Source organism: Pseudomonas sp. BIOMIG1BAC, from assembly GCF_001705995.2.
GTDB lineage: Bacteria > Pseudomonadota > Gammaproteobacteria > Pseudomonadales > Pseudomonadaceae > Aquipseudomonas > Aquipseudomonas sessilinigenes.
On record NZ_CP049045.1, the window covers coordinates 6,692,501 to 6,750,171 of the forward strand.

General features: G+C 59.8%; 50 protein-coding genes and 4 tRNA genes (2 of these 54 running past the window's edge). 28 read left to right on the top strand and 26 right to left on the bottom strand.

The annotated features are described in order from the left end of the window. The 9 genes from msrQ to mrcB all read right to left on the bottom strand — a co-directional run. Positions 1-67 carry the start of a protein-methionine-sulfoxide reductase heme-binding subunit MsrQ gene (gene msrQ / locus ATY02_RS31105; RefSeq protein ID WP_068575494.1) on the bottom strand. It extends 554 nt beyond the left edge of the window, so 67 of the gene's 621 nt are visible here — the first part of the coding sequence; the start codon lies at positions 65-67; its stop codon lies beyond the left edge, outside the window. Beyond that, complete coding sequence (gene msrP / locus ATY02_RS31110) at positions 67-1,080, bottom strand: protein-methionine-sulfoxide reductase catalytic subunit MsrP (protein WP_068575495.1); 1,014 nt, start codon at positions 1,078-1,080, stop codon at positions 67-69. The genes msrQ and msrP overlap by 1 nt, the downstream gene beginning before the upstream one ends. 63 nt (positions 1,081-1,143) lie before the next feature. Next, the gene (pssA, locus tag ATY02_RS31115) at positions 1,144-2,001 is read right to left on the bottom strand and encodes a CDP-diacylglycerol--serine O-phosphatidyltransferase (protein ID WP_068575496.1); all 858 of its coding nucleotides are present in this window, start codon (positions 1,999-2,001) and stop codon (positions 1,144-1,146) included. 146 nt (positions 2,002-2,147) lie between these two features. Then, positions 2,148-3,164 (bottom strand): ketol-acid reductoisomerase, encoded by a 1,017-nt coding sequence (gene ilvC / locus ATY02_RS31120; protein WP_068575497.1) that lies wholly within the window; start codon positions 3,162-3,164, stop codon positions 2,148-2,150. Between the two features lie 45 nt (positions 3,165-3,209). After that, positions 3,210-3,701 (bottom strand): acetolactate synthase small subunit, encoded by a 492-nt coding sequence (ilvN, locus tag ATY02_RS31125; protein ID WP_011063488.1) that lies wholly within the window; start codon positions 3,699-3,701, stop codon positions 3,210-3,212. Between the two features lies 1 nt (position 3,702). Further along, positions 3,703-5,427 (bottom strand): acetolactate synthase 3 large subunit, encoded by a 1,725-nt coding sequence (locus ATY02_RS31130; RefSeq protein WP_068575538.1) that lies wholly within the window; start codon positions 5,425-5,427, stop codon positions 3,703-3,705. 575 nt (positions 5,428-6,002) lie between these two features. Continuing rightward, entirely contained in the window at positions 6,003-6,338 is a 336-nt protein-coding gene (locus ATY02_RS31135; RefSeq protein ID WP_068575498.1) for a YqcC family protein, read from the bottom strand. Then, the gene (locus ATY02_RS31140; RefSeq protein ID WP_068575499.1) at positions 6,338-7,084 is read right to left on the bottom strand and encodes a tetratricopeptide repeat protein; all 747 of its coding nucleotides are present in this window, start codon (positions 7,082-7,084) and stop codon (positions 6,338-6,340) included. Before ATY02_RS31140 ends, ATY02_RS31135 begins: the two co-directional genes overlap by 1 nt. A gap of 16 nt (positions 7,085-7,100) precedes the next feature. Then, on the bottom strand, positions 7,101-9,425 hold the full coding sequence (gene mrcB, locus ATY02_RS31145; RefSeq protein WP_068575500.1) for a penicillin-binding protein 1B: 2,325 nt from the start codon (positions 9,423-9,425) through the stop codon (positions 7,101-7,103). 117 nt (positions 9,426-9,542) lie between these two features. On the opposite strand from mrcB, the gene ATY02_RS31150 reads away from it, so the two are divergent. From ATY02_RS31150 to ATY02_RS31165, 4 genes are all read left to right on the top strand, one after another. Continuing rightward, complete coding sequence (locus ATY02_RS31150) at positions 9,543-11,099, top strand: AAA family ATPase (RefSeq protein WP_068575501.1); 1,557 nt, start codon at positions 9,543-9,545, stop codon at positions 11,097-11,099. 93 nt (positions 11,100-11,192) lie between these two features. Further along, on the top strand, positions 11,193-11,537 hold the full coding sequence (locus ATY02_RS31155) for a pentapeptide repeat-containing protein (protein WP_068575502.1): 345 nt from the start codon (positions 11,193-11,195) through the stop codon (positions 11,535-11,537). Between the two features lie 220 nt (positions 11,538-11,757). Beyond that, positions 11,758-12,030 carry a TfoX/Sxy family protein gene (locus ATY02_RS31160; protein ID WP_068575503.1) on the top strand — a complete coding sequence of 91 codons (273 nt, stop codon included), beginning with the start codon at positions 11,758-11,760 and terminating at the stop codon, positions 12,028-12,030. A 13-nt stretch (positions 12,031-12,043) separates the two neighbouring features. After that, a complete protein-coding gene (locus ATY02_RS31165) occupies positions 12,044-12,844 on the top strand; it encodes a Crp/Fnr family transcriptional regulator (protein ID WP_068575504.1) in 801 nt (266 codons plus the stop codon). A 230-nt stretch (positions 12,845-13,074) separates the two neighbouring features. Here ATY02_RS31165 and ATY02_RS31170 read toward each other — a convergent pair whose 3' ends face one another. The 4 genes from ATY02_RS31170 to ATY02_RS31185 are packed head-to-tail and all read right to left on the bottom strand — an operon-like array spanning position 13,075 to position 16,632. Beyond that, positions 13,075-13,935: a ChaN family lipoprotein gene (locus tag ATY02_RS31170; protein WP_068575505.1), complete on the bottom strand. Its 861-nt coding sequence runs from the start codon at positions 13,933-13,935 to the stop codon at positions 13,075-13,077. Positions 13,936-13,955: 20 nt separating this feature from the next. Then, a complete protein-coding gene (locus ATY02_RS31175) occupies positions 13,956-14,723 on the bottom strand; it encodes a heme ABC transporter ATP-binding protein (protein ID WP_068575506.1) in 768 nt (255 codons plus the stop codon). Next, on the bottom strand, positions 14,723-15,760 hold the full coding sequence (locus ATY02_RS31180) for a FecCD family ABC transporter permease (RefSeq protein ID WP_068575507.1): 1,038 nt from the start codon (positions 15,758-15,760) through the stop codon (positions 14,723-14,725). Before ATY02_RS31180 ends, ATY02_RS31175 begins: the two co-directional genes overlap by 1 nt. After that, complete coding sequence (locus tag ATY02_RS31185) at positions 15,757-16,632, bottom strand: heme/hemin ABC transporter substrate-binding protein (protein ID WP_068575508.1); 876 nt, start codon at positions 16,630-16,632, stop codon at positions 15,757-15,759. The genes ATY02_RS31180 and ATY02_RS31185 overlap by 4 nt, the downstream gene beginning before the upstream one ends. Positions 16,633-16,849: 217 nt before the next feature. Here ATY02_RS31185 and ATY02_RS31190 point away from each other — a divergent pair, with 217 nt between their 5' ends. Next, the gene (locus ATY02_RS31190) at positions 16,850-17,167 is read left to right on the top strand and encodes a Rieske (2Fe-2S) protein (RefSeq protein ID WP_068575509.1); all 318 of its coding nucleotides are present in this window, start codon (positions 16,850-16,852) and stop codon (positions 17,165-17,167) included. Here the strand turns inward: ATY02_RS31190 and sfsA are convergent. Both sfsA and ATY02_RS31200 read right to left on the bottom strand, forming a co-directional pair. After that, on the bottom strand, positions 17,164-17,871 hold the full coding sequence (gene sfsA, locus ATY02_RS31195; protein WP_068575510.1) for a DNA/RNA nuclease SfsA: 708 nt from the start codon (positions 17,869-17,871) through the stop codon (positions 17,164-17,166). The two genes, ATY02_RS31190 and sfsA, sit on opposite strands and share 4 nt — an antisense overlap. Further along, complete coding sequence (locus ATY02_RS31200) at positions 17,871-19,043, bottom strand: pyridoxal phosphate-dependent aminotransferase (RefSeq protein ID WP_068575511.1); 1,173 nt, start codon at positions 19,041-19,043, stop codon at positions 17,871-17,873. Before ATY02_RS31200 ends, sfsA begins: the two co-directional genes overlap by 1 nt. Positions 19,044-19,380: 337 nt before the next feature. Between ATY02_RS31200 and dksA the strand changes: the two genes are divergently transcribed. The 14 genes from dksA to ATY02_RS31270 all read left to right on the top strand — a co-directional run bounded on the left by dksA (position 19,381) and on the right by ATY02_RS31270 (position 39,552). Further along, positions 19,381-19,821 (top strand): RNA polymerase-binding protein DksA, encoded by a 441-nt coding sequence (gene dksA / locus ATY02_RS31205; protein ID WP_011063504.1) that lies wholly within the window; start codon positions 19,381-19,383, stop codon positions 19,819-19,821. Between the two features lie 155 nt (positions 19,822-19,976). After that, entirely contained in the window at positions 19,977-20,864 is an 888-nt protein-coding gene (gene gluQRS, locus ATY02_RS31210) for a tRNA glutamyl-Q(34) synthetase GluQRS (protein WP_164487311.1), read from the top strand. A 77-nt stretch (positions 20,865-20,941) separates the two neighbouring features. Beyond that, a complete protein-coding gene (locus ATY02_RS31215; RefSeq protein WP_003176118.1) occupies positions 20,942-21,118 on the top strand; it encodes a hypothetical protein in 177 nt (58 codons plus the stop codon). Next, the gene (locus ATY02_RS31220) at positions 21,102-24,056 is read left to right on the top strand and encodes a sensor histidine kinase (protein ID WP_164823729.1); all 2,955 of its coding nucleotides are present in this window, start codon (positions 21,102-21,104) and stop codon (positions 24,054-24,056) included. The genes ATY02_RS31215 and ATY02_RS31220 overlap by 17 nt, the downstream gene beginning before the upstream one ends. Positions 24,057-24,078: 22 nt before the next feature. After that, positions 24,079-25,500, top strand: a complete 1,422-nt coding sequence (locus tag ATY02_RS31225; protein ID WP_068575514.1) for a sigma-54-dependent transcriptional regulator — start codon at positions 24,079-24,081, stop codon at positions 25,498-25,500. Between the two features lie 724 nt (positions 25,501-26,224). Further along, positions 26,225-27,613 carry a polynucleotide adenylyltransferase PcnB gene (locus ATY02_RS31230; RefSeq protein WP_068575515.1) on the top strand — a complete coding sequence of 463 codons (1,389 nt, stop codon included), beginning with the start codon at positions 26,225-26,227 and terminating at the stop codon, positions 27,611-27,613. A 2-nt stretch (positions 27,614-27,615) separates the two neighbouring features. Then, complete coding sequence (gene folK / locus ATY02_RS31235) at positions 27,616-28,095, top strand: 2-amino-4-hydroxy-6-hydroxymethyldihydropteridine diphosphokinase (RefSeq protein ID WP_068575516.1); 480 nt, start codon at positions 27,616-27,618, stop codon at positions 28,093-28,095. 392 nt (positions 28,096-28,487) lie between these two features. Next, entirely contained in the window at positions 28,488-29,288 is an 801-nt protein-coding gene (gene panB, locus ATY02_RS31240; protein ID WP_068575517.1) for a 3-methyl-2-oxobutanoate hydroxymethyltransferase, read from the top strand. Continuing rightward, positions 29,285-30,145 (top strand): pantoate--beta-alanine ligase, encoded by an 861-nt coding sequence (panC, locus tag ATY02_RS31245; protein ID WP_068575518.1) that lies wholly within the window; start codon positions 29,285-29,287, stop codon positions 30,143-30,145. Before panB ends, panC begins: the two co-directional genes overlap by 4 nt. Before the next feature lie 389 nt (positions 30,146-30,534). Further along, positions 30,535-32,199 carry a glucose-6-phosphate isomerase gene (pgi, locus tag ATY02_RS31250; protein ID WP_068575519.1) on the top strand — a complete coding sequence of 555 codons (1,665 nt, stop codon included), beginning with the start codon at positions 30,535-30,537 and terminating at the stop codon, positions 32,197-32,199. A gap of 117 nt (positions 32,200-32,316) precedes the next feature. Further along, complete coding sequence (acs, locus tag ATY02_RS31255; protein WP_068575520.1) at positions 32,317-34,254, top strand: acetate--CoA ligase; 1,938 nt, start codon at positions 32,317-32,319, stop codon at positions 34,252-34,254. A 53-nt stretch (positions 34,255-34,307) separates the two neighbouring features. Continuing rightward, positions 34,308-35,174 carry an oxygenase MpaB family protein gene (locus tag ATY02_RS31260; protein ID WP_068575521.1) on the top strand — a complete coding sequence of 289 codons (867 nt, stop codon included), beginning with the start codon at positions 34,308-34,310 and terminating at the stop codon, positions 35,172-35,174. 338 nt (positions 35,175-35,512) lie between these two features. After that, entirely contained in the window at positions 35,513-36,529 is a 1,017-nt protein-coding gene (locus ATY02_RS31265; RefSeq protein ID WP_068575522.1) for a class I SAM-dependent rRNA methyltransferase, read from the top strand. A gap of 104 nt (positions 36,530-36,633) precedes the next feature. Further along, the gene (locus ATY02_RS31270) at positions 36,634-39,552 is read left to right on the top strand and encodes a DUF748 domain-containing protein (RefSeq protein WP_068575523.1); all 2,919 of its coding nucleotides are present in this window, start codon (positions 36,634-36,636) and stop codon (positions 39,550-39,552) included. Between the two features lie 200 nt (positions 39,553-39,752). On the opposite strand, the gene ATY02_RS31275 is transcribed toward ATY02_RS31270, so the two are convergent. Together ATY02_RS31275 and ATY02_RS31280 are read right to left on the bottom strand one after the other, a co-directional pair. Next, the gene (locus ATY02_RS31275) at positions 39,753-40,109 is read right to left on the bottom strand and encodes a BON domain-containing protein (protein ID WP_068575524.1); all 357 of its coding nucleotides are present in this window, start codon (positions 40,107-40,109) and stop codon (positions 39,753-39,755) included. A 216-nt stretch (positions 40,110-40,325) separates the two neighbouring features. Next, the gene (locus tag ATY02_RS31280) at positions 40,326-40,742 is read right to left on the bottom strand and encodes a pilin (protein WP_068575525.1); all 417 of its coding nucleotides are present in this window, start codon (positions 40,740-40,742) and stop codon (positions 40,326-40,328) included. Positions 40,743-41,016: 274 nt separating this feature from the next. On the opposite strand from ATY02_RS31280, the gene ATY02_RS31285 reads away from it, so the two are divergent. The 4 genes from ATY02_RS31285 to yacG are packed head-to-tail and all read left to right on the top strand — an operon-like array spanning position 41,017 to position 43,929. After that, positions 41,017-42,234 carry a type II secretion system F family protein gene (locus ATY02_RS31285; protein WP_068575526.1) on the top strand — a complete coding sequence of 406 codons (1,218 nt, stop codon included), beginning with the start codon at positions 41,017-41,019 and terminating at the stop codon, positions 42,232-42,234. 2 nt (positions 42,235-42,236) lie between these two features. Next, positions 42,237-43,109, top strand: coding sequence for a prepilin peptidase (locus tag ATY02_RS31290; RefSeq protein ID WP_068575527.1), 873 nt, complete (start codon positions 42,237-42,239; stop codon positions 43,107-43,109). Further along, positions 43,106-43,729, top strand: a complete 624-nt coding sequence (gene coaE, locus ATY02_RS31295; protein ID WP_068575528.1) for a dephospho-CoA kinase — start codon at positions 43,106-43,108, stop codon at positions 43,727-43,729. The genes ATY02_RS31290 and coaE overlap by 4 nt, the downstream gene beginning before the upstream one ends. Beyond that, the gene (gene yacG / locus ATY02_RS31300; protein WP_068575529.1) at positions 43,726-43,929 is read left to right on the top strand and encodes a DNA gyrase inhibitor YacG; all 204 of its coding nucleotides are present in this window, start codon (positions 43,726-43,728) and stop codon (positions 43,927-43,929) included. Before coaE ends, yacG begins: the two co-directional genes overlap by 4 nt. Before the next feature lie 17 nt (positions 43,930-43,946). Here the strand turns inward: yacG and ATY02_RS31305 are convergent, their stop codons facing one another. The 3 genes from ATY02_RS31305 to ATY02_RS31315 form a co-directional block, all read right to left on the bottom strand. After that, positions 43,947-44,162 carry a hypothetical protein gene (locus ATY02_RS31305; RefSeq protein ID WP_022641062.1) on the bottom strand — a complete coding sequence of 72 codons (216 nt, stop codon included), beginning with the start codon at positions 44,160-44,162 and terminating at the stop codon, positions 43,947-43,949. A gap of 63 nt (positions 44,163-44,225) precedes the next feature. Beyond that, on the bottom strand, positions 44,226-44,915 hold the full coding sequence (locus ATY02_RS31310) for an energy-coupling factor ABC transporter permease (RefSeq protein ID WP_068575530.1): 690 nt from the start codon (positions 44,913-44,915) through the stop codon (positions 44,226-44,228). Then, complete coding sequence (locus ATY02_RS31315) at positions 44,912-45,379, bottom strand: hypothetical protein (RefSeq protein ID WP_068575531.1); 468 nt, start codon at positions 45,377-45,379, stop codon at positions 44,912-44,914. Before ATY02_RS31315 ends, ATY02_RS31310 begins: the two co-directional genes overlap by 4 nt. A 152-nt stretch (positions 45,380-45,531) precedes the next feature. On the opposite strand from ATY02_RS31315, the gene ATY02_RS31320 reads away from it, so the two are divergent. The 3 genes from ATY02_RS31320 (at position 45,532) to ATY02_RS31330 (ending at position 47,881) form a co-directional block, all read left to right on the top strand. Next, positions 45,532-46,161 (top strand): DUF1780 domain-containing protein, encoded by a 630-nt coding sequence (locus tag ATY02_RS31320; RefSeq protein ID WP_068575532.1) that lies wholly within the window; start codon positions 45,532-45,534, stop codon positions 46,159-46,161. Positions 46,162-46,348: 187 nt separating this feature from the next. Continuing rightward, positions 46,349-46,522, top strand: a complete 174-nt coding sequence (locus ATY02_RS31325; protein WP_068575533.1) for a DUF3094 family protein — start codon at positions 46,349-46,351, stop codon at positions 46,520-46,522. 60 nt (positions 46,523-46,582) lie between these two features. Further along, complete coding sequence (locus tag ATY02_RS31330) at positions 46,583-47,881, top strand: NAD(P)/FAD-dependent oxidoreductase (protein WP_068575534.1); 1,299 nt, start codon at positions 46,583-46,585, stop codon at positions 47,879-47,881. A 505-nt stretch (positions 47,882-48,386) separates the two neighbouring features. On the opposite strand, the gene ATY02_RS31335 is transcribed toward ATY02_RS31330, so the two are convergent. Next, positions 48,387-49,016 (bottom strand): response regulator transcription factor, encoded by a 630-nt coding sequence (locus ATY02_RS31335; RefSeq protein WP_068575535.1) that lies wholly within the window; start codon positions 49,014-49,016, stop codon positions 48,387-48,389. A gap of 378 nt (positions 49,017-49,394) precedes the next feature. Here ATY02_RS31335 and ATY02_RS31340 point away from each other — a divergent pair, with 378 nt between their 5' ends. Together ATY02_RS31340 and ATY02_RS31345 are read left to right on the top strand one after the other, a co-directional pair. Next, positions 49,395-50,570 (top strand): EAL domain-containing protein, encoded by a 1,176-nt coding sequence (locus tag ATY02_RS31340; RefSeq protein ID WP_068575536.1) that lies wholly within the window; start codon positions 49,395-49,397, stop codon positions 50,568-50,570. Positions 50,571-50,750: 180 nt separating this feature from the next. Then, positions 50,751-54,323 (top strand): transporter substrate-binding domain-containing protein, encoded by a 3,573-nt coding sequence (locus tag ATY02_RS31345; protein ID WP_228022239.1) that lies wholly within the window; start codon positions 50,751-50,753, stop codon positions 54,321-54,323. A gap of 133 nt (positions 54,324-54,456) precedes the next feature. Here ATY02_RS31345 and ATY02_RS31350 read toward each other — a convergent pair. The 5 genes from ATY02_RS31350 to clpB all read right to left on the bottom strand — a co-directional run. After that, positions 54,457-54,533 (bottom strand) — tRNA-Pro (locus tag ATY02_RS31350). 93 nt (positions 54,534-54,626) lie between these two features. Continuing rightward, positions 54,627-54,702, bottom strand: a tRNA-Lys gene (locus ATY02_RS31355). Positions 54,703-54,707: 5 nt separating this feature from the next. Continuing rightward, a tRNA-Pro gene (locus ATY02_RS31360) sits at positions 54,708-54,784 on the bottom strand. A gap of 9 nt (positions 54,785-54,793) precedes the next feature. Further along, positions 54,794-54,869: transfer RNA gene (locus ATY02_RS31365), tRNA-Asn, on the bottom strand. A 294-nt stretch (positions 54,870-55,163) separates the two neighbouring features. Next, positions 55,164-57,671, bottom strand: partial view of an ATP-dependent chaperone ClpB gene (gene clpB, locus ATY02_RS31370; protein ID WP_068580965.1) — the 3' portion only. It continues 57 nt past the right edge of the window; the window shows 2,508 of its 2,565 coding nt (coding positions 58-2,565); its start codon lies off the right edge, out of view — the gene reads right to left on this strand; the stop codon is at positions 55,164-55,166.

Sequence of the window (57,671 nt, forward strand, 5' to 3'; positions counted from 1 at the left end):
ACAACCAATACAAGGGCCATATCGCGCCAGCAATGAAGACACCGACGCGCCAGAACGAATAACGCATCAGTAGTCCTTCCTCAGATCCATCCCTCTATATAAAGAGGCGACCTCTTCCCCATAGCCATTGAACATCTGGGTCTCCCGGACATTCGGGCTGAACAACCCACTGGGAAGGCGCCGCTCCCGTGCCTGGGTCCAACGGGGATGATCGACCGTAGGATTCACATTTGCATAAAAGCCGTATTCATTGGCAGCGATACTCTGCCAAGTCGTCTTGGGCTGCTCACTGACCAAACTGATGCGCACAATGGACTTCACGCTCTTGAAACCATACTTCCAGGGCACCACCAACCGTAGCGGCGCTCCGTTTTGGTTCGGCAACTCCCGTCCATACATGCCCACTGCCAGGATCGCCAGCGGGTTCATCGCCTCATCGAGTCGCAATCCTTCGACATAAGGCCAATCGATCAAGGCGAACCCGGAGCGCTGCCCCGGCATGTGCTCGGGGTCGCGCAAGGTTTCAAAGCGAATGAACTTGGCCTTGCTGGTGGGTTCGACCTGCTTGAGCAGCGCTGAAATGGGAAAGCCGATCCAGGGGATCACCATCGACCAAGCTTCGACGCAACGTAGTCGATAGATACGCTCCTCCAACTGATAAGGCTTGATGAAATCCTCGAGCGCATAACGGCCCGGCTTGGCCACCTCACCATCCACTACAACGCTCCACGGCTCGGTCTTCAGCCCTCCCGCGTTGGCGGCCGGGTCACCTTTATCAGTGCCGAACTCGTAGAAATTGTTGTAGTGGGTCGCGTCCTTGAAGGGGGTGATGGCCTCCCCGTTGGCAACTACCGCCTGCCAACGAGTATCTGGCAGCTTCTGCGTAAACCACGCCGGTGCCCGCCCAGGATCGACGTCGGCATAACGCCCCGCGTCCTCCGCCCTCCCCCAGCGGGGTAACGCGGCCGCAGCAATACCCGCAACAGCACCACCGAGTAATGCGCGTCGAGAAAGATAAAAGGACTCAGGGGTGATATCCGCTGCTTTGCAGTCAGAGGACTTGGGGAACTTGAGCAGCATGGCAACTCCGCAGTATTGGATGACAGATACACCAATAGACTGCGGAGTATGGGGGAAATTACATCACTCGACGTGATTGCGACGACGAAGGTGCAACAGGTACTGGATGGGGCCCGATGCGGCATAGGCCAGGAACACCAGCAGCAGGATACGTGGCGGATCACTGAATACCACGGCAAATACCAGCACCACGGCAAGGATCGCAACGAATGGCACGCGCCCCTTCAGATCCAGGTCCTTGAAGCTGTTGTACTTGATATTGCTGACCATCAGCATACCGGCGGCGGCCACCAGCAAAGCCACCAGGAACGACATCTTCGAACCCTGGATGCCGTAATCACTGAAGGCCCAGACGATACCCGCCACCACACCCGCCGCTGCCGGGCTGGCCAGGCCAATGAAGTAACGCTTGTCGGCCGTTCCCACTTGGGTATTGAAACGTGCCAGGCGTAACGCGGCACCGGCTACATAGATGAAGGCGACCATCCAGCCGACCTTGCCCATGTCGCCCAAGGCCCAGCCAAAGGCCAGCAATGCCGGCGCAACGCCAAACGCCACCATGTCCGACAAGGAGTCGTACTCAGCGCCGAACGCACTCTGGGTGTTGGTCATGCGGGCCACACGACCGTCCAGGCCGTCGAGCACCATGGCAACAAAAATTGCGATAGCCGCAAAGGCGAAATACTTGCTTGCGCCCGCAGCATCACCGGCACTCAAGGCACTCTGGGCACTCATGGAGCTGATGATGGAATAGAACCCCGCGAACAGGTTCGCAGTGGTGAACAGATTAGGCAGAAGATAGATACCACGATGCCGGACTTTACGGCCTTCAGCGTCATGCCCTTCTTCGACATGCTCATCGATCGGTAGCAGGCTTTCGGCGTCAGAGGCCTGGTTTGGCTCTTCGGGACGTTCGCTCATGGACATTACCTTGCAACGGTGTGAAAAGTTTCGACAGATACCCTGGGCCTGGGTTCGGCCGCAAAGGAGCCTGCTTTATACCAGAACCTATCCCCGCAAACGAAAAAACGCGGCCTAGGCCGCGTTTTCCCTGACAAGACTCGAACTTAGTTCTTGGTTTTGTCGACGATCTTGTTCGCAGAGATCCACGGCATCATCGAACGCAGTTGCTCGCCGATGATCTCGATACCGTGAGCGGCGTTGTTACGACGCTTGGCAGTCATCGATGGGTAGCCGGTGGCGCCCTCGCTGATGAACATCTTCGCGTACTCGCCGTCCTGGATGCGCTTCAGGGCATTGCGCATGGCCTGGCGGGATTCGGCGTTGATAACCTCTGGACCCGTCACGTATTCGCCATACTCGGCGTTGTTGGAGATCGAGTAGTTCATGTTGGCGATACCGCCTTCGTACATGAGGTCAACGATCAACTTCAGCTCGTGCAGGCATTCGAAGTAGGCCATCTCCGGCGCGTAGCCAGCTTCGACCAGGGTTTCGAAACCGGCCTTGACCAGCTCGACGGTACCACCGCACAGAACAGCCTGCTCACCGAACAGGTCGGTTTCAGTCTCGTCCTTGAAGGTGGTTTCGATGATGCCGGTACGACCGCCACCCACGCCTGCCGCGTAGGACAAGGCAACGTTCTTGGCATTGCCGGAAGCGTCCTGGTAGATCGCGATCAGGTCAGGAATACCACCACCCTTGACGAATTCGGAACGCACGGTGTGGCCTGGGGCCTTCGGCGCGATCATGATCACGTCGAGGTCAGCACGCGGTACTACCTGGTTGTAGTGGATCGAAAAACCGTGGGAGAAGGCCAGGGTGGCGCCTTTCTTGATGTTCGGTTCGATTTCGTTTTTGTACAGGGCGCCCTGGAACTCATCGGGAGTCAGGATCATGACCAGGTCGGCAGCGGCAACAGCGCTAGCCACATCAGCCACTTTCAAGCCATGGGCTTCAGCCTTGGCAACAGTGGCCGAGCCTTTGCGCAGGCCAACAGTCACATCGACACCGGAGTCTTTCAGGTTGCAGGCTTGAGCGTGACCCTGGGAACCGTAGCCGATGATGGCAACTTTCTTGCCCTGGATGATCGACAGGTCACAGTCTTTATCGTAGAAAACTTTCATGAACTTCCCCTATGTCAGGCCGTTCCGGCCATTCGCTAATTTGAATTAGATGCTCAGTACTTTGTCGCCACGGGCAATCCCGGTGACGCCACTGCGTACGGTTTCCAGAATCGATGCGGTGCCGATCGATTGAATGAAGCTGTCGAGCTTGTCGCTGGTACCGGTCAATTGAACGGTATACACGCTAGCGCTGACATCAACGATCTGCCCACGATAAATATCGGTAGTACGCTTGACCTCGGCGCGCTGGGCGCCAGTTGCCTTGATCTTGACCAGCATCAGCTCGCGCTCGATATGCGCGCTCTCCGACAGATCCACCAGCTTGACCACCTCGACCAGCTTGTTCAGGTTCTTGGTGATCTGCTCGATGATCTCGTCATGGCCGACAGTGGTGAGGGTCAGACGCGACAGGGTCGGGTCTTCAGTCGGTGCCACGGTCAGGCTTTCGATGTTGTAGTTGCGCTGCGAGAACAGGCCAACAACGCGAGACAAGGCGCCCGGTTCGTTTTCCAGAAGCAAGGAGATGATGTGCCGCATATTAAGTACGCTCCGTCTTGCTCAGCCACATATCGCGCATGGAGCCGTCTTTGATCTGCATCGGATAGACGTGCTCGCTGGTGTCGACCTGGATATCGAGGAACACCAGGCGATCCTTCATGGCAAACGCCTCTTCCATCTTCGGCTTCAGGTCCTTCAGGTCGGTGATGCGAATGCCCACATGACCATAGGCCTCCACCAACCGGACGAAATCAGGCAGCGATTCCATGTAGGAATGCGAATGACGGCTGCCATAGCTCATGTCCTGCCATTGGCGAACCATACCCAGCACGCCGTTGTTCAGGTTGATGATCTTGACTGGCAGGTCGTACTGCAGGCAGGTGGACAGCTCCTGGATGTTCATCTGGATACTGCCTTCACCCGTGACGCAGGCGACATCATTATCAGGGAAGTTCAACTTGACCCCCATGGCCGCCGGGAAACCGAAGCCCATGGTGCCCAGGCCACCGGAGTTGATCCAGCGATTGGGTTTGTTGAACTTGTAGTACTGCGCCGCAAACATCTGGTGCTGCCCTACATCGGAAGTCACGAAGGCATCACCCTTGGTCACTTCGCACAGGGTCTCGATCACAGTTTGTGGCTTGATGATGCTGCCGTCGCCCTTGTCATAAGGGAACAGGCCGCGATCACCGCGCCACTCGTCGATCTGCTTCCACCAACTGGCGACCGTATCCTTGTTCGGGGTCTCGCCGATCTCCTTGAGAGCCGCGACCATTTCGGTCAGGACGCTCTCCACCGGACCCACGATCGGCACATCGGCCTTGATGGTCTTGGAGATGGACGCCGGGTCGATATCCACATGAATGATCTTGGCGTTCGGGCAGAACTTCGGCGCACCATTGATGACACGGTCGTCGAAGCGTGCGCCAACAGCCAGGATCACATCGGCATGGTGCATGGTCAGGTTTGCGGTATAGCTACCGTGCATGCCGAGCATACCGACGAACTGCCGATCGGTTCCCGGATAGGCACCCAGGCCCATCAAGGTATTGGTCACAGGCAGGTTGAGCATCTTGGCCAACTCGGTCAGCGCCGCAGAGCCGCCACCGAGGATCACACCGCCGCCGGAATACAGCACCGGACGCTTGGCCGACAGCAGCATCTCCGCCGCCTTGCGGATTTGTCCGGAGTGACCGCGGACAGCCGGGCTATAGGAGCGCAGCTTGGCTTTCTTGGGAAAAACGTATTCGAACTTTTCAGCCGGGTTGGTCATGTCCTTGGGGATATCGACCACTACCGGGCCAGGACGACCCGATTGCGCCAGGTAGAACGCCTTCTTCATGACCTCCGGGATTTCCGAAGCGTGCTTGATCATGAAGCTGTGCTTCACGATCGGCCGGGAAATACCGATCATGTCGGTTTCCTGGAACGCATCGGTACCGACCATGGTGCTAGGCACCTGGCCAGAAATGATCACCATCGGGATCGAGTCCATATAGGCAGTAGCAATGCCGGTGATGGCATTGGTCGCGCCCGGGCCGGAAGTCACCAGCACCACGCCGGCCTTGCCGGTGGCACGGGCATAACCGTCAGCCATATGGGTAGCCGCTTGCTCATGACGAACCAGGATGTGGGTCACTTCCGGTTCTTTGAACAGGGCATCGTAAACATGAAGGAGAGCACCGCCCGGGTACCCGTAGATATATTTGACGCCTTCGTCACGCAAGAAGCGGACGAGCATCTCACCGCCAGATAAAAGCTCCACGTTGTTCACCTCTAAAACGCCAGAATACCGCCCTCAAAAGGGAGCGGGTCTTAATAGGTTTACTTCTCAGCAGAGCATGAGCGACGGTGGTCGCCGACTACGTCAGCACTGACTGAGCAAGCATTGGGAACGCCCCAAAGTGTTGCGGGGTTTTCCCACCCAGCGCGAGGTAACGCGTTGCGGGTGTAGCACTTCGGTGCGGATGTGCACCTCATGATCTGCTGAGTGGGTCTGCTTCTGGCAGTCCCTCTACAGCGGACTTTGGATTCTTCTGTTTCGTCCTCACCAAGTCAAGCTGTCTATATGACTAATTCGAACTAATCGCATGAGAACGCAAGAAAAACCTCAAAAACAAACTAAATTTGCGTTTAGATTGCTCAATTCATCACAACCAAATCATAAACACGAACCTTGACTTTGGCCAAAAACCTACGAACGAGCCTCGCCCCCACAAAAGCTCTGCGGCATCAGAAGATAAAACAGGCACGCAGGAGCGATGCAGGCTGCAAACCCACAGAAGAGCATGACAAAGGAGAGGCAAAGAAACACTGCCAGGCAAGCCTGGCAGTGCCGATTCAACGGGTAGCGATGATGAGTTGGTCGAACTCTTTGAGCAGTACTTGCAACTGCCGATCCCGCCCCTGCATGGCACGGTTAGCGAATACCATCTCGGCCATTTCCTGGATGCCGGAGGCATTGGGCAAGGGCAGATCCTGCTCCAGGATCTGCTTCATGCGCGGGAGGAAGATCCACTGCAACCATTGCTCGAATTCCAGCGTATCCACGGCAAAGGGCTGGGTGCTGGCCAGAGCCTCGCTACTGGGAACCGTATCGTCCCACAGCCCCTGGAGCCGCAACTCGCGCTCGATCAGCAACAACTGCTCGGCAATTCTCGGGAAGCGCGAATCCATCACAGCGAGACCCGGGCTTTCTGCCGCGCCTGGGCGGCGCCTGCGGCATCCCCCTGCTTCTCCCGCGCCTGGGCGATCAGCTCCCAGAGACTGGCCTGCAAGTCGGGCCGGCCGTTGGCAAAACTCAGGCCGCGGCGGGCAAACTGTTCTGCCTGCGGAGCATCGCCCTGGGCCATGCGCACCTGGGCCAGGCGATACAACACCTGAGGCTCCCGCGGTGCCACACGCTGGGCGCGCTCCAGGCTGGAAGACGCTCCATTCAGGTCACCACTGGACTGCTGCTGCTGAGCGGTGGTCAAGAGGGCCAGTACCGGACCGTCCAGTTGCTCGTCTGCCGACAAGCCACCAGCACGTGCCGAAGGGATGCTGCCTGATGCCGGCGGCATGGTGTAGGTCCCCGAAGTGCTCGGAACCGGCTGATAACCCGAACCCTCTACCGGGCCGGGAGTAATGGGACCGGAGCTCGACGGCCCGGGAACGATCGGCGAACTGCTGATCGGCGCCGAAGTGGCCGCACCGCCACCTGGCACCATGACCACCACGCCCGAATCCTCGGGAATGGCTCGTGCCTGGGCTTGCGCCGGACGCTTGATGGTCGTCTGGCGGAAACCTCCGGTAGCGGAAATCCGCTCGTTGTTCGACACCGTAGTACCGGAGTCCACGACGGGAATGGAGCCACGTTGCACGCTGGCGCAACCGTTGAGCAACGCCAGAGCTGTAATAGCTGGAACCCACCACTTGTTCACGTCAAATCCTCATCGCTTAGTTCATCCAGCCCTTGACCCAATCCATCACCGACTCGCCGCCTGCCGGGTTTTCACCACCGCAAGAGGCGCCGGGAGGCGGTTCGCTGCCGCGAATATACGGCATCTGCACGGCGCCCGGACAGTTGGCATCGGAGCCTTGCCCGGTACGCGAATCCACCCACGCCTGAACCACGTTATCCGGCTGCGGCATGTCCAACGGCATCGGATCGGCCTTGCGCATGAAACTGGTCCAAACCTGCAAGGCACCGGTAGCCCCGGTGAACGGCGTCTTGCCGTTGTCGTCGCGCCCCAGCCAGACCACTGCCAGCAAGTCCTGGCTGAAACCTGCGAACCAGCTATCCCTGGAATCGTTACTGGTGCCCGTCTTGCCAGCGAGTGTCAGGCTACCGGGCAGCACGTTATACACCGAGCGCCCCGTACCTTCGCGCATCACTCGCTGCATAGCGCTCTGGATCAGGTAGATCGAACCAGCATCGAAACGCTGCTGTATCTGGAACGGATAGCGCTTGAGTGGCTCGCCCTCAGCGGTCAGCACGCTACGGATGCCACGCATGGGCGTATTGAAGCCACCGTTGGCCAGGGTCTGGTACATGGTGGCCACTTCAATGGGGCTCATTCCCCCGGCACCCAGCAACATGGAAGGAAACGCCGGGAACTCGCGGGTGACGCCCAGGCGCCCAAGGGTCTTCAAGACATTGGGCACGCCCACTTCCAGGCCAAGCCTGGCCGTGGAAAGGTTGTAGGAGTGGGCCAACCCCTGGTACAGGAACACTGTCCCGTGGGAGCGCCGGTCATAGTTCTGCGGCTTCCATACCTGGCCATCGGCCCCCTTGACCGAGAAGGCCTCGTCCGAGAGCCAACTGGTCAGCGTGTACTGGCTGGGCTTTTCCAGGGCAGTCAGGTAGACCGCCGGCTTGATCAGCGAGCCGATCGGACGCACGGCATCCAGGGCGCGGTTGAACCCGGCAAAGCTGGCTTGGCGGCTACCGATCATCGCCTGCACTTCGCCGGTTTCGGGGTTGGTCACCACCATTGCGGCCTCGACATCCTCGGCCCCTTTGCGTCCTGCCAGGCGCTTGAAGGTATCGTTGACCGACGCCTCGGCCTTCATCTGCAGGATCGGGTCGAAGCTGGTGAAAATCCGCAGCCCTTCCTCGGTCAAATCTTCGTCACGATAATCCTCGCGCAGTTGGCGCTTCACCAGGTCGAGGAAGCCAGGGAACGAGCTATCCGCCAGGCTGCCGCGCTTGGTCACGCCCAGCGGCATCTTCTTCGCGGCTTCGACTTGCTCGGGGGTGGCAACGCCCTGCTGCGCCAGCAGATCGAGCACCAGGTTGCGACGTTCCAGTGCACGCTCCGGATACCGTCGTGGGTTGTAGTAGGACGGCCCCTTGACCATGCCCACCAACAACGCCACCTGATGCAGCTTGAGTTCCGACAATGGCTGGCTGAAGAAGAACTGGCTGGCCAGGCCAAAACCGTGCACCGCACGCTGACCGTCCTGGCCGATGAACACTTCGTTGAGATACGCCTCGAGGATCTCGCGCTTGTCGTAGTGCAACTCCAGCAACAGGGCCATCATCGCTTCGGTGAGCTTGCGCGACAGGCTGCGTTCGTTGGTCAGGAAGAAGTTCTTCACCAACTGCTGGGTCAGGGTACTGCCGCCCTGGCGCATCTGGCCCGAGGATGTATTGACCCAAACGGCCCGGGCGATCGACTTCGGCGAAACCCCGAAGTGCGAATAGAAATCCCGGTCTTCCACCGCCACCAGGGTTTCCAACAGGTACGGCGGGACCTGGTCGATCTTGATCAGGATCCGGTCTTCGAGGTTCTTGAGATACAGGCCGCCAATCAACAGGGGCTCCAGGCGCACCACCGCCAGTTTCGCGCCCTTGCTGCCGGAAAGCTCGGCAACAAAGTCGCCGGAGAAGCGCACCCGCACTGGTTGCGCCTGCTCCAGGCCTTCGTAGAACTGGAATCCACGCGTGTTCAACTCAACGGTATTGCCGTTGACCGACGCCGCGCCAGGGCCATTGGCGATGCTTTCGCGGCGATAGCCCAGGGCATCGAGTTCCGTCAGGAAGTCATCCTTGCTGAGCTTTTGTCCGACGAACAGCTCCAGCGGACGCGCATAAACCTTGGCCGGAATGGTCCAGCGCTTGCCAGAGAACTTCTCCTGGACCACGGCATCGAGATAAACCGCAAAGCCGGCGAGTACTACCAAACCGACCAGGCCAAGCTTGAGCGCCCAGCCCAGCCAGGGGCGCAGGCCGCCGGATGGAGTTTTTTTTGCAGAACGAGGGGATCGGGTACGAGTCATGGCGGCGGATTATACGCACTTTGATTCATCACCAACATGCACCACCCGAGGTTTGCCTTAGTGCCTCCAGCAGCCATAATAACGCCCTCGTTTTTTACCGACTCTGAAGGACCGCCTGTGAGCCAGTCACTGATTGCCGCCCTGCAAAACCCAGCGCTGTACCCACATCCCGTAGATGGGTTCCAGGTCATAGAAACCCACATTTCCTGGGTGATCCTCACCGGTCCCTTTGCCTATAAAGTGAAGAAACCCGTCAATTTCGGTTTCCTGGACTTCACCAGCCTGGAGGCGCGCGAGCACTTCTGTGGTGAAGAACTACGCCTGAACCAGCGCCTGACCCAAGACCTGTACCTGGAAGTCCTGCCCATTACCGGCAGCGCCGAGACCCCGGAACTGGCCGGTAGCGGCCCAGTGGTCGACTATGTGCTGAAAATGCGCCAGTTCCCGCAAAGCCAGTTGCTCAGTACCTTGCAGGCCAACAGCGAGCTGACCGCCGCGCACATCGACGAGATGGCCAAGCAGATCGCCCAGTTCCACCTCAGTGCCCCTCAAGTCCCTGCCAGCCACGAGGCCGGAACGCCACAAAGCGTGATGGCGCCGGTACGCCAGAACTTCGAGCAGATTCGTCCGTTCCTCAGCGACAAGGCCGACCTGCAACAACTCGAGGCCCTGGAGGCCTGGGCCGAAGCCAGCTTCGAACGCCTCAAGCCATTGCTGGGCCAGCGCAAGAACGACGGTTTCATCCGCGAGTGCCATGGCGACATCCACCTGGGCAATGCCACCCTCATCGAGGGCAAGGTGGTGATCTTCGACTGCATCGAGTTCAACGAACCCTTCCGCTTCACCGACGTGTATGCCGATATCGGCTTCCTGGCCATGGACCTGGAAGACCGTGGCCTGAAGAGCCTGGCACGCCGCTTCATCAGCCAGTACCTGGAGCTGACCGGCGACTACCAAGGGTTGGAGCTGCTCAACTTCTACAAAGCCTACCGCGCCCTGGTACGCGCCAAAGTCAGCCTGTTCAGCATGCCGGCCGACGCCACCCCGGTACAACGCGCAACCACCCTGCGCCAGTACCGCAACTATGCCAACCTGGCCGAGAGCTACAGCACCATTCCTTCACGCTTCCTGGCCATCACCTCCGGTATCTCCGCCGTCGGCAAGAGCCATGTAGCGATGCGCCTGGTAGAAGCCCTGGGCGCCATCCGCTTGCGCTCCGACGTCGAACGCAAGCGCCTGTTCGGCGAGCAGCAGGGATCCAACGATCTCAACGCCGGCATCTATAGCAGCGAAGCCAGCGACACGACCTATGCACGACTGCATGAAATCGCAGAGATCATCCTGCGCGCCGGCTTCCCGGCGGTCATCGATGCCACGTATCTCAAGCGAGCCCAGCGCGATGCCGCCGCGAAGGTGGCCGAAGCGACCGGCACTCCCTGCCTGATCATCGACTGCAACGCGCCTGAGGCCGTTGTTGCCAGTTGGCTGGCCCAGCGCCAGGCCGATCAGGAAGACCCGTCCGACGCCACCCTCGAGGTGATCGCCATCCAACGAGCCACTCGCGAAGCCCTGACTGAAGAAGAACTGCTGCGCAGCAAGCGGGTGGAAACCAACGAAAGTGGCAGCCTGGATACCCTGGTGGCCAACATTCGCCAACGCCTGCCGGGCCTCTAAGCGAGTATTTCAGCCGTGAAGCAGCAAAGACTTCACGGCTGAAAAATAGTGGCACTATACTGGCGTCATAAATCCAGCACTGGTGATGTCGCCATGAGCCACCCCAAACTACTCGATACCCCGCTCTACGCACTACTGCACAAGGACGACATCACGGGATTCAACCGTGAGCGCCCGAAAGATCAGCCCATCGATATGCGCGGCGGAGACTTTCGAGGCCTGGACCTGCGAGAACTGAACGCGGAAGGTATCGACTTCACCGACGCTTATTTCCGCTCCGCCGACCTGCGTGGACTCGATCTCAGGAATGCCAGCATGGAGGGCGCTAGCCTTGCCCATGCCCAGATATCCGGCGCTTATTTCCCGGTAGAACTCACTGCCGACGAGATTCTCATGTCAGTCAACTTCGGTACTCGCCTGCGCTACCGTACCCGCTGACTCTCCCTGCACTCAGTCCGGCGCCAGTCCTTGCGCCGGACTGCGCTTGCCCAGCGCCTCGCCCCCAAGAGGCCATTTGCACATCTATCCCTCCTGGCTGTGAATCCCCTGCCTTAGAAGCATTTGCGCCAAACCCGACCAAAGAACAGCGCGATTTCTACTGAGCGCTACACTCTTTTGGAGCTGCCCACTCACCATTCGGCCATCGCCAGGAGGCTTGATGAATGATGAATTGCAACACCTGAAGAACCTTGGCAAGACATCCGCACAATGGCTGCATGCAGTGGGCATCCATAGCGCTTCGGACCTGCGCCGCCTGGGAGCGGTGGACGCATACCGGGCCGTGCGTACCCGTGGTTTTCGCGCCTCCAAGGTCCTGCTCTATGCCATTGAGGGTGCGTTGATGGACATGCACTGGAACGACCTCCCCGCCGAACGCAAAGAAGCCTTGAACAAACAGCTGGACGCCATTTCCGCTCGCCACAAAAATTGACTGGCAGGTCCTTATGTATCTCCTGGGAGAGCAACCGGCCTACGCCGACGCCCTGATCAATCGCCTGCAGGGCATTCCACCGCAGCTGCTGGATGGTTTACCCCCCGATGGCCCGGCATTAGAGCTGCCCGCTACGACAGACCTGGCCAATGTACTGCCCGGCCAGCAACTGTTCTTGCTGGAAAGTGGCGTGATCCAGGCCAGCGTGGAGGAGCGGCCGCTGTTCTACCTGCATGAGGGAGACCTGGTCGGGTTACGTCGCGGTATCGAACACCCCCAATGGCACTTGAGTTGCGACGCGCCGTTGACCCTGATCCCCTACCAGAGGGCCGAGGTGTTCCGGCACATCTACGCCGATGAACAACGATCTGAGTTACTGGTGCAGTACCTGATCGGCCAGACCGCCCTGCTCTCGGATGCCGTCGCCCGCCTCAAGCCTCCGGAGCTGCGAAGCAGCAATGGCTTCAAGCGAGTACAAGCCGGTGAAGTGCTGATTGCCCAGGGGGATGAGGCCGATCATGTCTTCGTGATCGTCGAAGGTCATGCCGAAGCCTTTGTCGACGCTCACAAGGTTGGCGATGTGCCCAAGGACGAGATCTTCGGTGCCATGTCGGTATTCACCGGAGAAAAACGCAGCGCCAGTGTCATCGCCAGCGAGCCGAGCACCATCATGCTGATTCCCAAGGAACAATTTCTCAGCCTGACCCAGAGCAATCCCCGCGTGGCCCATAGCCTGATCGAAAGCATGGCGCGGCGCATCAACCAACTGAACAGGGAAGTCATCCGGCTCAGGACCCAAGGCGGCAAGGAATAAAACCAGTGGCCGGTAACGATTCAAACAAGCGTTTAGCGAAATATGCAAAAACCTGGAATCACTTCGTTGACATCTAAATGAGAATCGTTATGATTATCACAACTGGTCGCGAGATCAGCCGATAACCTGGAAGACCAGTGGTTCGGACTCTCAGATTATCTCCTCATCAGGCTAATCACGGTTATTTGACCCGGCTCTTGCCGGGTCTTTTTTTGCCTGCAAAAACATGATCACTGTTTCAGCCGGGCGCAATAGTCCTGCTCAGGTTGCGCTGGCGTATACCAGACAAAATCGGCGCTCGATGCTCCTACCTGGCTTCCCTGTTCGGCTAGCAATAACACCACGGCCTCGCGCCCGGGGGCCAAGTCAGCCATATGCAATGGCACGCCAAGATCCTTGCGAGCATGAAAGGCACCAGCAAGAAGAACCGCTGGAGCCGGAGCCGCCAACAACCGCTCGGCCATGCGCCGATCCCGTTGCTGCTGTACCGCCAGCATGGCTGGCACCTGACTATCAGGCAGCAGGCCACAATGAGACTCGCGGATCTGCCGGGACAAGGCATCAACCACCGCTCGGGCATTGGCACTCACTCCCGGCACGGAAGGGACCTTGGCATAGATTCCACGCACCTCCTGGCGGTCCAGGTTGGCTGCCAGCAGCGGATAGGGTTGTTTGAGCGCATAACCGACCAAAGGCCCATAGAGGCTCCAATCCCATCCCGATTGCCAAGCCAACAATCCTGGCAAGTCATCAGGCAGGCGTCCCGTACCAGCCGAACGCTTGACGCCATCGACCCTGGCCTGCTGATCCGGATTGAGCATCTCCAACAACAGGCTGCCTTGAGAACGCTTGGCAGCCATCGAACGCAAGAGCCATAGCTGCAAGGCATGGTGGTCAGGATTGTCATGGCGCTCACCAACGATCACTCGTGGTGCTGGCACCAAATGCGCCACCAGCTCATCAGGACTGAGTACCTGGCCACTATGCAAGTCGACAATATCCCCCGGCCGTACCACCACCGGCGGCAAGATCGAAGGTGCGCTCTGGCACCCCGCCAGCAATACCACCAGCACACACCACAAGGAACGCATCACGCCCTCCAACTTTCGAGTCAACGAGCAATGATCAGCGGATGCCCGCGCTCAGGATGCTCCTGCACCAACACCTCAAGGCCGAACACTGCCTTCAAGGGTTCGGCCCGCAGCACGCACGCCGGTGTCCCCAGAGAATGAGCGCGGCCCCCCTCAAGCAGTAGCACCCGATCACAGTAGCGCGCCGCCAGGTTAAGGTCATGGAGGATCACCAACACCGCCACGCCCTGCTCGGCAAAAGCCCGGATGGCTTGCAAAGTGACATGCTGGTGCAACGGGTCGAGGGCCGAAGTGGGCTCGTCGAGCAACAGGCTCTGCCCCTCTTGCCCCGGCCATAGTTGAGCCAGGACCCTGGCCAGGTGCACCCGCTGGCGCTCGCCTCCCGACAGGGCCAGATAGCTGCGATCCCGAAGGTGCCCGACATCGGCCGCCGCAAGGGCGGCACTGACTATCTGCGCGTCACGGCTACGACCGGTCTGGTGGGGTAAGCGCCCCAGCCCCACCACTTCCTCGACCCGAAAGGCAAAATCCAGGCTCGACGCCTGGGGCAGCACGGCCAGGCGCTGGGCCCGTTGCATCCCTTCCCACTGCGCCAGCTCCCGCTGATCCAGCAGCACCCGCCCCTGATGTGCGGACAATTCGCCGCTCAAGGCTCCCAGCAGGCTGCTCTTACCCGCGCCATTGGGGCCCAGTACCCCCAGCACTTCACCGGGCTTGAGTTGCAGGTCGATCCCTGCCAGCACCTGCTTTGCCCCACGTCGGATGTGCAGGTCCTCTGCTTGCAACATCAGGCACGCCCTCGCAATAGCAGGTACAAAAAGAAAGGAGCCCCGAGAAAGGCCGTGACGATGCCGATGGGCAATTCGGCCGGCGCCAGCGCCAGACGCGCCACCAGGTCGGCCAACAGCAGCAGGCTGGCCCCGGCCAGGATCGATGCTGGCAGCATAGTGCGATGATCAGGCCCAGCCAAAAGGCGGACCAGATGAGGCACCACCAGACCGACGAAACCGATCATCCCAGCGGCGGCGACCGCCGCCCCGACGCCAAGGGCAGTGCAGAACACCAGTTCGCGCTTGAGCCTCTCGACATCGACGCCCAAATGCTTGGCCTCCGACTCGCCCAATAACAACGCATTCAGGGCCTTGGCCCGACGTGGCAGCCACAGCGCCACCGCGAGCGTCACCAGCAGCAGAGGCCACAGGCGCTGATAGCTGGCACCGTTCAGGCTCCCCAGATTCCAGAAGGTCAGGGTACGCAAGGTGGCATCGTCGGCCAGGTAGGTGAACAGGCCCACGGCAGAACCGGCCAGTGCCGTCAGGGCAATACCCGCCAACAGCATTGTTGCCACATGGGTCTGGCCATTGCGTCGTCCCAGTCGATAGACCAGCGCCGTCACACCCAGCCCGCCCAGAAATGCGCAAAGCGAAAGCAGATAAGGACCGATGGCTTCCGGCAAGCCACCGAACATCGCCCCCCCTACGATGGCGATCGCCGCTCCCAGCGCAGCACCACTGGATACCCCCACCAAACCGGGGTCGGCGAGCGGGTTGCGAAAGAGCCCCTGCATGGCCACTCCAGACAGGGCCAACACACCACCCACGGCCAGGCCGAGCAGGGTTCGGGGCAGGCGAATCTGACCGAGGATCAATTCGGCCTGCTCCAACCCTTGTCCATCAATCGGCATGCCCAGCATCCGCAAGGCGGCGCGCAAGGTATCCAGCAATGGCAAGCTGACCGGCCCCAGAGCCAGGGACAGCCAGGTCGCCAAGAGACATAAGGCTCCGAGCCCCAGAAACAGCGTACGGGGTTTGACCAGACGACTCATTGGCCTGGCTTGGCCTGTGGATAAAAGACCGTCGACAGTTGTTTCAGGCTTTCAGGCAGGCGCGGCCCTAGGCCCCCGACCAACAAGGTCGGATCCAGCTCGACCACCCGCCCGTTCTTGACCGCCCGGGTCGCCGCCAATGCCGGATTTTCCTTGAACAAGGCGGCGCGGGCCGCATCCCCAGTCAAGCTGCGGTCGGAGAACACCAGGACATCAGGACTAAGACCTGCCAAAGACTCCACCGAGAACGGCTTGTACCCGGTATGAGTCGCCAGGTTACGCCCACCGGCCCGTTGCAGTAGCCAGTCAGCGGCGGTGTCCTTGCCGGCGATCAGTGGCTTGCCCCCGGCATGCCCCAGGACCAGTAGCACTCCCGGCGCCGACTGATGTTCTTGTGCCTTGGCGATCCAGGCTTGTTGCTGCTCCAGTTGCTGCCGATAGCCTTGGAACAGCTGCCCGGCCTGCTCCTCGCGTCCCAGGAGTTGCCCCAGATGCTGCAAGGTTTGCTGCAAAGTGGCCAGGTCAGCCTCGGCAGAAAACAATTCGACCTTCACCCCGGCACTGCGAATCTGCGAGATCACCGGCGGCGGCCCCATCTCCTCGGTTCCAATCAACAATTGTGGACGCAGGCTCAGTACACCTTCAGATGACAACTGGCGCTGATAGCCAATGCTGGGCAACGCCTTGAGCGACGCCGGGTGTTGACTGGTGGTGTCGACCCCCACCAGATTCGACTCCGCCCCCAGGGCACTCACCCACTCGGACAAGGCTCCGCCGGCACTGACCCAACGCTGTGGCAACTCCTCGGCAGTGGCCCAGTGGCTCACCAGCAATCCGGCACAGAACGCAAACGCGCTGGCGGTCAGGCGCATATGAACATTTCCTTTATAGAAGTGAGGCCCTCGAAGCTGCTGTCCATGTGACATGCCAGGCTGGCCAGGCATCGAAATGATCGAGCGCTCCTCAACGAGCGAAGCGGCCATTTGATAATTGTTTGCATTTGACCGTCAAGCATCGACATGTTTCACCCTGCGGCCAGGAGAAATCCGTGGCAGGCTCAACCAAGGCTTACGGACCAAAAGGATAGTCATGAAATTTCTTTGCGCTGGCAGCGACCTGCCCGAAGCCGGCAGCCGGGGTTTTCTGCTCGATGGCGTAAAGCTCTTCGCCGTGCGCCGTGAGCAGCGGGCTTATGTCTACAGCAACCGTTGCCCGCACCGGGGCGTCGCGCTGGAGTGGCAACCCGATCAGTTCCTCGACCCCAGTGCCAGCCTGATCCAGTGCGCCACCCATGGCGCACTGTTCCTGATCGAAAGCGGCGAATGCGTGGCCGGCCCTTGCGCCGGCCAGTCACTGCAAAGCATCGACTGCCACGAGGACAGCCAGGGGATCTGGGTCGAGCTCTAGAGCCGTACCTCAAGACGTCGGTCGATACATACCTCTTGGGCCGTCAGGCGCACGCCATAGGCCAGTACCTCGACGCCAGCCGCCACCGCCTCGCGCAGCGCCGCAGTGTAACCCGGGTCGATTTCCTCCGCCGGGCGTACCGCATCGATGCCCGATAGATTGACGCAATACAGCTGCACTGCCCTGATCCCCTCGCGGGCCAGGCTCGCCAACTCGCGCATGTGCTTGGCCCCACGCTGGGTCACCGCATCGGGAAATGCAGCGACCGTCGAACCATCGAAGCCCAGGGTGACACTCTTGACCTCAACGAATGCCGGACCCTCTGGAAAGTCGAGACGAAAATCCACACGGCTGTTTTCCTGCCCATACGCCACCTCGCGCTTGAGCTCGGTAAAACCACGCAATTCGCTGATCACCCCGGCATGCAATGCTTCTTCCACCAAGCGGTTGGCCCGCCCGGTATTCACGCAAGCCAGCCGGCCCTGCGGGGTTTCGCTGATTTCCCAGGTCCCTGGCAACTTGCGCTTGGGATCGTTCGAGCGACTGAACCACACCTGCCCCCCCTCCACCATGCAGTTGAACATGGAGCCGGTATTGGGGCAGTGGATGGTCAGTTGCTCACCATGGAGGGTTTCGATATCGGCCAGAAAACGCTTGTAGCGACGTAACAGGCGCCCCTCTTCCAGGGGAGGATCGAAACGCATCAGCCTTGCCAGCTCTGCAGGCCGCGGGCAACTCGCTCCACCGCTTCCTGCAAGCGCTCCAGGCTCTGGGTATAAGCGAACCGCACATGGTGTCCCGCCTGGTGGCGACCGAAATCCAGACCTGGCGTGAAAGCCAGGTGCTCGGTTTCCAGGAAATGCCGGCAGAAGGCAAAGGCATCGCCACCAAAGGCGCTGATATCGGCATACAGGTAGAAGGCCCCTTCAGGCTCCACGGCGATACCGAAGCCCAACTCGCGCAGGGCCGGCAGCAGGAAGTCACGACGGCGTCCGAACTCGGCGCGCCGTTCTTCCAGGATGTCGATGGTCGCGGGTTCGAAACAGGCCAGGGCGGCATGCTGGGCTATGCTCGGGGCGCTGATGTAGAGGTTTTGCGCGAGCTTCTCCAGTTCGCCGATCGCGGCTTCGGGCGCCACCAGCCAACCCAGGCGCCAGCCGGTCATGCCGAAATACTTGGAAAAACTATTCAGGACGAAGGCACTGTCATCCACTTCCAGGACGCTGGCCGCATCGGTGCCGTAGGTCAGGCCATGGTAGATCTCGTCCACCACCAGGTGGCCGTTGTGCGCCTTGACCGCCGAAGACAAGCCAGCCAGTTCGTCACGACTGAGGAGCGTGCCGGTGGGGTTTGCCGGAGAGGCCACCAGGGCACCGACGCTGTCCTGGTCCCAGTAGCGCTCTACCAGGTCCGGGGTCAGTTGGTAGCGCACATCCGGACCGACCGGAACCAGTTGCGCCGCCCCTTCCACCAAGCGCAGGAAATGCCGGTTGCAAGGATAGCCCGGGTCGGCCAGCAACCAGTGCTTGCCGGGGTCCACCAGCAAGCTGCTGGCCAGCAACAGGGCACCGGAACCGCCAGGGGTGATCATGATCCGCTCGGGATCGATATCCAGGCCGTAGCGCTGCTGGTAGAAGCCAGAGATCGCCTTGCGCAGCTCGGGGATGCCACGGGCCGCTGTATAGCGAGTCTTGCCGGCGCTCAACGCGGCCTGGCCAGCCTTGATGATGGGTTCGGCGGTGGTGAAGTCCGGTTCGCCGATCTCCAGGTGAATCACATCATGCCCAGCGGCCTGCAGCTCGTTGGCCCGGGCCAGCAAAGCCATGACATGGAAAGGTTCGATAGCGCGACTGCGCGCACTGTAGGGCAGAGCCATTAGCCTTCCTTCATCCAAGGGGAGCAAAAATTCGATTCTACCCATGCTCGCAGGATTAGGGAGAACCCGGGAGTACTCCGGTGCTCTTTGGCCCAGGTCCAATCGAATTAAACGGAACCCGCAGCGTTGGCTAAAATCAATGATTGAATGAAGCGGTCATAAAGCCATGTCAGACTTTTCTCCGCCCATAGGCCAGGCAGGACAAAGGCTCGACAACCGGGAGTAGCGCGCTCAGGTTTGATCTGGTAAGTTCGCCCGCTTGCAGTCGCAGGGCCGGCAACTGTCGGAGATGGAGCAATCCTGCGCAATGGATTACAAGAGTAGAGGCGGTCCATTCATGCCCACCCAAGCAAAGCAACAGATTCAATCGATCAGCGGTTTTGAACCTTATGTTGAGACTGCGGGCGAAGAGTACATGGGCAAGCCCATGCGCGAGCACTTCACCAAGATCCTGAACAAGTGGAAGCAGGACTTGATGCAGGAAGTCGACCGCACTGTTGATCACATGAAGGACGAGGCTGCCAACTTCCCCGATCCGGCCGACCGTGCCAGCCAGGAAGAAGAATTCAGCCTCGAACTGCGCGCCCGTGACCGTGAGCGCAAGCTGATCAAGAAAATCGACAAGACCCTGCAACTGATCGAAGACGAAGAGTACGGCTGGTGCGAGTCCTGCGGTGTCGAGATCGGTATCCGGCGCCTCGAAGCCCGCCCTACCGCCGACATGTGCGTAGACTGCAAGACCTTGGCAGAAATCAAGGAAAAACAGGTCGGCAAGTAAGCGCCGGCCTGGACCAGAAACGGAGCGTAAAAACGCTCCGTTTTTGTTTCTGCCTCCTCCTTTTCGCCTCCCCCGCATGAACGATCCTGCTCGCCAATGGCAGTAGCTACCAACGCCATCGCCACCAGGGGACCAGAGCAAGTAACATCCGCGCCATGACTGCCTCTTCCTATATCGGGCGCTTCGCCCCCACTCCCAGTGGCTACCTGCACTTCGGCTCATTGGTCGCCGCCCTGGCCTCCTACCTGGATGCCCGCGCCGTCGGTGGCCGCTGGCTGCTGCGCATGGAAGACCTGGACCCACCCCGCGAAGAACCCGGGGCCCAGTCGGCGATCCTCAAGGCCCTGGAAAGCTATGGCTTCGAATGGGATGGCGAAATGATCCGCCAGAGCGAACGCCACGATGCCTATGCCCAGGTCCTGGATCGCCTGTTCAACCAGGGGCTGGCCTACGCTTGCACCTGTTCGCGCAAGCAACTGGAGCCCTACCAGGGCATCTACCCAGGGCTGTGCCGCAACCTCGGACATGCCCAGGATGACGCGGCAATACGCTTGCGGGTACCTGAGCTCGAGTATCACTTCATCGACCGGGTCCAGGGCCAGTTCCGCCAGCACCTGGGGCGGGAGGTGGGAGACTTCGTGATTCGCCGTCGCGACGGGCTCTATGCCTACCAACTGGCCGTGGTGCTCGACGATGCCTGGCAGGGGATCACCGATATCGTGCGCGGCGCCGACCTGCTGGACTCCACCCCGCGCCAGCTCTATCTGCAGGAACTGCTGGGCCTGCCCCAGCCACGCTACCTGCATGTGCCGCTGATCACCCAGCCGGATGGCCACAAGCTCGGCAAATCCTATCGTTCGCCGCCACTGACGGAAGACCAGGCCCCGCCGCTGTTACTGCGCGCCCTAAGGGCCCTGGGCCAGAAACCACCAGCCGACCTGGCCGATGCCAGCGTGGCGGAAATCATGAGGTGGGGAATCCATCACTGGGACGCGTCGCTGATTCCGCGCACACTGAACGTACCGGAAGCGCAATTGAACTGACGCCACTTGCAGGTTGGCGCCCATCCGTTACCATCGCCGCACGTTTTCGGGCACGCACACAATAAAGAGAGGCCGAGATGTACATCTATCGCTTGGTCCTGCTCCTGGTAGTGGGGATCTATCTGTTCTCCCCCGCCATCATGGATTGGTGGATCGATGCTACTGGCGCCTGGTATCGCCCGTATCTGCTCTGGCTGATTCTGATCGTCGTGACCTTCATCCTGCAGAGTCAAAAAGATGCCGATGAGCTTTAGCCTGACCCAGATGATCCTGGCCAGCGCCGCCTATCTACTGGTGCTGTTCGGGGTGGCCTGGATCAGCGAGCGCGGCATGATCCCGCGCTCGATCATTCGCCACCCGCTGACCTACACCCTGTCGCTGGGAGTCTATGCCAGCGCCTGGGCCTTCTACGGCACCGTGGGCCTGGCCTACCAGTACGGCTACGGCTTCCTTTCCAGCTACCTGGGAGTATCGGGGGCCTTCCTGCTGGCGCCCGTACTGTTGTATCCGATCCTCAAGATCACCCGCACCTACCAACTGTCATCCCTGGCCGACCTGTTCGCCTTCCGTTTCCGCAGCACCTGGGCCGGCGCACTGACCACTATCTTCATGCTGGTGGGGGTATTGCCGCTACTGGCCCTGCAGATCCAGGCGGTGGCCGACTCCATCGGCATCCTGACCCATGAGCCGGTGCAACATCGGGTGGCCCTGAGCTTCTGCGCACTCATCACACTGTTCACTATCTTCTTCGGCTCACGGCACATCGCCACCCGGGAAAAACACGAAGGCCTGGTGTTCGCCATCGCCTTCGAGTCGGTGATCAAGCTGATCGCCATCGGCAGTGTCGGCCTGTACGCGTTGTACGGGGTGTTCGACGGGCCGCAACAGCTGGAGCTATGGCTGCTGCAAAACCAGACCGCCCTCGCGGCGTTGCATACCCCCCTGCAAGAAGGCCCATGGCGCACACTGCTGCTGGTGTTCTTCGCCTCGGCGATCGTCATGCCGCACATGTACCACATGACCTTCACCGAAAACCTCAACCCCCGCGCCCTGGTCAGCGCCAGTTGGGGCCTGCCGCTGTTCCTGTTGCTGATGAGCCTGGCAGTACCGCTGATCCTCTGGGCCGGACTCAAGCTTGGCGCCACCACCAACCCGGAATACTTCACCCTGGGTATCGGCATTGCCGCCAATAGCCCGGCCCTGGCACTGATGGCCTATATCGGTGGGCTCTCGGCGGCCAGTGGCCTGATCATCGTCACCACGCTGGCCCTCTCGGGGATGGCCCTGAACCACCTGGTACTGCCGCTTTACCAACCACCAGCGGAAGGCAATATCTACCGCTGGCTGAAGTGGACCCGCCGGGCCCTGATCGTCGCCATCATCATGGCCGGCTATGCCTTCTACCTGCTGCTGGGGGCCGAGCAGGACCTGGCCAACCTGGGGATCGTGGCGTTCGTCGCGACCCTGCAATTCCTGCCTGGAGTGCTCTCGGTCCTGTACTGGCCGACCGCCAATCGCCGGGGCTTCATCGCCGGTTTGCTGGCCGGGATCCTGGTGTGGATGGTGACCATGCTGCTGCCGCTGATCGGCAACCTGCAAGGGTTCTACATCCCGCTGCTGAACATGATCTACGTCCTCGACGACACCAGTTGGCACATGGCAGCCATTGCCTCGTTGGCAGCCAACGTCCTGATGTTCACCCTGGTCTCGTTGTTCACCAATGCCAGTTCCGAGGAGGCCAGCGCCGCGGAAGCCTGCGCAGTGGATAACGTACGCCGCCCTCAGCGTCGGGAACTGCACGCGGCATCGCCCCAGGAGTTCGCCACCCAGCTGGCCAAGCCCCTGGGTGCCAAGGCTGCACAGAAGGAAGTGGAACAAGCCTTGCGCGATCTCTACCTGCCTTTCGATGAGCGCCGACCCTATGCCCTGCGGCGCCTGCGCGACCGGATCGAAGCCAACCTCTCAGGCCTGATGGGCCCCAGCGTTGCACAGGACATGGTGGAAACTTTCCTGCCCTACAAGGCTGGCGGCGAGAATTACGTGACCGAGGACATTCACTTCATTGAAAGCCGGCTCGAGGACTACCACTCGCGCCTGACCGGTCTGGCTGCCGAGCTCGACGCCCTGCGGCGCTATCACCGGCAAACCTTGCAAGAACTGCCGATGGGTGTTTGCTCCCTGGCCAAGGACCAGGAAATCCTGATGTGGAACAAGGCCATGGAGGAACTCACCGGGATCCCTGCCCAGCACGTGGTGGGATCGCGCCTGGGCACCATCGCCAACCCCTGGAAAGACCTGTTGCAAGGCTTCATCGACCTGCCGGACGAGCACTTGCACAAGCAGCACCTGGCCCTGGACGGCCAGACGCGTTGGTTGAACCTGCACAAGGCCGCGATCGACGAGCCCTTGGCTCCAGGCAATAGTGGGCTGGTGCTGCTGGTGGAAGACCTGACCGAGACCCAGACCCTGGAAGACAAGCTGGTGCATTCAGAACGACTGGCCAGCATCGGGCGCCTGGCCGCCGGGGTGGCCCATGAGATCGGCAACCCGGTCACCGGCATCGCCTGCCTGGCGCAGAACCTGCGTGAAGAGCGTGAAGAAGACGGCGAGCTGACGGAAATCAGTGGGCAGATCCTCGAACAGACCAAGCGCATCTCGCGCATCGTCCAATCCTTGATGAGCTTTGCCCACGCCGGTAGCCACCAGCACAACGACGAAGCGGTGTGCCTGGCGGAAGTGGCCCAGGACGCCATTGGCCTGCTGGCATTGAACCGACGCAATTTCGAGGTGCAGTTCTTCAATTTATGCGATCCCGACCACTGGGTCGATGGCGACCCCCAGCGCCTGGCCCAGGTCCTGATCAACCTGCTGTCGAACGCCCGTGACGCCTCTCCTCCCGGTAGCGCCGTACGCGTCAAGAGCGAGGCTTTCGAGCACACGGTAGACCTGATCGTGGAGGACGAAGGCAGTGGCATTCCGAAGAACATCATGGACCGATTGTTCGAACCGTTTTTCACCACCAAGGACCCAGGGGAAGGCACCGGACTGGGCCTTGCACTGGTCTATTCCATCGTTGAAGAGCATTATGGACAAATCACCATCGACAGCCCGGCCGATCCACAGAGCCAGCGCGGCACCCGTATCCGAGTGACCTTACCGCGCCATGTCGAAGCGACGTCCGCTGTGAACTGAGACCGTCGAGAGAATTGAATCAATGCCGCATATTCTGATCGTCGAAGACGAAACCATCATCCGCTCCGCCCTGCGACGCCTGTTGGAACGCAACCAGTATCAGGTCAGCGAAGCCGGCTCAGTGCAGGAAGCACAGGAACGCTTCAGTATCCCCACGTTCGATCTGATCGTCAGTGACCTGCGCTTGCCTGGTGCCCCGGGTACCGAGCTGATCAAGCTCGGCCAGGGCAAACCAGTACTGATCATGACCAGCTACGCCAGCCTGCGCTCGGCCGTGGACTCGATGAAAATGGGCGCGGTGGACTATATCGCCAAGCCTTTCGACCACGATGAAATGCTCCAGGCCGTGGCGCGGATCCTGCGGGATCGGCAAAACGTCGAGCAGATGACGGCCGAACGCCCGGCAGGCAAGACCGGCACTGGGACCGAAAAGGCCGGGAACGCGAACGGCGAGATCGGCATCATCGGCTCCTGCGCACCGATGCAGGATCTGTACGGCAAGATCCGCAAGGTCGCGCCCACCGACTCCAACGTCTTGATCCAGGGCGAGTCCGGGACCGGCAAGGAGCTGGTAGCGCGGGCACTGCACAACCTGTCCAAGCGGGCCAAGGCCCCCATGATCTCGGTGAACTGTGCCGCCATTCCGGAGACCCTGATCGAATCCGAGCTGTTCGGCCACGAGAAAGGCGCATTCACCGGCGCCAGCGCTGGTCGGGCCGGCCTGGTGGAAGCAGCCGATGGCGGCACCTTGTTCCTCGACGAAATTGGCGAACTGCCTCTAGAAGCCCAGGCGCGCCTGCTGCGCGTACTGCAGGAAGGTGAAATTCGCCGCGTCGGCTCGGTACAGTCGCAGAAAGTCGACGTACGCCTCATCGCCGCGACCCACAGGGATCTGAAGAGCCTGTCGAAGATCGGCCAGTTCCGCGAGGACTTGTACTATCGCCTGCACGTAATTGCCTTGAAGTTACCGGCCTTGCGCGAGCGCGGCGCGGATGTGAATGAAATCGCCAACGCTTTCCTGGCCCGCCAGAGCGCACGTATCGGCCGCACGGACCTGAAATTCTCCGCCGATGCCGAACAGGCGATTCGACATTACTCATGGCCGGGTAACGTGCGTGAACTGGAAAACGCGGTGGAGCGCGCAGTGATCCTGTGCGAAAGCCCAGAGATTTCCGCGGACCTACTGGGTATCGATATCGAATTGAGTGATCTGGAGGACGACGACTTCGTCAGCCTGGCACCCCAGCCAGGGGCTACCAGCCACGAGCCGACCGAAGATCTGTCACTGGAAGATTACTTCCAGCATTTTGTCCTGGAACACCAGGACCACATGACCGAGACCGAATTGGCCCGCAAGCTGGGCGTCAGCCGCAAATGCCTGTGGGAGCGACGTCAGCGCCTGGGCATTCCACGTCGCAAGAGTGGCGCGACCAGCGAAAGCTGATACCTGCACAACCTGGATGAGGTAACGCCGGGTTTGTGAAAAAAACTGTTACCCCTGTAAGGGGACGTAACAAAAGCCGGGGCTAAAGGTAACGAAGCCCCGGTTTTTTTTGTCTTGAAAAAACCTGCCCGACCCGTTTAACCCCTTGTTTTATTGGGGTTTGCAAAAGTTGGCACGGCACCTGCTATATGTTTGGTACAAGAACAATAACAAGCACTGCACAAGACAATAAAAATAAGACGAATCGACTCACGCATAACAAAAACAACACGGCGGAGGCGCAGCTAACTGATTCTTTTGAAGAGGCGTTGTATTTGGGGCGTGCCCCACAACCAGGCTGAGAACAACAAAAACTGCCCTAAAGCAGAGCCTGAACTGGTTGGATCGAAAGATCATTGCAACTCAGCGATCAAAGCAATCCGTTTGCTCTTGGCTCCCGATTGGGAGGGTCACTCTGGACAAACCAGGTGACGAGGGCGTTAAACAAAAACAAGAAGCCCGAAATCGAATAATAAAAACAGAGCACGCAACTATTCTGGGGGAGCTTCGGCTCCCCTTGTGGTTTCTGGAATTTGCTCTGGCTCTCCTGGCGGCACAAACCAATAGTCTTGTGCACAAGTCGCGGCAGCTTCCTACACCATCCTTCGACTAAATGCTAGAATCACCGCCCATCATGCGGTCATTCTTCGTTTTTGGCCGAACATTCCTTCAAACAGTGCATCCCATGCTGAAGAAGCTGTTCCAGTCATTCCGTTCTCCCGTACGTCGTACGCAACACAAACGCAGCACCCCTGAAGTGCTCAATAGCAGCCAGCACTCGCTACAACGTGCTCAATTCAGCCGGTATGCGGTGAGTATCGTCGAGCGCCTGCAGAACGCCGGTTACCAGGCCTACCTGGTAGGTGGCTGCGTGCGCGACATGCTGCTCAATATCACTCCCAAGGACTTCGACGTCGCCACCAGTGCCACACCGGAGCAGGTCAGGGCCGAGTTTCGCAATGCGCGGATCATCGGTCGTCGCTTCAAGCTGGTGCATATCCACTTCGGACGCGAGATCATCGAGGTCGCGACCTTTCGCGCAAACCATCCGCAAAACGAAGACGAAGAGGACAACAACCAGTCCTCGCGTAACGAAAGCGGGCGGATCCTGCGGGACAATGTCTATGGCACCCTGGAAGAAGACGCGCAACGCCGCGACTTCACCATCAATGCCCTGTACTACGATCCGGTCAGCGAGCGGATCCTCGATTACGCCAATGGCGTCCATGACATCCGCAACAACCTCGTGCGCCTGATCGGCGACCCACGCAAGCGCTACCAGGAAGACCCGGTACGCATGTTGCGTGCCGTGCGCTTCGCGGCAAAGCTGAACTTCGGCATCGAGAAACACACTGCCGCGCCGATCCGCGAACTGGCCCCCATGCTGCGGGAAATTCCTTCGGCACGCCTGTTCGAAGAAGTGCTCAAGCTGTTCCTTTCCGGCCACGCTGCCGACACCTTCGAAATGCTGGTGGACCTGCAGCTGTTCGATCCTTTGTTCCCGGCTAGCGCCGAGGCCCTGGAATACAACCCGACCTATACCCATACGCTGATCAGCGAAGCCCTGATCAACACCGACCTGCGGATCAAGCAGAACAAGCCGGTGACCCCTGCCTTCCTGTTCGCCGCCTTGCTCTGGCCCGCCCTGCCCGCTCGAGTGCTGCACCTGCAAGAGCGCGGCATGCCGCCAATCCCGGCCATGCAGGAAGCCGCCCACGAACTGATCGCCGAACAGTGCCAGCGCATAGCCATTCCCAAGCGCTTCACCATGCCGATCCGCGAAATCTGGGACATGCAGGAACGCCTGCCACGGCGCAGCGGCAAGCGGGCCGACCAGTTACTGGATAACCCACGCTTTCGCGCCGGCTACGACTTCCTGCTGCTGCGAGAAAGCGCAGGCGAACAGACAGAAGGCCTGGGCGAATGGTGGACCGACTACCAGGACGCCAACGACTCCGAACGCCGTGACATGATCCGCGACTTGAGCGGCAAGGACGATACAGCCGGCGCCCCACGCAAGCGTCGGCGCAGTGGCGGCGCCAAGCGCAAGCGCACTGGTTCTTCGGACGCCTAGTGATGGAGCGGATCTACATCGGCATGGGCAGCAATCTGGCTGCCCCTGAAGAACAACTGCGCAGCGCCGTCGAAGCGCTGGCGCAGTTACCGCAAAGCCGGCTATACGGTGTATCGGCGTTCTACCAGAGCGACTCCCTGTTGCCTGGGCAACCTCGCTACACCAATGCCGTGGCAGCGCTGGACAGCACTCTGCCCCCTCTGGCCCTGCTCGATGCCTTGCAAGCCATCGAAAACCAGCAAGGTCGCGAGCGCAATGAGCGCTGGGGCCCCCGGACCCTGGACCTGGACATCCTGCTGTTCGGTGATCGACTGATCGATGAGCCGCGCCTGAAAGTCCCCCACTACCATATGCAGGCACGCCCCTTTGTCCTTTATCCCTTGGCCGAGTTGGCTCCTGCCGACCTGCAATTGGCCGATGGCCGAACCTTGCAGGAACTGCTCGCGGCCTGCCCATTTGTCGGCCTGGAGCGCCTGGCCTGATCGCTGAAACGCATCAGTAACGCGGGTAACACCAGCGGCGTAACAATGCGGTAACACATCTAATTGACTTCCAGGGTTCTCCTCACGACTATAGGCGTCCCGTTGCCGCCATCAAGGCGCTAAAGGGCGCAATTCAAGTGAGGCTTGTTCGCGGCACCCTCAGGAAACGCCAGGCAGAGGCAGTTATGCAACGGCGGATCAACCGCTGCCAGCCGCCCTCTTCCACGCACAGCATGCTGTGCTCATGCTCCACAGGTGAATCCCGGGACCGCTTTCACATCGCTTGGAACCAGGCTGTATAAGCACGACAAAAGACCGTGCGCCTGAACAACGAAGAATCACGCGCGTTACTCGCAGTAGTTTCCAAAGCGCCTGAATGAGGACCCCTTTTCATGCCAGATATCACGTTGACCACCCTGCAAAGCCTCAAGCAGAAAGGTGAAAAGATCACCATGTTGACCTGCTACGACGCGACCTTCGCCCATACCTGCTGCGAAGCCGGCGTCGAAGTCCTGCTGGTCGGCGACTCCCTGGGTATGGTCCTGCAGGGGCACGACAGCACGCTACCGGTCACCAATGCCGACATGGCCTATCACGTCGCAGCGGTGAAGCGCGGCAACAGCGGGGCACTGATCCTCGCCGACCTGCCTTTCATGTCCTACGCCACCACCGAGCAGGCACTGCACAGCTCGGCCCAGCTGATGCAGGCCGGTGCGCACATGGTCAAGATCGAAGGTGCAGCCTGGCTGGCCGACTCGGTCCGCCTGCTGAACGAACGCGGTGTTCCGGTTTGCGTTCACATGGGGTTGACCCCACAAACAGTGAACGTACTAGGTGGTTACAAAGTCCAGGGACGCAACGAGAACCAGGCCCGACAAATGCGCGCCGATGCCATCGCCCTGGAACAAGCCGGCGCGGCGATGCTGCTGCTGGAGTGCGTACCCAGCGAGCTGGCAGCGGAAATCACCCAGGCCGTGAAGATCCCGGTCATCGGTATCGGTGCCGGTAGCGCCACCGACGGCCAGGTGCTGGTACTCCACGATATGCTGGGCCTGTCCCTCACCGGCCGCTCGCCCAAATTCGTCAAGAACTTCATGGCAGGCAAGGACAGTATCCAGGCTGCGCTGAGCACCTATGTGCAAGAAGTCAAAGCCGTCACCTTCCCTGGCGCCGAACACGGATTCTCCGCATGAACACTGTCAAGACAGTCCGTGAACTACGCGCAGCCGTCGCGCGCGCGCGTAGCGAAGGCAAGCGCATCGGCTTCGTGCCGACCATGGGCAACCTGCATAGCGGCCATGCCGCCCTGGTGGCCAAGGCGGCCCAGCGTGTCGATTTCGTGGTCGCCAGTATCTTCGTCAACCCGTTGCAGTTCGGCGCCGGCGAAGACCTGGACAAGTACCCGCGCACCCTGGCTGCCGACCAGGAGAAACTGCTCCAGGCCGGCTGCCACCTGCTGTTCGCCCCAAGCGTCGAGGAAATGTACCCCGACGGCATGGCCGGGCAGACCCGGGTCAGCGTTCCCCAGCTCTCGGACGGCCTGTGCGGTGCCAGTCGCCCAGGACATTTCGAAGGCGTGGCCACAGTGGTCAGCAAGCTGTTCAACATGGTGCAGCCCGACCTTGCCGTGTTCGGCCAGAAGGACTACCAGCAACTGGCGGTCATTCGCGCCCTGGTGCATGACCTGAACATGCCGATCCAGATCATCGGTGAGCCGACGGTACGTGCCGCCGACGGCCTGGCACTGTCCTCGCGCAACGGCTACCTGAGCGAAGAACATCGGGCTATCGCTCCGGTGCTGTATCGCAGCCTGAGCCAGATTGCCCAGGCGATCAGGGAGGGTGAGCGCGACTACCCCAAGCTGCTGGCCGAACAGCAACGCCAACTGGAGGCGGCAGGACTGCGCCAGGACTACCTGGAGATCCGCCAGGCCCAGAACCTGCGCCCCGCCACATTCGAAGACCGTGACCTGGTGATCCTGGTCGCGGCCTACCTGGGCTCGACCCGACTGATCGACAACCTGCACCTGAACCTCGACGCGCCAGCCTGAGCGGCCGATTGCCCGAACCCCAAGCTTCGGGCAAACTGCCGCCGGCCGGGGCCTGTAGACAATTCTACAGGCCCCGATCGAGAATCTGGCCCAGCCAGTATCCAGGTCATGCCAACCGTATAGCCCAGATCCAGATCGACCAGCCCCAATCCCGTTTCTTAACACTCAAAGCCTGCATGCTGCCTGCTCGACCCGGCCTGTACGAAAATTGTGCCGACCGCAAGTCGGACAAAACCAAGACAGAACAGCACGCCGGAGTTACTGTTGCCCTCCCGGATGATTAATCGAATCAGCACCGGACGGAGCAAATGAAAGTCCTTGGGCCATATCGGACTTCTGGGGCTTTTCAGTGTCCAAAAGGCAGTTCAAGCAAAAGGAAAACCGCAGCGATGGCGTACTACCGCACTCCTCACGACGTTACCGCTCTGCCCGCCTGGCAGGCGTTGAAAGACCACCGCCAAGCCATGCAGGACTTCAGCATGCGCGAGGCGTTCAATGCCGACCCGCCGCGCTTCAGCCAATTCACTCTGAGCAGCTGCGGCCTGTTTCTCGACTACTCCAAGAACCTGATCAACAGCCAGACCCGCGACCTGCTGGTTAGCCTGGCGCAAGAAGTCGGCCTGGCCGATGCGATCAAGTCCATGATGACTGGCGAGCTGGTCAATGCTTCCGAAGCTCGCCCGGCACTGCATACAGCCCTGCGCCGCCCAGTTGGCGACAAGCTGTCGGTGAACGGCGTCAACGTGATGCCGGAAGTACACAAGGTGCTGAACCAGATCACCGAACTGGTGGGCCGTATCCACGACGGCCTGTGGCGCGGCTATACCGAGAAGCCCATCACCGATGTGGTGAACATCGGCATCGGCGGCTCCTTCCTCGGCCCGGAACTGGTCTCCGAAGCCCTGCTGTCGTATACCCACAAGGGCGTGCGCTGCCACTACCTGGCCAATATCGATGGCAGTGAGTTCCACGAGCTTTCAGCGAAGATTCGTGCTGAAACCACGCTGTTCATCGTTTCCTCCAAATCGTTCAACACCCTCGAAACCCTGAAGAACGCCCAGGCTGCACGGGCCTGGTACCTGGCCCAGGGGGGCTCCGAGGCGGAGTTGCACCGCCACTTCATCGCAGTGTCGAGCAACAATGCGGCCGCGGTAGCCTTCGGTATCCGTGAAGAGAACATCTTCCCGATGTGGGACTGGGTTGGTGGGCGCTATTCGCTGTGGTCGGCCATCGGCCTGCCGATCGCCCTGGCCATCGGCATGTCCAACTTCAAGGAACTGCTGTCCGGTGCCTACACCATGGACCAGCACTTCCAGAACGCCCCGTTCGAACAGAACATGCCGGTGCTGCTGGCCCTGCTGGGTGTGTGGTACGGCAACTTCTGGGGCGCGCAAAGCCACGCGATCCTGCCGTACGACCACTACCTGCGCAACATCACCAAGCACCTTCAACAACTGGACATGGAGTCCAACGGCAAGAGCGTGCGCCAGGACGGAAGCCCGGTGAATACCGATACCGGCCCGGTAATCTGGGGTGGCGTCGGCTGCAACGGGCAACATGCCTACCACCAGCTGCTGCACCAGGGTACCCAGTTGATCCCTGCCGACTTCATCGTGCCGATCGTCAGCTTCAACCCGGTGGCCGACCATCATCAATGGCTGTACGCCAACTGCCTGTCCCAGAGCCAGGCCCTGATGCTGGGCAAGACCCGCGCCGAAGCCGAGAGCGAGCTGCGGGACAAAGGCCTGAGCGAGGCCGAAGTGCAACGGCTGGCACCGCACAAAGTGATCCCAGGCAATCGCCCGAGCAACACCCTGGTAGTGGAGCGCATCAGCCCACGGCGCCTTGGCGCACTGGTAGCGTTGTACGAACACAAGGTATTCGTGCAGAGCGTGATCTGGGGCATCAACGCCTTCGACCAATGGGGCGTGGAGCTGGGCAAGGAACTGGGCAAGGGCGTCTACAGCCGCCTGGTGGGCAGCGACGAAACCCTGGCCGAGGATGCCTCGACCCAAGGCCTGATCAACTACTTCCGTGGTCGCCACCGCGGCTGATCGTCTGCATCCATGGGGGCCGGCTTGCCGGCTCCCATTCGGGCCCTGGCCCTTGAACCTTGCCCCCACATGCGCGCACCCTTGGACCTTGTCGCCAAACAAGCACAAGGAGCCGTCATGTTCGATATCAGCATTTTTCCGAAAGCCGATGCCGTCCGCCAGGCAGCCCAACTGAGCCAGGACGACTACCTCCACCTCTATCGCCAGTCCATCGAGCAGCCAGAACTGTTCTGGGCCGGGCAAGCCAAACGTTTCCTGCACTGGAGCCAGCCCTGGGCCGAGGTGCATCGCTATGACAGCCACACTGGCCAGGCCAGCTGGTTCCGCGGCGGCCAGCTCAATGTCAGCTACAACTGCATCGATCGCCACCTGGAGACACGCGGCGACCAGGCCGCGATCATCTGGGAAGGCGACGACCCTGCCGAATCCCTGCGCATCACCTACCGCACCTTGCACCAACAGGTCTGCCGCCTGGCCAACCTGCTCAAGAGCCGCGGCGTGAAGAAAGGCGACCGGGTGTGCATCTACATGCCGATGATCCCCGAGGCCGCCTACGCCATGCTCGCCTGCACCCGCATCGGTGCCGTGCATTCGGTGGTGTTCGGCGGTTTCTCCCCGGAAGCCCTGCGCGACCGGATCCTCAACGCCGATTGTCACACCCTGATCACCGCTGACGAAGGCCTGCGCGGCGGCAAGCTGGTGCCGCTTAAAAGCAATGTCGACAAAGCCCTGCTCAACTGCCCGGACGTCAGCAGCGTGATCATGGTGCAGCGCACCGGCGCTGCAGTGAGTTGGGTCGACGGCCGTGACATCCATTATGAGCAGGCCATGGCCGCCAGCAGCGACCAGTGCGCGCCCGAGCCGATGGACGCCGAGGACCCGCTGTTCATCCTCTACACCTCCGGCAGCACCGGCAAACCCAAGGGGGTGCTGCACACCACCGGCGGCTACCTGCTGCAGGTGGCCATGACCTTCAAGTACGTCATGGACTACCGCGACGGCGAGGTCTTCTGGTGCACCGCCGATGTCGGCTGGGTCACCGGCCACAGCTACATTCTCTACGGCCCATTGGCCAACGGCGCCACCACGCTGATTTTCGAAGGGGTACCCAACCACCCCAGCACTTCGCGCTTCTGGGAGGTGGTGGACAAGCATCGGGTGAACATCTTCTACACCGCGCCCACCGCCTTGCGCGCGTTGATGCGTGAAGGCAGCGGCCCGCTGCGCAACAGCTCGCGCGCCAGCCTGCGCCTGCTCGGCAGTGTCGGTGAACCGATCAATCCTGAAGCCTGGGAATGGTATTTCAACGCTGTGGGCGAACAACGCTGCCCGATCGTCGATACCTGGTGGCAGACCGAGACCGGCGGCATCATGCTCAGCCCGCTGGCCAGCACCCGGCTGATAAAGCCTGGCTGTGCCATGGCACCGATGTTCGGCGTGCAGCCGGTGTTACTGGACGACCAAGGCCAGGAGATCCAGGGCGCCGGCAGCGGCATTATGGTGCTCAAGGGCAGTTGGCCGGGGCAGATCCGTACCGTCTATGGCGACCCGCAACGCATGATCGAGACTTACTTCGCGCCCTATCCGGGCTACTACTTCACCGGCGATGGCGCCCGTCGCGACGAAGACGGCAGCTACTGGATCACCGGGCGCATCGATGACGTAATCAACGTCTCCGGACACCGTATCGGTACCGCGGAAGTGGAAAGCGCCCTGGTACTCCACGACGACATTGCCGAAGCCGCGGTGGTAGGTTACCCCCACGACCTCAAGGGCCAGGGGATCTATGCCTTTGTCACCCCGATGCAAGGCGTCGAGCCTGGCGAGCAGTTGAAGCAGGAATTGCTCGCCCTGGTCAGTCGAGAAATCGGCAGTTTTGCCAAGCCCGATCTGATCCAGTGGGCACCGGCATTGCCCAAGACCCGCTCAGGCAAGATCATGCGACGTATCTTGCGCAAGATCGCCTGCAACGAACTGGACAGCCTGGGCGATACCTCAACCCTGGCAGACCCTGGCGTGGTGAATGGGCTGATCGACAAACGCCTGAACAGCTGAAACCGGAGCGGCCCCGGCCGCGCCGCCTTTTTCATTATCCGCAGCGAGTCGCCATGGAATTCATTCGCAGCCGTATCGAAAGCCAGGTCATGAGCCTCTCCGGCCTGTCCCTGGGCCAGCTCGACCTGGAAAACCCCAAGGGCGACCCTGGCCTGTTCGGCCCGGGCGCGGTCTGCTGGCAAGTACACGCCGACTTCAGCAGCATGCTGATTGGCGGTATCAGCGCCTTGCTGATGCAGGCGTTGCATCCCCTGGCCCTGGCCGGGGTCTGGGACCATTCGAACTTCCGCCAGGACCTGATCGGTCGCCTGCGGCGCACCGGGCAGTTCATTTCCGGAACCACCTTCGGCTCACGCCAGGACGCCGAATGGTTGATCGATAAAGTCCGCGGTATCCACTTGCATATCACCGGCACTGCACCCGATGGGCGAGCTTATGCCGCCAGCGATCCTGACCTGCTGACCTGGGTGCACGTTGCCGAAGTCAGCAGCTTTCTCGCCGCCCACCTGCGCTATCTCAACCCGCATCTGTCAGGAACGGACCAGGATCGCTACTACGATGAAGTCGCCCTGATTGCCGAGCGCCTTGGCGCCCGGAATGTGCCTCGCTCGCGCAGGGCCGTGGCCGACTACCTGCAAGCCATGCGTGCGCAACTATTGTGCGACGAGCGCAGCCGCGAAGTATTGCGCTTGCTGCTGGCCGCTCCAGCCCCCAGCCGGCTGGCCAAGCCCTTTGGCTCATTGATGATGCAGGCCGGAATCGACCTGTTGCCCGACTGGGCCAGTGCCCTGCTCGGCGTCAACCAGCTCCCCCTGCAGCGCCAGCTGATCCGCGCCAGTATCAAACGCAGCGCACCGATGCTGCGCTGGGCAGTACGCGACAGCTCCGCGCACCGGGCTAGACGGCGCATGGGCCTGTAGAAACCGACCGGCCAAGGTCAATGACGGCGCCATCGCCCACCCGATCGGCGCCTCGGGCTGCCGATATTGGTGACCCCGCTGCATGAAATGCTCTAGCGCGATGCCAGGAAAGGCCTGGCCATCGAGCGCTAACCCCGTACATCCGTAGGAGCGAGGCTTGCCCGCGAGACAAACGTCATGACACCGCCGTGCATCAGGCACAGCGCGTGTTCGTTGAAGATTTATCGTGGGCAAGCCTCGCTCCTACAGACAACAGAAGCCCACCACCGCGCGCACCGCCTACAAGCACTAAACGAAGCTGGTAAACTGCCCCGCCCAATCATTCGCAAGGCGCCCGCATGTCTTCCTTGAACCAGGCGCTGCGCGCCGCCCTCGATCATCGCCAAGACCTGCTCGCCGAGCTGCACCAGCAAGGCACCGATTGCTATCGCCTGTTCCATGGCAGCCAGGAAGGCGCCGGCGGCCTGACCATCGACCGATATGGCCCGCAACTGCTGGTCCAGAGCTTTCACCAGCCACTGGAACGCGATGCCCTGCTGCAACTGCATGAGATCGTCGACCAGCGCCTGGAACTGTCTAGCCTGCTGGTCTACAACGACCGCTCCCGGAGCAATTCGCGTATCGCCCGTGAAGACTCGGTGTACCGCGCCGAAGACGCCGCGCTGGAAGATCTCGTCGGCCATGAGTGGGGCCTGAACTATCGGGTTCGCGGGCGTCATACCGGACAGGACCCCTTGCTGTTCCTCGACCTGCGCAATGCCCGGGGCTGGGTCAAGCGCCACAGTGCCGGCAAGAGCGTGCTCAACCTCTTTGCCTATACCTGTGGTGTCGGGCTCTGCGCTGCCGCAGGTGGCGCTCGCGAGGTCTGCAACCTGGACTTCGCCGAAGGCAATCTGGCGGTCGGTCGGGAGAACGCCCAGCTCAATCCACAGTTGCCATCGATGGAGTTCGTGCAGTCAGATTATTTTCCGGCGATCCGCCAGTTGGCAGGCCTGCCCATCAGCCAGCGACGTGGGCAGAAACTGCCCAGCTACCCACGCCTGGAACAACGCCAGTACGACCTGGTGCTGCTGGACCCCCCAGCCTGGGCCAAGAGCGCCTTTGGCACCGTCGACCTGCTGCGCGATTACCAAAGCCTGCTCAAACCCGCGCTATTGGCCACCGCCGAGGATGGCGTACTGATCTGCTGTAACAACCTGGCCAAGGTCTCGATGCAGGACTGGCGCGAACAAGTTCTGCGCTGCGCCGAGAAAGCCGGGCGCCCGGTGCGGGATTGCCAGGTCCTGCCACCCGCCTCGGACTTCCCCTCCCTGGATGGCCATCCACCGTTGAAAACCCTGGTCCTGCAACTCTGAAGCGATGTCATAAATCTGAACAATCCTGAAAAATGGACTGGTTTCGGAACCGTAAACGCGTGCCATACTCCAAGGCACATTTGATTCAAAAGATGAAGCCTCGCATGACCAAAGGATTGATTCGCGCTACCTGCGCCTTGTTGACCGCTCTCGCCCTTTACAGTCTGCTGGGCTTTTTCATTTTGCCGGGTATCGCCCTGCGCGTGGCCAACCAACAATTGGCCAACTACGCCACGACCCCTGCGCATATCCAACGCATCGAACTCAACCCTTTCAGCCTTGAACTGACGGTCTGGGGCCTGGGCATTGGCGAGCCGGGCAAAGAGCAAGTGGCCTTCGAGCGCCTCTATGCCAACCTGCAACTGGACAGCCTGTGGACTCGCGCCCTGCACCTGGCGGATGTGGAGCTGGACCAGCCCAAGACCGAGATCCTTTTCGACAAGGAGGGCAAGCTCAACCTCCTGGGCCTGTTCAAGCTCCCGGCCAGCGAACCCACGCCCAGCGATCCTGAGGCCAAGCCCTTCCCCGTCCGTATCGAGCGCATCAAGCTGGCCGGTGGCTACGTGCATTTTCAGGATTTGCGCCCCAGCGAGCCCATCGAGTTCCTCTACAACAAGCTCGACTTCGAGCTGAAGAACCTCAGCACCCTGCCTGACGACAGCGCCGACATGACCCTGGTGGCGACCGGTCCTGATGGCGGGCAGATCGACTGGAGCGGTAACTTCAGCGTGACCCCATTGGCGTCCGAAGGCACCTTGAAAGTCACCGACGGCAAGATGAAAGCCTGGTGGCCTTACGTTCGCGATGCCGTGCCGCTGGTGCTGGAAGAAGGCCAGGTGAGCCTCGACACCCATTACAAATTCAGCCTGGACAAAGGCACCGAGCTGTTGCTGGACAAGGCATCGATCAGCATCGCGCCCTTTGCCATCAAGGCGCCGGATGGCCGTCCCCTGGCGCGACTGGAGCGCCTGGACGTCAGCGAGACCACGGTGGACCTGGCCAAGCAGCAAGTCGTCGTCGGCAAGATCAGCAGCCAGAAACTTGAAACCTGGGCCGCCCGCGAAGCCGACGGCCAACTGGATTGGCAAAAGCTGTTCGCCAGCCAGCCCGCCAAACCGGCCCCCAAGCATGAGCCCGCCACCGCCGAAGCGCCCAAGGAGCCAACGGCGCCGAGCAAGCCCTGGCAGGTCCTGCTCAAGGACGTGCAATTGCGCAACTACCAGGTGCACCTGGCCGACCGCCAGGTCAAGCCGGCGGTCGCCCTGGAAGTGGGACCGCTGAACCTGGACCTGAAGAACTTCGACAGCCTCAACCAGTCGCCCTTCACCCTCAAGCTCGATACCGGCCTGGGCAAACAGGGTCGGATCGATGCCAGCGGCGAGGTCAACCTCAACCCCATCAGCGCCAAACTCAAGGTACAGACCAAGGACATCGACCTGCGCGTCGCCCAGTCCTACATCAGCCCATTCATTCGCCTGGAGCTGCGTAGCGGCATGCTCGGCAGCGATCTGGCGGTCGACCTGAAGAAGGTCGAACCGCTGGCCTTCAGCATCACCGGCCGGGCCAACGTGGATCAACTGCACACTCTGGACACTCTCAAGACCCGCGACTTCGTGAAGTGGAAGCAGGTGGTGGTGGAAGGCCTGAACTACCAGCATGGCGACAGCCTGAGCATCAGCCGCATCAACCTGATGCAGCCCTATGCGCGCTTTATCATCAACGATGACCGCACCACCAACGTCGACGACCTGCTGATCCCTCAACCGGCGGGCAGCGCCAGCAAATCCTCGGCCAAACCAGCGGCCAGCTCGAGCAAGCCCCTGGGCATCCACATCGGTGAAATCGCCATCAACGACGGCTCGGCCAACTTCGCCGACCTGACCCTGACGCCCAACTTCGCCACAGCCGTCCAGCAGCTCAACGGCCGGATCGGCACCATCGACAGTCGCCAGGCCAAGCCTGCGGATGTGGACGTCAAGGGCAAGGTCGATCGCTATGCGCCAGTGACCATCAAGGGCAGCGTCAACCCTTTCGATCCGATGTCGGCCCTGGATATCGCCACCAGCTTCAAGCGGGTGGAACTGACGACCCTGACGCCCTATTCCGGCAAGTTCGCAGGCTTTCGCATTCGCAAGGGACGGCTCAACCTCGACCTGCACTACATGATCACCAAGGGCCAGCTCAAGGCCGAGAACAAACTGGTGGTCGAACAACTGCAGTTGGGGGAAAAGGTCGACAGTCCGGACGCCGTGGACCTGCCAATTCGCCTGGCGGTGGCCCTGCTCAAGGACACCGACGGCAAGATTTCCATCGAGCTGCCGATCTCGGGCGACCTGAACAACCCGCAGTTCAGCGTCATGCCGATTGTCTGGCAAACCTTGCGCAACCTGGTGCTGCGCGCGGCCCAGGCACCGTTCAAGTTCATTGGAGGCCTGATCAGTGGTGGAGGGTCGGAAGACCTGGGTAGCGTGAGTTTCACCCCAGGCTCCAGCGAACTGAGCAAGGAATCCGAATCGTCACTGACCAATCTGGCCAAGGCGCTCCAGGAGCGCCCGACCCTGCGCCTGGAGATCGAAGGTACCAGCGCCCAGAGCAGCGACGGCCCGTTGATTGCCGAACAACGCCTGGAGCGCGAATACCAGTACAACTACTACAAGATCCTCCAGCGTCGCGGTGACAAGGTCCCTGCCCAAGCCTCGCTGCTGCAGGTGCCCGAAGGCGAGAAAGCCCCATTGCTCGAGGGCATCTATCGCACCCGCCTGAAACAACAGCCACCTGCGGAATGGAATCAGCTCAGTCGTGACGAGCGTAGCGCCAAGCTGCGTGAAGGCTTGATCAAGTACTGGGGCGCCAGCGAGGTGCTGTTGCGTCAGCTGGGCCAGGAACGAGCCAGCAGCATCAAGGACTTCCTGGTGGAAAAGGGCCAGTTGGCTGACGACCGGGTCTACTTCATCGACGCCAACCTGGGCCAGGCAGAAAGCAACGGCAATGTGATTACCCCTATGCATCTGGACAGCGAATGATCCTGGGGCGGAGCTGTCCCCTCTGACCGGCACCCTTGCTCATCAGGCGTTGATATCCGCCACTCAATAGAACAGGCCCCGACACCAAGTGCCGGGGCCTGTAATGATCACATCCCTGTGATCTTCGCATGAACCCTTGAAAGTAGTGGCAGGCACCAGCCTGCCGCTACCTCTCCCTGTCCAGGCAAGAACCTGTCGGCTTATTCAGCCTTCAAGCCATCGGCGGAGACCGCCTTCACGCCTTTGATCTTCTTGGTGATCGCCACCGCTGTGGCCTTTTGCGACTCGGTGATGGCCACGGTGGACGACAGGGACACGACGCCCTTGTTGGTTTCGACCTTGATATCAGTGCCGGGAATGCCTTTCTCGGTGACCAGATCGCTTTTCACCTTGGTGGTGATCCAGGTGTCGGAGGTGGCCTCTTTGGCCTTGGTCACTTCACCGGCAGCCACGACCATGGGCGACTGGGTGCTTTGGGTGGGCTGTGCAAAAGCTGCGTTGGCCATAGTCAGGGTCAGAGCGGTAGCGGTTGCAGCAGCGATAGCGAACTTCTTCATACGAGTAACTCCTGTTCTTCTGGGAAGCCTGCGCCGTGTCCTGGCAACAGGGTTATCAGGGATATTGCAGGCGCTGTGCCAACTCCCAATCAAACAAAATATCCATATAAATCAATATCTTATAAAAAACACAAAAATTCGGACTCATGCAAAATGCATGATGACGCGCATCTCTGCATGCAAGTTGCGAGTTCCTGGCGGCCAGCCGCCAGCCATTCAGGCCTCATCCGCACTACAGCCTTTGGGAGCATAGTCCGCCTCCACCGTGGTGATGCAGCTCCAACCGGTTGCCGCCGAACGCCTCAGGGTCAGGCTCTTGTCCAGCACTGGCCCCGGGGCATTGAGGATCGTGCAGGCGATGCTCCCTTCTCCAGTGGCTGCCGTGCCCGCAGCGCTCATCCGGCAATTGGATGTCTGTGCAATACCACCGGCCAGCGCCAAGGTCGGATCGGTGCCCTGCGCAAGCAGGTCCTCGACGCCCGCTTTCAGCGCCGAGGCCTCCGCCAGCGCAGCGACTACCTTGGCCCTGGCCTGGTACTTGGCGTAAAGCGGCATCGCCACCATCGCAAGGATGCCGATAATGGCGACCACCACTAGCAATTCGATCAGGGTAAAGCCGGACTGTCGTTTCATGGATTGCCTCCTGGCATGAACAGAAATTGCAAGAAAAGCCGCAAGGGCCATCAGACCCAAAGCACGCCCTGTGCCAGATGCCTCACCCCGCAATCCAGGCTCTACAGGGCAGAGGTCCAAGGCCTTCGCTGCAAGAAGTCGCACTAACTGACAAATTTCGTCAGCCTCTGTCGTTATCCGTCAGGGCTCCGGGAGCTAGGCTTGAAAGGGCAGGAAGGCATCTGCCTGTGCGGTAGTTCGCAACGAAATCCACCGTCTTATCAGGGATCGAACCATGGCGGTAAAAGCTTCCAGGACCAGCGTGTACCTCTGGCAAGGTACCGATAGCCGGGGTCATGTCATGAGCGGCGAACTGAGTGCCGCGAACCCGGCCCTGGTTGGGGCTCGCCTACGCAAGCAGGGCATCATCCCAACCAGGGTCCGCCGCAAACCTCGGTACGGGCTGCGTTTGGGAGCGCGGGTAAAATCACGGGACATCGCTTTGCTCACCCGCCAATTGGCAACGCTGTTCCAGGCTGGCGTACCGCTGCTGCAGTCCCTGGAAATCATTGCCGATAGCTTCGGCCAACCGTTGATCCGCCAGCTCCTGGGACAACTCAAGCACGATATCGAGGCCGGCTCCAACCTGGCCAACGCGCTGCGCAAACACCCACAACACTTCGACCCGTTGTACTGCAACCTGGTGGAGGCCGGCGAGCAGGCAGGGGCCCTGGATACACTGCTGGAGCGGATCGCCACCTACCAGGAAAAAAGCGAGCGTCTCAAGGCCCGCCTGAAGAAGGCCATGGTCTACCCCCTGGCAGTGATCGGCGTCGCGCTCATAGTCAGCAGCATCCTGCTGCTCAAAGTGGTTCCGCAATTCCAGAGTCTGTTCGCCGGCTTCAATGCCGAACTGCCCTGGCTGACCCAGAAGGTCATCGGTCTTTCATATTTCCTGCAGCAACACGGTGGAACCTCGCTGGCAGCCTGCCTGGGACTCGGGCTAGGTGGACGCCTGCTCTATCGTCGTTCTGCACGTCTACGCGATCATCTGGATGCAGGGTTGTTGCGCTTGCCCCTGGGTGGCGCCTTGCTGCACAAGTCTGCCGTGGCGCGCATGGCCCGTACCCTGGCCACCACCTTCGCTGCGGGAGTCCCCCTGGTTCAAGCCCTGGAGTCCGTCGCTGGTGCCAGCGGCAACCACATTCATCGACGCGCGATGGAGCGTATCCGCCTCCAGGTCGAAGGTGGCATGCAACTGAATTTCGCCATGCGTGCCAGCGGTGTTTTCCCTGACATGGCGATCCAGATGACCGCCATCGGTGAAGAATCCGGAACCCTGGATCATTTATTGGAAAAGGTAGCGGCGCATTATGAAACCGAGGTGGATAACCTGGTGGACAGCCTGACCAGCCTCATGGAGCCTTTGATCATGGTGATCCTGGGCAGTATCGTCGCAGCCTTGGTACTGGCGATGTACTTGCCCATTTTTCAACTCGGTACAGCGATCTGAACATGTCCTTGCCTGAAGTCCTTAGCCTTTATCCCCTGGTATTCGTAATGACCGGCCTACTGCTGGGGCTGATCGTCGGCAGTTTTCTCAATGTACTGGTCTGGCGTCTGCCACAGATGCTCGAGCGTGACTGGCGGGCCCAAGCCCATGAAATCCTGGGGCTACCTGCGGAGCCTGAAATCGCTCCCTATAACCTGCTGTTGCCCCATTCCCATTGCCCCAGCTGCGGAACACCTATCCGTCCCTGGCAGAATGTTCCGCTGATCAGCTATCTGTGGCTGCGTGGCCGCTGCGCCCATTGCCAAACCAGCATCAGCCTGCGCTATCCCCTGACCGAACTGGCTTGCGGCCTGCTCTCGGCGTTCGTAGCCTGGCATTTCGGTTTTGGCTGGCCAGCCGGCTTGATGCTGCTTCTGAGCTGGGGCTTGCTGGCCATGAGCCTGATCGACGCCGACCATCAGTTGCTACCGGATGTTCTGGTACTGCCGTTGCTGTGGCTGGGACTGATCGTCAACAGCTTCGGTATCTTCACAGACCTTGAGAATGCCCTGTGGGGCGCGGTGATCGGCTACTTGTTCCTGTGGTCGGTGTTCTGGCTGTTCAAGCTGCTGACCGGCAAGGATGGCCTGGGCCATGGTGATTTCAAGCTGCTGGCGCTGCTGGGTGCCTGGGGCGGTTGGCAGATCCTGCCGCTGACCCTGCTTCTGGCCTCCCTGACCGGGGCGCTGCTGGGCACCCTCATATTGCGCTTGCGCCAGGCCAAAGGCTCGACGCCTATCCCCTTTGGCCCATTTCTGGCGATTGCCGGCTGGATTGCCTTGCTCTGGGGTGGTCAAATAACCGACTTCTATTTGCAGTTTGTCGGTTTCCAATGACTCGCTCCGTGAACCCCCCCTGGACCCTTGGCCTTACCGGCGGTATCGGCAGCGGCAAGAGCGCCGCCGCCCAGCACTTCATCGACCTGGGCATCCATGTGATCGACGCCGATCACGCCGCCCGCTGGGTGGTGGAGCCTGGGCGCCCTGCCCTGGGCCAGATCGCCCAGCACTTTGGTGACGGCGTATTACAAGCCGACGGCCAGTTGGACCGCGCGGCCCTGCGCAAGCTGATCTTCGAAGAGCCGGAACAGCGCCGCTGGCTGGAGGCCCTGCTGCACCCGCTGATCGCCGAGGAGATCGCCAGCCACCTGGCCCGTGCCGAATCACCCTACGCGATCCTGGTATCGCCTTTACTGGTGGAGTCCGGTCAGGCCCGGATGACCCAGCGCATCCTGGTGATCGATGCACCACAGCAATTACAGGTCGAACGTACCCTGCTGCGTGACCAGGTCAGCGAACAGCAGGTCCAGGCGATCCTGAAGGCCCAGGCCAGCCGTGAAGAACGGCTACGGCATGCCGATGATGTACTGGTCAACGACCGCGACCGGGCCTGGTTGAACAGCGAGGTCGAACGCCTGCATCACTTTTACTTAACTTTGCGTGGAGGCCAGCCATGAGCCAACCCCTGACCGTCGAATGCCCAACCTGTGGCGCCCCCGTGGAATGGACCGCGGCCAACGTCAACCGGCCGTTCTGCTCCGACCGTTGCAAATTGATCGACCTGGGCGCGTGGGCGGCCGAGGAACACAAGATCCCGGTGAGCCCGGACGCCGAGGACGAGCTGTTCTCCGAGGAACTGCCGCCCCGGGCCCACTGAGTCCGCCGATAGATCGATCAGGGCCGCATGAAGCTGTAGTCCTGATCGTCGTCGAGGTTTTCCGCGAGGAACTGCAACTCATCCGCCAGGTCCTCGATACTGCGCACATTCTTGCTCTGCTGCACCACCGCGCTAAGCAGGGCCCGCAGGCTCAAACCCGGCTCGAACCCTTCCTGCAAGGCATTTTGCAGGCTGTCGCGCACTTCCTGCCGGGCCCACTGATAGACACTCATGACCGCACTCCTGGAATTTTTGCCGAGCATGCAGCGCGGCCCGAAGCCCGGAATTGATATGGATCAAGGGCGCGGGTCCTCGTCCTTCCAGGGTGCCGAGAGGTAGCGAGTACGGTTGAACGTCTCCAGCCATTCGGGGCAGAACACCACCAGGGCGCTGACCACCATGCCGTTGATGAATGCCTCCGGAAAGATGATCAACCACAGGTAACCAATGAAATCCTCAAGCCATTCGGGCATGGCGAAGCGTTCGTCGAACCAGAGGATGCCCAATGCGCAAAGCAGGCATAGCAGCGCTGACAGCGCCGCAGCAAAAAAACCGGAACAGAAGATATAGACGAAAAGATTACGTGGCTGCGCCCTCTCCACCAGCCAGGCGCAGGTTTCAGTCACCGCCACCGGCAGCAAGATCAACAGCGCACCATTGACTCCCAGGGCTGGCAGGTCCTGGCGTCCCAAGACCAGCAATCCCAATTGCGCGATCAAGCCACCGACTACCGCCAACGGCCAGTCCAGCAGCAGGGTCACCGCTGTCATGCCAATGAAGTGATAGGACACCCCGGTATCGAAATCCCGCCGAACCAGCCATAGCAGGAACAAGGCGAACACAGTGCCGAATAACAAGTGCTGGCGGCGACTGTCGCTAAACAATTCGACCCAGGGCGCACGCCATACCGCCCAGGCCAGCAGCGGCACATACAGCAGCCAACCCAGCATCAGCGTCTGCGGCGCCAACAGTGCCGAACTGATCATGGCCTGGCTTGTTCCAGCGCCGCAGCCAGTTGCTCGGCAGTGGCGTACTCCTGGCGTGCCACCAAGCGTCCGTCCTGCAATTGCAGCCACAACACCTTGTCTTCGGCTGCGACATAGCGCGGGGCTACTCGCCCGTCGCGATCGAGCATCACCCGGTAGGGATAGTCACGCATGGCCGGAACCGCGAACATCTTGGCAATCAATGCCGGCATGCGCTGGATATCCGCGACGAAAACACCTTGGCGCTCCTGCAGATAATCCTTGGGTTTATCCTTGAGTGCGGCATTCACCAGCTTGGCCGCCTCCATGCTGCGCGCCACCAGCAACACACGAGCCTGGGAGTCTAGGCTATAGGCCTCATCGAACTGATCCAACAGGGTCCAGGGCGCCAACCGCTCTCCCACTTCCAGGGCGTTGGCCCATAACGGCAACAGGCTCAGCAACAGAATTGACCAGCGTTTCACTGCACACTCCTTATTGATCGATTAGACGCAAAACAGTCTACACCGCCCCTGGGCAGGCTCCAGCCAAAGCCTGCGAACAGCTGGCAATGTCAGGCTGAGCTTTTTCCTGTGCCCTGGTTCTTAAGGTCACAATTGGGCGCTAAGCTTGGGTGATGGATGACTCAGATTTCTTGCGCCTGCTTACCATCCAGGCCGAGCAAGCCAATGCGTTCCTGTCCAATGCCCGCAAATGGGAGCGTGAGCGTTGGGTCTGCCAGCGCCTGTTGCAAGGCCTGAACATTCCCTATCGCAATGACGAGTTCAGCGCTGCCGGACAGGAACCACCGGATGTGCTGTTTCGCGAGGCCAGCTTCGAAGTGTTCTTCGTCCTTGATGAGGGGCGCCGGCTCAATGATGAATGGCGTGACGAGCTGCAACGCCGACGCAGCGCTTTTTCCCTGAGCCAGTTGGTAAGGCGCGAGGCCAAGCCCAAGCGCATCCCTGCCAATGAGTTGTTGCTACGCCTGGCGCCAACGCTGCGCAAGAAGGCCCACAACTACCAGGAACGCGGAATGAACCTGGGAGAGCTGGATATCATTGCCTTTGCCGCCCTTAAGCGTGAGGTGCTGGATCTCAACAGCCATTTTCCACCACCCACCGAGTACCTGCGCCAGGGCTGGCGCTCCCTGTCCCTGGTGGGACCGACCTTTGCCCGAGTTCTGTTCGCTCATCCGGATGCTCCTGAGTTCCTGCGCAGCAACCTGGGACGCAGCATCGTTTTCGACGTTGGTATCAGTTTATGAGACTCGTCAATCCGCCTTCGGTGGGCATGGCGTAATCCTCACGGCGATGGTAAAAAAGCCCTCATGCCTGCCCGCGCCGGGTTTTCCCTTAAACCCGACGCAACAGCGGTAATGCTCCTGTTTATGTCGGATTACACTGAGCTGTAACGTTCCCGCATGTTGCGACGTCTACCTGACGAGGCCTTTTATGAGCAGCCGCCTGAACCCCGACGACCAACGCCATGTCGAAGATTATCTGCAACTACCCCAGCACCGAGTCGAGCGCCGGCCCTTTCGGCCGTGGATGCTCCTCGTGGTGGTAGTCGTGGTGACCGTGGCCCTCGGTCTGTTGAGCCGTCTTATCAGTTACCTGACGCTATGAGCTGCATCGCGCTCGCTCGGTCGACTGTCCCGATTTCTTTTAGCCTTGCGAGATATCCCCATGACTCATCGTATTGTCATCGTTGGCGGCGGCGCCGGCGGCCTGGAGTTGGCGACCCGCCTGGGTAAGACCCTGGGCAAACGCGGCACCGCCAGTGTGACCCTGGTGGACGCCAATCTGACCCACATCTGGAAACCACTGCTTCACGAAGTGGCAGCCGGTTCGCTGAACTCCTCCGTAGACGAACTCAACTATGTTGCCCAAGCAAAATGGAACCACTTCGAGTTCCAGCTGGGGCGCATGAGCGGACTTGATCGTCAACAAAAAAAGATCCAGTTGGCCGCCACCTACGACGAAGAAGGTGCGGAGCTGTTGCCTGCTCGCGAACTCGACTATGACACCCTGGTCCTGGCCGTTGGCAGTACCACCAACGACTTTGGAACCCAAGGTGCTGCCCAGCACTGCCTGTTTCTCGACACCCGTAAACAGGCCGAGCGTTTTCACCAGCAACTGCTCAACCACTATCTGCGAGCCCATGCTGGGCAGACCCAGGAGTTGGAGCAGATCAGCGTGGCGATCGTCGGAGCCGGAGCTACCGGCGTCGAACTGGCGGCGGAGCTGCACAATGCAGCCCACGAACTGGCAGCCTATGGGCTGGACCGTATCCGCCCGGAAAACATGCACATCACTGTGATCGAAGCCGGGCCGCGGGTACTACCAGCATTGCCAGAACGCATCAGCGGCCCCGTGCACAAGACCCTGGAAAAACTCGGGGTACGCGTCATGACCAACGCCTCAGTCAGTGAGGTGACGGCCGAAAACCTGATCACCGCGGACAACCAGGTCATTCCCGCCAGCCTCAAGGTTTGGGCTGCGGGTATCCGTGCGCCTGGCTTCCTCAAGGATATTGATGGCCTGGAAACCAATCGTATCAATCAGCTTCAAGTACTGCCGACCTTGCAGACCACACGCGACACGAACATCTTTGCCTTCGGCGATTGCGCCGCCTGCCCACAGCCAGGTAGCGACCGCAACGTACCGCCAAGGGCGCAAGCCGCGCACCAGCAGGCATCGTTACTGGCCAAGTCATTGAAGCTGCATATCGAAGGCAAGGAACTGCCAACCTACAAGTACACCGACTACGGCTCACTGATCTCCCTGTCGCGATTCTCCGCAGTAGGCAACCTGATGGGCAACCTCACCGGTAGTGTGATGCTTGAAGGCTGGTTGGCGCGGATGTTCTACATCTCGCTCTATCGCATGCACCAGGCGGCGCTCTACGGAGTATTTCGTACAGCGATGATGATGCTCGGTAGTCGAATCGGGCGTAGTACGGACCCACGTTTGAAGTTGCACTAAACCCGCGATCCGCCAAACACCCACTACCTCAGGTAGTAGGGTGTTTGGTTATGCAACAACATCTGCCCTACGGTTGCCAGACACCCATTTTCGATCAGGCACTGGCAGCAAGCGATAACCAACCACAAAAAGCGCGGGAAATCTCAAGACAACTTCAGGGGAAACGTTAGCGCAGACGCTGCCGTGCCGAATCTGGCAACACCGCCTATTTCCCTCCAACTGAGTTGGCAGTTGAAAATCAAACTAATCACACTTGCAACTGTATTACACGCAAGCCACCTCGAATAACGACGTGCCTCCAACTGCCAGAATTCTGCAAAGTTTCAATATCGCTCCCATACCCCTCACCATCGTAAATACGGGAGAAAATTTCGATCCAACGGTTCAATGACCGATAGTCCTTCAGGGTTCGGCTCAAATGAATCCAGAAGTTTCAGAAATAGAAACTGGCAACTCGAACAAACAGCGGCCAGCCATTGGAAATGACTAACCGCGAACAATCAATTCAGGGAATCAATGCGTTACGCTTGGCGAATTCCGCCAAGCTTACTTGTGAGCCCAAACCCAGCTTCTGCAAAAGGCGAGTCTTGTAGGTACTGACAGTCTTGTTGCTCAAAAACAGCTTCTCACCAATGGCCTTGTTCGAATACCCCTTGGCCAGGTGCTGCAACACAATCATCTCCCTGTCAGTCAGCGAGCCGATCTGTTCGGACTCAGTACGCTGCTCTGTCGTAGAGGCTGAAACATCCTGGGCCAGGGATGGATAAAAGGTGTATCCAGCCAGGACTGCGTTCAGGGCCACGACTAGATTGCCCAGGTCTTCTTCCTTGTTGACAAACCCCCTAGCGCCCAGTTGGATACAGCGCCTGCAGAAGCTCTCAACAGATTGCGAAGTGAGTACCAGCACCTCGGTAGGCAAACCGAGAGCCTTGATACGTGAAAGCACCTTGAGACCATCCAGCTTGGGAATGCCGATATCGAGAATCACCACATCCGGTACATGCTCGCGAACCAACTCCAAAGCATCCAAGCCATTATCTGTTTCGGCGACCACCTGCATGTTGTTCTTTTCCAACAACACCTTGACAGCAAGCCGAACAACAGGGTGGTCATCAACTATCAATACGCTATGCATATTTTCACTTCACCTTAAGAACTCGACTTTCGGCCAGCCATGACCGCTCGGAAAATATACTTTATCGCACCCAGACAAGATGCAACTTTTATCGCCACATGCGGTATCGACTTCATGAGTACAGCGCACATGAAAACGCGATAATCATCTCGCCAACCAAACTGGATGAAATTCACAAACCACACAGCCACGCTACTGCGCAAACTCAGGTTCCGGGTAAACCATCGCTGACACAAGTGGCAAATGCGGCCCACAGGAGGAATCTGGGAGGTCCGATTGCTCTCCAGGAAAATTCATACAACACCTAGGAATATGCCCAATAGCTTCAACTCCATGACCTTAAGCAAGATAGGCATCAATTAATAACTCGAGCCGGTCATGCAAAATCTGAATATTCTGGTTCTGGAGGACGACCCCTTGCAGCGCCTGGTCATCACCCTGGCATTGAGGAAAGTCATGCCTGGACACGTCCATGAAGCGGGCAACGGCAATGAGGCCCTGGACCTGTTGAACGCCAGCGAGAAAATGGACATTGCCATATGCGACCTGAAAATGTCAGAGATGGACGGTCTGGCGTTCCTGCGCCAGGCCAGCCAAAACGGCAAGCTGCACTCCGTTATCCTGTGCAGCCAGCTTGAACCCATTCTGCGACAAGCCGCCATAACAATGATCAAGCGCCTGGGCTTGAATTTCCTCGGCGATCTGGGAAAGCCTTTCAGCCTCGAGCGCCTTATCACGCTGCTGGCGCGTCATCAGAGGTGGCGCCAAAACCCATTCACACTCTTGACCAGATTCGAGTTGCCAACGCTATCCGACATCGTTCGCGGGTTGGACAATGGCGAATTCGAACCCTACTACCAGCCCACGGTGGCGCTCGCCGATACCTCGCTGCTGGGCGTGGAAGCCCTGGTCCGCTGGAATCACCCGCAACTGGGTGTGCTCCCGCCCTCGTACTTCCTGCATGTCATGGAACAGAACAGCCTGCTGGACCGGCTGTTCTGGCCATCCTTCGAGCTCGGCCTGGCTCTACGCCACACCCTGGCTCAACAAGGCAAGCCCCTGAACTTTTCATTCAACCTGCATCCATTGCAGCTCGCATCCCTGAACCTGACCGACTCCATCGCGTCGATGGCTGCGCTATTCAAGGTGCCCTCCAGCAGCCTCACCTTTGAAATCAACGAAACCGGCATGGCAAGCGTCCCTGCCATCAGCCTGGAGAATCTGGTGCGCCTGCGCGTGATGGGGTGCGGCCTGGCCATGGATGATTTCGGAGCCGGCTACGCATCCTTGGAGCGCCTTTGCGAAATACCCTTCAGCCAGATCAAGCTGAATGGCAGCTTCGTCCGCAAAATGAAGCACCACCCCAGAAGCAGCGCAATCATTAGTTACACAGTGACCCTTGCCCGCTCCCTGGGTATGTCCCTGATCATCGAGGGCGTCGAAACTCCCGAGCAACGCAGGCGCCTGCAAGAACTGGGTTGTCACGCCGCCCAGGGATTTCTCTTCGCTCGCCCGATGCCTGAAAAGCACTTCACAGCCTATTGCACACGCTAGTCCATCACCTCGATGGCTCACTGACAGATGACAATCCATATTCTGCCGCCACCAGCCAATGCTCATCACAGCATTGTCTGCTGACCATTCCCTCCTGACCTCCTGATTCCAGAAGCGATCATGCATTTACCACTTAACTGGCTTCTTAGCTGCTTGACGATAATGGGAGCCCAACTGGCAATGGCCCAGGTGCTACCTACGACCCTGTACAGCACTGCACGCCTGGACCCTCACGAACTCATGCTGGAGGAAGAAGACTGGCGCTGGCTACGGAGCAAGCAGGAACTGAAGATCGGCGCCATTGCCGCGGAATCGCCACCGTTTAGCGTCAGCTACAACGATAATCGCTATGAGGGGCTCAATGCAGATATCAGCGCACTGATCGGCCAGATGCTCGGAGTCAGCATAAAAATCGTTCCCTTTGCCACCCGGGAGGAAGCCATAGAGGCCCTGAAAACAGCCAACATCGATTTGCTGAGCAGTCACAGCTCCGAACGAAGCGAGCACAGCCTCAGCTTCACCCAGTCGTTCGCCGAAGGCCGCCTGGCCCTGTTCAAACGCAACAATGACCCGCGCAACGCCTCAACCGATCTCGCCGGGCGGCGGATTGCCGTGACCAAGGAACACAGCCCAGAACTGCGGTCACGCTTTCCATTGGCCCATCTGCTGATTTATCCATCCCACGAAGAAGCGATAGCTGCCGCAGCATTCGGTGATGCAGAGATCTACGTCGACGACCTACTCAGCGCCTACTTCCATATCAATCGTGCCTACTATGGCTTTCTCAAGTTCGAGCGCTTCATAGGCCCATCCAGCGCCGGCTATGGTTTTGCAGTACGCAGTAACAACCAGCGCCTGCAGAAGATCCTCGACCAGAGCATCAGCAGCATCGGCCAGGAAAAACTCACCAGCCTGACCCAACGCTGGGTGGGAAGCGGTTTCTTGCCATCAGATGAACGAGTCCCCTTGACCGCAGAGGAATCACGCTGGATCGCACGTAACCCAGTCGTGCGCCTAGTGATCAACGATGACCTGGCACCTGTGGCCTTTTACGATGCCAAAGGCGTTTTTTCCGGTGTTGCGGCTGAACTGCTGGAAGTGATTAGCCAGCGCACAGGCCTGCGATTCGAAGTAACCGCCCGCAACGGTGGCTACCCGCAACAGATTGAAGCCCTGCAACGCTCCGAGGCGGACCTGGCCATCATGACCGCCAGTGCGCAGCGAGAGGAGAGCCTGCGCTTTACTCGCCCGTTCCTGAACAGCCCCTTTGTACTCATCACCCAGACGGACAGGACAGCCTGGGCACAAGTACCAGACAACCTGATTGGCAAGCGCCTGGCCATACCCGCCGGGCATGTGGCATTGCAACAGGTACGCGAGCTGTATCCCAAGACCCAGGTGATAGAGACACAAACCTCGCTGGATAGCATGAGTCAGGTCTACTCAGGCAGTGCTGACGCAGCGGTGGTCGCCCTGCCCACATCGCGCTACTACATCGTCCGCCTGTTCCAGAATCGCCTGGCCGTTGCCGGCCTGATCCACAGCAGCCAGAAAACCGCCAGCTTTGCCGTACGTCGAGGCGATGCGGAGCTGCAATCGATCCTCGACAAGGTTTTGCTCAGCCTCCCCGCCGACGATCTCAATGCCATGGCCAATCACTGGCGCTCACCGCCAGGCATGAGCAGCGAAACCTGGCGCGACTACAGCATCGTAATCGCGGAAATCATTACCGGAGCGGCATTACTGCTCCTGCTGTCCTTGATCTGGGGCTTCTATCTGCAGCGCCGCATCAAGGCCGAGAAGACACTCAATGATCAACTGCGCTTCATCGAAACGCTGACCGAAAACATGCCCCCGGTGCTCTACATACGAGACCTGGAGGGCAATATGCTGTCCTGCAATCGCAGCTATTTGCGTAGTGTCGGGCTGAGCGCCGAACAGGTCCTGAACAAGACCGTGCAGCAACTGCCCAGCGAGCACTTCTCTGCGGAACCCGATCTGCACCAGAGCTATCTGCAAGCGATCAATGATGGGCAGACGGTCACGTCCATCTATGCCATACAACTGCAGGGCAAGGAGGTCTGGATAGAACACTGGATCCAGCCCTTCCAGGACGCCAATGGCGTTACCAAAGGCGTGATCTGTGGCTGGCTGGACATTACCAAGCACCGATACCTGGTCCAGGAGCTCAAGGAAGCGAAAAACCTTGCAGATGAGGCCAGCCGGGCCAAGACGACGTTCCTGGCGACCATGAGCCATGAAATACGCACCCCAATGAATGCAGTCATCAGCATCCTGGAGCTGGAACTCAAGCGTGCCAACAACGACAGGATTGAACGCTCCAGTATCGATATCGCCTATAACTCGGCCAAAAGCCTGCTGGAGCTGATCGGCGATATCCTCGATATTGCCCGCATCGAATCCGGACGCCTGAGCCTCTCGCCCAAGCGTTCCAATTTGCGCGAGCTGGTGGAGTCGGTCGCCAGGGTATTCGAGGGGTTGGCACGGCAGAAAGGCCTGAGCCTGATCCTCGAGATCGACTCCAGCATCAACGGCGATGTCCTGGTAGATGGGATGCGCTTCAAACAGATCCTTTCCAACCTGGTGAGCAACGCTATCAAGTTCACCGAGGCTGGCTTCATCAAGGTGACCATAACGGCGGACTTGATGGAAAACGCCTTGCTGCGGATCAACCTCTGCGTCGAAGACTCAGGGATCGGAATATCCCCGGCCAGCCAACAACGCCTGTTCCGGCCGTTCTCGCAGGTGGAGCGCAACGTACCGAACGCAGAAGGTACGGGCCTGGGCCTGGTGATTTGTCGCTCCCTGTGCGAAATGATGGGGGGCCAGATTTCCCTGAACAGTTCGTTGGGCCATGGCACTCGGGTGAATGTGGAGTTGCGCCTGCAGGCCCTGGAACGGGTCGCCACCAGCGAACGCCCCGCCCAGCCCAAGGCGCGCCAGATGCGCCGCCTGCAAGTTCTCGTGGTGGACGATCACTCAGTGAACCGCCAGGTTCTGCAACAACAGCTGTGCTTCCTCGGACATGATGTAGTCGAGGCAGAGAACGGCCTGGATGCCTTGAATATCTGGCGCGAGCACGCTTTCGACATCATCATCACCGACTATCACATGCCCATCATGAATGGCGCTGAATTGGCCCGGGCTATCCGTCAGGATGAACGTGACAATGCTTGCGAGCCCGTGACCATCGTTGGCTTGACTGCAGACGCGCAACCTGAAGAGACAGACCGTTGTGTCCAGGCCGGAATGAATGATTGCCTGGTCAAGCCCATCAGCCTCGACGAACTGGAGGAGCGCCTGCTGACGTTGGGCGAGGTCGATGAGAGTGAACAGGGGCCGACCTCCGCGCCTCCACAAGACCTTACTCAACCACCCCGGGTATTCGACCTCGAGTCCCTGCATACCCTGGTGGGAGGCGAAGCGGCAATGCTGCATCAACTCTTGAACGAGCTGCTGAGCAGCAACCGTAAAGACCTACAGGCACTGACAACGTGCTTGCGGGACCAGGCGATCACTGAACTGGCGGAACTGGCGCATCGTATTAAAGGCGCAGCGCGAGTGGTAAAAGGTGCACAGCTGGTAGAAAGCTGTCGTCAACTGGAGGATGCCTGCCTCAGCTCCGACCTATCCTTGGCGGTAATCACCGAACGTGTTGAACAGGTGAAACAGGCGATCATGACTCTAGAACTGGGCTTGCTTGGAGAATACAAGAGCCGGGAAGAACACTAGAGCGCTGAAAGGGCAGCGACTACTGGTCTTTAAGCGTTGTTCGCTTCAGCCGAGCAACGCTCAATATATCCTTGGAACCTTACGAGCAGACAAACGAAAAAGGGCACCTCTAGAGGTGCCCTTTTCGTAAATATGGTCGGGGTAAGGGGATTCGAACTCCTGACATCCTGCTCCCAAAGCAGGCGCGCTACCGGACTGCGCTATACCCCGGTAAAAAAAAGGCACCTTCAAGAGGCGCCTTCTTCGAACAGTGCTTTTGGCCCCTGCTCTTAAGATTCGATTCCAGCGAACTGGTTTCAAAAATGGTGGGTCGTGCAGGATTCGAACCTGCGACCAATTGGTTAAAAGCCAACTGCTCTACCAACTGAGCTAACGACCCAAATATGGTCGGGGTAAGGGGATTCGAACTCCTGACATCCTGCTCCCAAAGCAGGCGCGCTACCGGACTGCGCTATACCCCGGTTTGAAGTTGGCTCCGTGACCAGGACTCGAACCTGGGACCCAATGATTAACAGTCATTTGCTCTACCGACTGAGCTATCACGGAACTAAGCACTTCAAGCTACAACGTGTTGCTTCATCCTCTTCGACTTTCTTCGTATCGCTACGTTCATGTCTCTGAGGCGCGCCATTTTACAATCTTTAAAACCTCTGTCAACCCCCTAAATTGCTTTTAAGACAATGATTTGCGAGTTCATTGCCGGTTTCTTCTTCAGCAGAAAAAACCTGAGGGGTGACTGACTGCGGGGCGCACTTTACAAGCCTTTTCCTTATAGTTCAACGCCCTAGTGAAAAAAAAGCCTCGCAATGCGAGGCTTTTTATCTACAGGCGATCTGATGATCAGTTGAAGACGATTTCGTCCTCCTGCACCGAGGCCGTAATCGTTCCCCCAGGCAAGAAGCCCCCAGAGAGGATCAACTGCGCCAACGGGTTCTCGATCCAACGCTGGATCGCCCGTTTCAGCGGCCGGGCACCATACACGGGGTCGTAACCAACCGCGATCAGCTTGTCCAAGGCCTCGTCGCTCAGCACCAGACTCAACTCACGCTCCGCCAGACGGCTACGCAGGCGGCCCAGTTGGATCTGGGTGATACCGGCGATCTGGTCCCGTGCCAAAGGCTCGAAAATCACCACTTCGTCCACCCGGTTGATGAACTCCGGACGGAAGTGCGTAGAGACCGCGTCCATCACGGCTGCACGTTGGGCCTCACGATCCCCCACCAGTTCCTGGATCTGGGCAGAGCCCAGGTTGGAGGTCATGACGATCACCGTATTACGGAAATCGACCGTGCGTCCGTGGCTATCCGTCAGCCGGCCATCTTCCAGAACCTGCAGCAGGATGTTGAACACATCCGGATGCGCCTTCTCCACCTCATCCAGCAGGATCACCGAATACGGCTTACGACGCACAGCCTCGGTCAGATAGCCACCCTCCTCGTAACCGACATAGCCCGGAGGAGCACCAATCAAGCGCGCGACGGAGTGTTTCTCCATGAACTCGGACATATCGATCCGCACCATGGCCTCTTCAGTATCGAAAAGAAACTCCGCCAGAGCCTTGCACAACTCCGTCTTACCGACCCCGGTCGGGCCAAGGAACATGAACGAGCCACTTGGCCGGTTCGGGTCGGACAATCCTGCACGGGAGCGCCGTACTGCGTTGGCTACCGCCACGACAGCCTCGTTCTGGCCGATGACCCGCTGGTGCAACAGGCTTTCCATCTTGAGCAGCTTGTCACGCTCGCCTTCGAGCATTTTCGATACCGGAATGCCTGTCCACTTGGACACCACTTCGGCGATTTCTTCCTCGGTGACCTTGCTGCGCAGTAGTTGGTTTTCGCTGTGGCCATGCTGGTCGACCATCTGCAGGCTGCGCTCCAGATCCGGGATCACCCCGTACTGCAACTCGGCCATGCGGTTCAGATCGCCCTTGCGACGAGCGGCTTCCAGCTCCTGACGCGATTGCTCGATCTTCTGCTGAATCTGGGCAGAGCCTTGTACTTCAGCTTTCTCTGAAGTCCAGACCTCTTCAAGATCGGCATATTCACGCTCCAGGCGAATGATTTCTTCCTGCAGCTTCTCCAACCGCTTGATCGCGGCCTCATCGTCTTCCTTCTTGAGGGCCTGGGATTCGACCTTCAGTTGAATCAAGCGTCGCTCCAAGCGGTCCAGCACCTCCGGCTTGGAATCGATCTCCATGCGAATACGGCTGGCCGCCTCATCGATCAGGTCGATGGCCTTGTCCGGCAACTGCCGATCGGTAATGTAACGATGGCTGAGCTTGGCAGCCGCGATGATCGCACCGTCGGTGATGGCCACCTTGTGATGCACTTCATAACGCTCTTTCAAGCCACGGAGGATCGCGATGGTGTCTTCCTCGCTAGGCTCGTCCACCAGCACTTTCTGGAAGCGCCGCTCAAGAGCCGCATCCTTCTCTATATATTGACGGTACTCGTTGAGAGTAGTGGCACCGACGCAGTGCAACTCCCCCCGGGCCAGGGCAGGCTTGAGCATATTGCCTGCATCCATCGAGCCCTCGCCCTTGCCAGCACCGACCATGGTGTGCAGTTCGTCGATGAACAGGATGACCTGCCCCTCCTGCTTCGACAGTTCGTTAAGCAATGCCTTGAGGCGCTCCTCGAACTCACCGCGATATTTGGCACCAGCAATCAATGCCCCCATATCCAGGGACAACAGACGCTTGCCTTTCAGGCCATCCGGCACTTCACCGTTGATGATCCGTTGGGCCAGCCCCTCGGCAATGGCCGTTTTACCCACGCCTGGCTCGCCGATCAGCACCGGATTGTTCTTGGTCCGGCGCTGCAGCACCTGGATCGTACGGCGAATTTCATCGTCACGACCGATCACAGGATCGAGCTTGCCGTCTTCGGCACGCTTGGTCAGGTCGACGGTGTACTTGTCCAGCGCCTGGCGCGACTCTTCGACGTTGGCGTCATTCACCGCCTCGCCACCGCGCAGGTTGTTGATGGCATTCTCCAGGGCTTTCTTGCTCACGCCCTGGCCCAGCAGCAACTTGCCAAGCTTGCTGTTCTCATCCATGGCCGCCAGCAGCACCAACTCGCTGGAAATGAACTGATCGCCTTTCTGCTGGGCCAGGCGATCGGCCTGGTTGAGCAAGCGCGCCAGGTCCTGGGACATGTTCACGTCGCCAGTGGGGTTCTGGATCTTCGGCAGTTGGTCGAGCTCTTTGCTCAGTTCCTTGCGCAGGCTGTTGACGTCGAAGCCCACCTGCATCAACAAAGGCTTGATGGAACCGCCCTGTTGTTCAAGCAGAGCCTGCATCAGGTGCGCCGGCTCGATGGCTGGGTGGTCGAGGCCAACCGCCAG

Bases quoted from the DNA above. Each gene is read 5' to 3' on its own strand.
- msrP (WP_068575495.1), bottom strand. From the start codon at position 1,080: ATGCTGCTCAAGTTCCCCAAGTCCTCTGACTGCAAAGCAGCGGATATC.
- pssA (WP_068575496.1), bottom strand. From the start codon at position 2,001: ATGAGCGAACGTCCCGAAGAGCCAAACCAGGCCTCTGACGCCGAAAGC.
- ilvC (WP_068575497.1), bottom strand. From the start codon at position 3,164: ATGAAAGTTTTCTACGATAAAGACTGTGACCTGTCGATCATCCAGGGC.
- ilvN (WP_011063488.1), bottom strand. From the start codon at position 3,701: ATGCGGCACATCATCTCCTTGCTTCTGGAAAACGAACCGGGCGCCTTG.
- ATY02_RS31135 (WP_068575498.1), bottom strand. From the start codon at position 6,338: ATGGATTCGCGCTTCCCGAGAATTGCCGAGCAGTTGTTGCTGATCGAG.
- mrcB (WP_068575500.1), bottom strand. From the start codon at position 9,425: ATGACTCGTACCCGATCCCCTCGTTCTGCAAAAAAAACTCCATCCGGC.
- ATY02_RS31155 (WP_068575502.1), top strand. From the start codon at position 11,193: ATGAGCCACCCCAAACTACTCGATACCCCGCTCTACGCACTACTGCAC.
- ATY02_RS31160 (WP_068575503.1), top strand. From the start codon at position 11,758: ATGAATGATGAATTGCAACACCTGAAGAACCTTGGCAAGACATCCGCA.
- ATY02_RS31165 (WP_068575504.1), top strand. From the start codon at position 12,044: ATGTATCTCCTGGGAGAGCAACCGGCCTACGCCGACGCCCTGATCAAT.
- ATY02_RS31170 (WP_068575505.1), bottom strand. From the start codon at position 13,935: ATGCGTTCCTTGTGGTGTGTGCTGGTGGTATTGCTGGCGGGGTGCCAG.
- ATY02_RS31175 (WP_068575506.1), bottom strand. From the start codon at position 14,723: ATGTTGCAAGCAGAGGACCTGCACATCCGACGTGGGGCAAAGCAGGTG.
- ATY02_RS31180 (WP_068575507.1), bottom strand. From the start codon at position 15,760: ATGAGTCGTCTGGTCAAACCCCGTACGCTGTTTCTGGGGCTCGGAGCC.
- ATY02_RS31185 (WP_068575508.1), bottom strand. From the start codon at position 16,632: ATGCGCCTGACCGCCAGCGCGTTTGCGTTCTGTGCCGGATTGCTGGTG.
- ATY02_RS31190 (WP_068575509.1), top strand. From the start codon at position 16,850: ATGAAATTTCTTTGCGCTGGCAGCGACCTGCCCGAAGCCGGCAGCCGG.
- sfsA (WP_068575510.1), bottom strand. From the start codon at position 17,871: ATGCGTTTCGATCCTCCCCTGGAAGAGGGGCGCCTGTTACGTCGCTAC.
- ATY02_RS31200 (WP_068575511.1), bottom strand. From the start codon at position 19,043: ATGGCTCTGCCCTACAGTGCGCGCAGTCGCGCTATCGAACCTTTCCAT.
- dksA (WP_011063504.1), top strand. From the start codon at position 19,381: ATGCCCACCCAAGCAAAGCAACAGATTCAATCGATCAGCGGTTTTGAA.
- gluQRS (WP_164487311.1), top strand. From the start codon at position 19,977: ATGACTGCCTCTTCCTATATCGGGCGCTTCGCCCCCACTCCCAGTGGC.
- ATY02_RS31215 (WP_003176118.1), top strand. From the start codon at position 20,942: ATGTACATCTATCGCTTGGTCCTGCTCCTGGTAGTGGGGATCTATCTG.
- ATY02_RS31220 (WP_164823729.1), top strand. From the start codon at position 21,102: ATGCCGATGAGCTTTAGCCTGACCCAGATGATCCTGGCCAGCGCCGCC.
- ATY02_RS31225 (WP_068575514.1), top strand. From the start codon at position 24,079: ATGCCGCATATTCTGATCGTCGAAGACGAAACCATCATCCGCTCCGCC.
- ATY02_RS31230 (WP_068575515.1), top strand. From the start codon at position 26,225: ATGCTGAAGAAGCTGTTCCAGTCATTCCGTTCTCCCGTACGTCGTACG.
- folK (WP_068575516.1), top strand. From the start codon at position 27,616: ATGGAGCGGATCTACATCGGCATGGGCAGCAATCTGGCTGCCCCTGAA.
- panB (WP_068575517.1), top strand. From the start codon at position 28,488: ATGCCAGATATCACGTTGACCACCCTGCAAAGCCTCAAGCAGAAAGGT.
- panC (WP_068575518.1), top strand. From the start codon at position 29,285: ATGAACACTGTCAAGACAGTCCGTGAACTACGCGCAGCCGTCGCGCGC.
- pgi (WP_068575519.1), top strand. From the start codon at position 30,535: ATGGCGTACTACCGCACTCCTCACGACGTTACCGCTCTGCCCGCCTGG.
- acs (WP_068575520.1), top strand. From the start codon at position 32,317: ATGTTCGATATCAGCATTTTTCCGAAAGCCGATGCCGTCCGCCAGGCA.
- ATY02_RS31260 (WP_068575521.1), top strand. From the start codon at position 34,308: ATGGAATTCATTCGCAGCCGTATCGAAAGCCAGGTCATGAGCCTCTCC.
- ATY02_RS31265 (WP_068575522.1), top strand. From the start codon at position 35,513: ATGTCTTCCTTGAACCAGGCGCTGCGCGCCGCCCTCGATCATCGCCAA.
- ATY02_RS31270 (WP_068575523.1), top strand. From the start codon at position 36,634: ATGACCAAAGGATTGATTCGCGCTACCTGCGCCTTGTTGACCGCTCTC.
- ATY02_RS31275 (WP_068575524.1), bottom strand. From the start codon at position 40,109: ATGAAGAAGTTCGCTATCGCTGCTGCAACCGCTACCGCTCTGACCCTG.
- ATY02_RS31280 (WP_068575525.1), bottom strand. From the start codon at position 40,742: ATGAAACGACAGTCCGGCTTTACCCTGATCGAATTGCTAGTGGTGGTC.
- ATY02_RS31285 (WP_068575526.1), top strand. From the start codon at position 41,017: ATGGCGGTAAAAGCTTCCAGGACCAGCGTGTACCTCTGGCAAGGTACC.
- ATY02_RS31290 (WP_068575527.1), top strand. From the start codon at position 42,237: ATGTCCTTGCCTGAAGTCCTTAGCCTTTATCCCCTGGTATTCGTAATG.
- coaE (WP_068575528.1), top strand. From the start codon at position 43,106: ATGACTCGCTCCGTGAACCCCCCCTGGACCCTTGGCCTTACCGGCGGT.
- yacG (WP_068575529.1), top strand. From the start codon at position 43,726: ATGAGCCAACCCCTGACCGTCGAATGCCCAACCTGTGGCGCCCCCGTG.
- ATY02_RS31305 (WP_022641062.1), bottom strand. From the start codon at position 44,162: ATGAGTGTCTATCAGTGGGCCCGGCAGGAAGTGCGCGACAGCCTGCAA.
- ATY02_RS31310 (WP_068575530.1), bottom strand. From the start codon at position 44,915: ATGATCAGTTCGGCACTGTTGGCGCCGCAGACGCTGATGCTGGGTTGG.
- ATY02_RS31320 (WP_068575532.1), top strand. From the start codon at position 45,532: ATGGATGACTCAGATTTCTTGCGCCTGCTTACCATCCAGGCCGAGCAA.
- ATY02_RS31325 (WP_068575533.1), top strand. From the start codon at position 46,349: ATGAGCAGCCGCCTGAACCCCGACGACCAACGCCATGTCGAAGATTAT.
- ATY02_RS31330 (WP_068575534.1), top strand. From the start codon at position 46,583: ATGACTCATCGTATTGTCATCGTTGGCGGCGGCGCCGGCGGCCTGGAG.
- ATY02_RS31335 (WP_068575535.1), bottom strand. From the start codon at position 49,016: ATGCATAGCGTATTGATAGTTGATGACCACCCTGTTGTTCGGCTTGCT.
- ATY02_RS31340 (WP_068575536.1), top strand. From the start codon at position 49,395: ATGCAAAATCTGAATATTCTGGTTCTGGAGGACGACCCCTTGCAGCGC.
- ATY02_RS31345 (WP_228022239.1), top strand. From the start codon at position 50,751: ATGGCCCAGGTGCTACCTACGACCCTGTACAGCACTGCACGCCTGGAC.